50 protein-coding genes, 1 tRNA gene, 3 pseudogenes and 1 riboswitch (1 of these 55 cut by a window edge) are annotated in these 57106 nt (G+C 53.2%); of the genes and pseudogenes, 26 read left to right on the forward strand and 28 right to left on the reverse strand.

Translation table 11 applies throughout. The features are described 5' to 3' along the window. Positions 1–49: 49 nt before the first annotated feature. Together tnpA and FYJ62_RS06230 are read right to left on the reverse strand one after the other, a co-directional pair. A pseudogene (gene tnpA / locus FYJ62_RS06225) lies at positions 50–493 on the reverse strand (IS200/IS605 family transposase). Between the two features lie 246 nt (positions 494–739). Then, positions 740–1225, reverse strand: a complete 486-nt coding sequence (locus FYJ62_RS06230; RefSeq protein WP_154548838.1) for a hypothetical protein — start codon at positions 1223–1225, stop codon at positions 740–742. Positions 1226–1323: 98 nt separating this feature from the next. Here FYJ62_RS06230 and FYJ62_RS06235 point away from each other — a divergent pair, with 98 nt between their 5' ends. After that, positions 1324–2022, forward strand: coding sequence for an NAD-dependent protein deacylase (locus FYJ62_RS06235; protein ID WP_154548840.1), 699 nt, complete (start codon positions 1324–1326; stop codon positions 2020–2022). Here FYJ62_RS06235 and FYJ62_RS06240 read toward each other — a convergent pair. Beyond that, positions 2019–2393, reverse strand: coding sequence for a DUF488 domain-containing protein (locus FYJ62_RS06240; RefSeq protein WP_154548842.1), 375 nt, complete (start codon positions 2391–2393; stop codon positions 2019–2021). The two genes, FYJ62_RS06235 and FYJ62_RS06240, sit on opposite strands and share 4 nt — an antisense overlap. A gap of 107 nt (positions 2394–2500) precedes the next feature. Between FYJ62_RS06240 and FYJ62_RS06245 the strand changes: the two genes are divergently transcribed. From FYJ62_RS06245 to FYJ62_RS06255, 3 genes are all read left to right on the forward strand, one after another. Beyond that, positions 2501–3130 (forward strand): DNA-3-methyladenine glycosylase, encoded by a 630-nt coding sequence (locus FYJ62_RS06245; protein ID WP_154548844.1) that lies wholly within the window; start codon positions 2501–2503, stop codon positions 3128–3130. Between the two features lie 111 nt (positions 3131–3241). After that, a riboswitch (Lysine riboswitch) is annotated at positions 3242–3419 on the forward strand. 108 nt (positions 3420–3527) lie between these two features. Further along, positions 3528–5105, forward strand: a complete 1578-nt coding sequence (locus tag FYJ62_RS06250) for an ABC transporter substrate-binding protein/permease (protein WP_154548846.1) — start codon at positions 3528–3530, stop codon at positions 5103–5105. Position 5106: 1 nt separating this feature from the next. After that, entirely contained in the window at positions 5107–5868 is a 762-nt protein-coding gene (locus FYJ62_RS06255) for an amino acid ABC transporter ATP-binding protein (protein WP_154548848.1), read from the forward strand. 92 nt (positions 5869–5960) lie between these two features. On the opposite strand, the gene FYJ62_RS06260 is transcribed toward FYJ62_RS06255, so the two are convergent. Further along, complete coding sequence (locus tag FYJ62_RS06260) at positions 5961–8783, reverse strand: GGDEF domain-containing phosphodiesterase (RefSeq protein ID WP_154548850.1); 2823 nt, start codon at positions 8781–8783, stop codon at positions 5961–5963. 209 nt (positions 8784–8992) lie between these two features. On the opposite strand from FYJ62_RS06260, the gene FYJ62_RS06265 reads away from it, so the two are divergent. Then, entirely contained in the window at positions 8993–9472 is a 480-nt protein-coding gene (locus FYJ62_RS06265; protein ID WP_154548852.1) for an S-ribosylhomocysteine lyase, read from the forward strand. A gap of 233 nt (positions 9473–9705) precedes the next feature. After that, positions 9706–9924 carry a hypothetical protein gene (locus FYJ62_RS06270; protein ID WP_154548854.1) on the forward strand — a complete coding sequence of 73 codons (219 nt, stop codon included), beginning with the start codon at positions 9706–9708 and terminating at the stop codon, positions 9922–9924. 55 nt (positions 9925–9979) lie between these two features. On the opposite strand, the gene FYJ62_RS06275 is transcribed toward FYJ62_RS06270, so the two are convergent. The 6 genes from FYJ62_RS06275 to FYJ62_RS06300 all read right to left on the reverse strand — a co-directional run bounded on the left by FYJ62_RS06275 (position 9980) and on the right by FYJ62_RS06300 (position 15364). Next, positions 9980–10243, reverse strand: a complete 264-nt coding sequence (locus FYJ62_RS06275) for a hypothetical protein (protein ID WP_154548856.1) — start codon at positions 10241–10243, stop codon at positions 9980–9982. A gap of 168 nt (positions 10244–10411) precedes the next feature. Next, positions 10412–12115 (reverse strand): peptidoglycan endopeptidase, encoded by a 1704-nt coding sequence (locus FYJ62_RS06280; protein ID WP_154548858.1) that lies wholly within the window; start codon positions 12113–12115, stop codon positions 10412–10414. A gap of 330 nt (positions 12116–12445) precedes the next feature. Further along, positions 12446–13561 (reverse strand): C40 family peptidase, encoded by a 1116-nt coding sequence (locus FYJ62_RS06285; protein ID WP_154548860.1) that lies wholly within the window; start codon positions 13559–13561, stop codon positions 12446–12448. A 249-nt stretch (positions 13562–13810) separates the two neighbouring features. Continuing rightward, positions 13811–14728: an HNH endonuclease gene (locus FYJ62_RS06290; RefSeq protein ID WP_154548862.1), complete on the reverse strand. Its 918-nt coding sequence runs from the start codon at positions 14726–14728 to the stop codon at positions 13811–13813. Between the two features lie 83 nt (positions 14729–14811). Beyond that, positions 14812–14946 (reverse strand): hypothetical protein, encoded by a 135-nt coding sequence (locus FYJ62_RS10920; protein ID WP_154548864.1) that lies wholly within the window; start codon positions 14944–14946, stop codon positions 14812–14814. Positions 14947–14992: 46 nt separating this feature from the next. Continuing rightward, positions 14993–15364: a hypothetical protein gene (locus FYJ62_RS06300; protein ID WP_154548866.1), complete on the reverse strand. Its 372-nt coding sequence runs from the start codon at positions 15362–15364 to the stop codon at positions 14993–14995. A 512-nt stretch (positions 15365–15876) separates the two neighbouring features. Between FYJ62_RS06300 and FYJ62_RS06305 the strand changes: the two genes are divergently transcribed. The 3 genes from FYJ62_RS06305 (at position 15877) to htpX (ending at position 18656) form a co-directional block, all read left to right on the forward strand. Next, entirely contained in the window at positions 15877–17022 is a 1146-nt protein-coding gene (locus tag FYJ62_RS06305) for an SLC13 family permease (protein WP_154548868.1), read from the forward strand. A gap of 140 nt (positions 17023–17162) precedes the next feature. Beyond that, positions 17163–17720: a LemA family protein gene (locus FYJ62_RS06310; RefSeq protein ID WP_154548870.1), complete on the forward strand. Its 558-nt coding sequence runs from the start codon at positions 17163–17165 to the stop codon at positions 17718–17720. A 33-nt stretch (positions 17721–17753) separates the two neighbouring features. Further along, positions 17754–18656: a zinc metalloprotease HtpX gene (gene htpX / locus FYJ62_RS06315; RefSeq protein ID WP_154548872.1), complete on the forward strand. Its 903-nt coding sequence runs from the start codon at positions 17754–17756 to the stop codon at positions 18654–18656. A 160-nt stretch (positions 18657–18816) separates the two neighbouring features. Here the strand turns inward: htpX and FYJ62_RS06320 are convergent, their stop codons facing one another. Both FYJ62_RS06320 and FYJ62_RS06325 read right to left on the reverse strand, forming a co-directional pair. Next, entirely contained in the window at positions 18817–19767 is a 951-nt protein-coding gene (locus FYJ62_RS06320) for a helix-turn-helix domain-containing protein (RefSeq protein WP_154548874.1), read from the reverse strand. 64 nt (positions 19768–19831) lie between these two features. Continuing rightward, positions 19832–21310, reverse strand: coding sequence for an MFS transporter (locus tag FYJ62_RS06325; protein WP_154548876.1), 1479 nt, complete (start codon positions 21308–21310; stop codon positions 19832–19834). A 650-nt stretch (positions 21311–21960) separates the two neighbouring features. On the opposite strand from FYJ62_RS06325, the pseudogene iscB reads away from it, so the two are divergent. The 5 genes and pseudogenes from iscB to FYJ62_RS06345 all read left to right on the forward strand — a co-directional run. After that, positions 21961–22587, forward strand: a pseudogene (iscB, locus tag FYJ62_RS10785) (RNA-guided endonuclease IscB); the annotation flags it as partial. Further along, positions 22475–23221, forward strand: a complete 747-nt coding sequence (locus FYJ62_RS10790) for an HNH endonuclease (RefSeq protein WP_229771848.1) — start codon at positions 22475–22477, stop codon at positions 23219–23221. The pseudogene iscB and the gene FYJ62_RS10790, both read left to right, overlap by 113 nt. A gap of 81 nt (positions 23222–23302) precedes the next feature. Further along, positions 23303–24670 carry an ATP-binding cassette domain-containing protein gene (locus tag FYJ62_RS06335; protein ID WP_154548878.1) on the forward strand — a complete coding sequence of 456 codons (1368 nt, stop codon included), beginning with the start codon at positions 23303–23305 and terminating at the stop codon, positions 24668–24670. Positions 24671–24679: 9 nt separating this feature from the next. Continuing rightward, positions 24680–25333: an energy-coupling factor transporter transmembrane component T family protein gene (locus tag FYJ62_RS06340; RefSeq protein ID WP_154548880.1), complete on the forward strand. Its 654-nt coding sequence runs from the start codon at positions 24680–24682 to the stop codon at positions 25331–25333. Between the two features lie 137 nt (positions 25334–25470). Then, positions 25471–25839, forward strand: coding sequence for a pyridoxamine 5'-phosphate oxidase family protein (locus tag FYJ62_RS06345; protein ID WP_154548881.1), 369 nt, complete (start codon positions 25471–25473; stop codon positions 25837–25839). 89 nt (positions 25840–25928) lie between these two features. Here FYJ62_RS06345 and FYJ62_RS06350 read toward each other — a convergent pair whose 3' ends face one another. Both FYJ62_RS06350 and FYJ62_RS06355 read right to left on the reverse strand, forming a co-directional pair. Beyond that, the gene (locus FYJ62_RS06350; RefSeq protein WP_154548882.1) at positions 25929–26354 is read right to left on the reverse strand and encodes a hypothetical protein; all 426 of its coding nucleotides are present in this window, start codon (positions 26352–26354) and stop codon (positions 25929–25931) included. Positions 26355–26371: 17 nt separating this feature from the next. After that, entirely contained in the window at positions 26372–27370 is a 999-nt protein-coding gene (locus tag FYJ62_RS06355) for a serine hydrolase (protein ID WP_154548883.1), read from the reverse strand. A 132-nt stretch (positions 27371–27502) separates the two neighbouring features. On the opposite strand from FYJ62_RS06355, the gene FYJ62_RS06360 reads away from it, so the two are divergent. Further along, positions 27503–28900: an FHA domain-containing protein gene (locus FYJ62_RS06360; RefSeq protein ID WP_154548884.1), complete on the forward strand. Its 1398-nt coding sequence runs from the start codon at positions 27503–27505 to the stop codon at positions 28898–28900. 157 nt (positions 28901–29057) lie between these two features. Here the strand turns inward: FYJ62_RS06360 and FYJ62_RS10795 are convergent, their stop codons facing one another. Beyond that, positions 29058–29627, reverse strand: a complete 570-nt coding sequence (locus FYJ62_RS10795) for a zinc ribbon domain-containing protein (protein WP_229771849.1) — start codon at positions 29625–29627, stop codon at positions 29058–29060. A 9-nt stretch (positions 29628–29636) separates the two neighbouring features. Next, positions 29637–30800, reverse strand: a pseudogene (locus tag FYJ62_RS11075) (zinc ribbon domain-containing protein); the annotation flags it as partial. 289 nt (positions 30801–31089) lie between these two features. Here FYJ62_RS11075 and FYJ62_RS06370 point away from each other — a divergent pair. From FYJ62_RS06370 to FYJ62_RS06385, 4 genes are read left to right on the forward strand one after another with little or no spacing between them, the layout of a single operon-like run. After that, positions 31090–31917, forward strand: coding sequence for a PP2C family protein-serine/threonine phosphatase (locus tag FYJ62_RS06370; protein WP_195837405.1), 828 nt, complete (start codon positions 31090–31092; stop codon positions 31915–31917). Positions 31918–31934: 17 nt separating this feature from the next. After that, entirely contained in the window at positions 31935–34031 is a 2097-nt protein-coding gene (locus FYJ62_RS06375; protein WP_154548887.1) for a serine/threonine protein kinase, read from the forward strand. Between the two features lie 58 nt (positions 34032–34089). Then, positions 34090–35583: an FHA domain-containing protein gene (locus tag FYJ62_RS06380; protein ID WP_154548888.1), complete on the forward strand. Its 1494-nt coding sequence runs from the start codon at positions 34090–34092 to the stop codon at positions 35581–35583. Positions 35584–35614: 31 nt separating this feature from the next. Next, positions 35615–36460 carry an ABC transporter permease gene (locus tag FYJ62_RS06385; protein ID WP_195837406.1) on the forward strand — a complete coding sequence of 282 codons (846 nt, stop codon included), beginning with the start codon at positions 35615–35617 and terminating at the stop codon, positions 36458–36460. A gap of 77 nt (positions 36461–36537) precedes the next feature. Here the strand turns inward: FYJ62_RS06385 and FYJ62_RS06390 are convergent, their stop codons facing one another. The 9 genes from FYJ62_RS06390 to yycF form a co-directional block, all read right to left on the reverse strand. Next, positions 36538–37641 (reverse strand): Lreu_0056 family protein, encoded by a 1104-nt coding sequence (locus FYJ62_RS06390; RefSeq protein WP_154548890.1) that lies wholly within the window; start codon positions 37639–37641, stop codon positions 36538–36540. A 3-nt stretch (positions 37642–37644) separates the two neighbouring features. After that, entirely contained in the window at positions 37645–39102 is a 1458-nt protein-coding gene (locus FYJ62_RS06395; protein WP_154548891.1) for a TcaA 3rd/4th domain-containing protein, read from the reverse strand. 21 nt (positions 39103–39123) lie between these two features. After that, entirely contained in the window at positions 39124–39603 is a 480-nt protein-coding gene (gene rlmH, locus FYJ62_RS06400) for a 23S rRNA (pseudouridine(1915)-N(3))-methyltransferase RlmH (protein WP_154548892.1), read from the reverse strand. A 522-nt stretch (positions 39604–40125) separates the two neighbouring features. Then, positions 40126–41418 carry a S1C family serine protease gene (locus tag FYJ62_RS06405; RefSeq protein WP_154548893.1) on the reverse strand — a complete coding sequence of 431 codons (1293 nt, stop codon included), beginning with the start codon at positions 41416–41418 and terminating at the stop codon, positions 40126–40128. A 102-nt stretch (positions 41419–41520) separates the two neighbouring features. Next, entirely contained in the window at positions 41521–42318 is a 798-nt protein-coding gene (locus FYJ62_RS06410) for an MBL fold metallo-hydrolase (protein WP_326832004.1), read from the reverse strand. An 81-nt stretch (positions 42319–42399) separates the two neighbouring features. Next, complete coding sequence (locus FYJ62_RS06415; RefSeq protein WP_154548894.1) at positions 42400–43200, reverse strand: two-component system regulatory protein YycI; 801 nt, start codon at positions 43198–43200, stop codon at positions 42400–42402. Further along, a complete protein-coding gene (gene yycH, locus FYJ62_RS06420) occupies positions 43201–44772 on the reverse strand; it encodes a two-component system activity regulator YycH (RefSeq protein WP_154548895.1) in 1572 nt (523 codons plus the stop codon). Next, positions 44762–46621, reverse strand: a complete 1860-nt coding sequence (walK, locus tag FYJ62_RS06425) for a cell wall metabolism sensor histidine kinase WalK (RefSeq protein ID WP_154548896.1) — start codon at positions 46619–46621, stop codon at positions 44762–44764. The genes yycH and walK overlap by 11 nt, the downstream gene beginning before the upstream one ends. 45 nt (positions 46622–46666) lie before the next feature. Continuing rightward, the gene (gene yycF / locus FYJ62_RS06430; RefSeq protein WP_154548897.1) at positions 46667–47395 is read right to left on the reverse strand and encodes a response regulator YycF; all 729 of its coding nucleotides are present in this window, start codon (positions 47393–47395) and stop codon (positions 46667–46669) included. A 129-nt stretch (positions 47396–47524) separates the two neighbouring features. On the opposite strand from yycF, the gene FYJ62_RS06435 reads away from it, so the two are divergent. From FYJ62_RS06435 to FYJ62_RS06455, 5 genes are all read left to right on the forward strand, one after another. Further along, positions 47525–47597, forward strand: a tRNA-Lys gene (locus FYJ62_RS06435). 93 nt (positions 47598–47690) lie between these two features. Continuing rightward, positions 47691–48482 carry a lysophospholipid acyltransferase family protein gene (locus FYJ62_RS06440; RefSeq protein ID WP_195837407.1) on the forward strand — a complete coding sequence of 264 codons (792 nt, stop codon included), beginning with the start codon at positions 47691–47693 and terminating at the stop codon, positions 48480–48482. A gap of 27 nt (positions 48483–48509) precedes the next feature. After that, the gene (locus FYJ62_RS06445; RefSeq protein WP_154548898.1) at positions 48510–49334 is read left to right on the forward strand and encodes a glycosyltransferase; all 825 of its coding nucleotides are present in this window, start codon (positions 48510–48512) and stop codon (positions 49332–49334) included. A 156-nt stretch (positions 49335–49490) separates the two neighbouring features. Beyond that, entirely contained in the window at positions 49491–50438 is a 948-nt protein-coding gene (locus FYJ62_RS06450) for a glycosyltransferase family 8 protein (RefSeq protein ID WP_326832005.1), read from the forward strand. Positions 50439–50481: 43 nt separating this feature from the next. Further along, positions 50482–51375: a 1-acyl-sn-glycerol-3-phosphate acyltransferase gene (locus FYJ62_RS06455; protein ID WP_154548899.1), complete on the forward strand. Its 894-nt coding sequence runs from the start codon at positions 50482–50484 to the stop codon at positions 51373–51375. A gap of 62 nt (positions 51376–51437) precedes the next feature. On the opposite strand, the gene FYJ62_RS06460 is transcribed toward FYJ62_RS06455, so the two are convergent. From FYJ62_RS06460 to FYJ62_RS06470, 3 genes are all read right to left on the reverse strand, one after another. Beyond that, positions 51438–52916: a glycoside hydrolase family 1 protein gene (locus FYJ62_RS06460; protein ID WP_154548900.1), complete on the reverse strand. Its 1479-nt coding sequence runs from the start codon at positions 52914–52916 to the stop codon at positions 51438–51440. Positions 52917–53151: 235 nt separating this feature from the next. Further along, on the reverse strand, positions 53152–53469 hold the full coding sequence (locus FYJ62_RS06465; RefSeq protein WP_326832006.1) for an ATPase: 318 nt from the start codon (positions 53467–53469) through the stop codon (positions 53152–53154). 188 nt (positions 53470–53657) lie between these two features. Continuing rightward, on the reverse strand, positions 53658–55538 hold the full coding sequence (locus FYJ62_RS06470; protein WP_195837408.1) for a flavocytochrome c: 1881 nt from the start codon (positions 55536–55538) through the stop codon (positions 53658–53660). A 170-nt stretch (positions 55539–55708) separates the two neighbouring features. Here FYJ62_RS06470 and FYJ62_RS06475 point away from each other — a divergent pair, with 170 nt between their 5' ends. Both FYJ62_RS06475 and FYJ62_RS06480 read left to right on the forward strand, forming a co-directional pair. Then, the gene (locus FYJ62_RS06475; protein ID WP_154548902.1) at positions 55709–56635 is read left to right on the forward strand and encodes a LysR family transcriptional regulator; all 927 of its coding nucleotides are present in this window, start codon (positions 55709–55711) and stop codon (positions 56633–56635) included. Between the two features lie 111 nt (positions 56636–56746). Next, positions 56747–57106 carry the 5' end (the start) of an Rpn family recombination-promoting nuclease/putative transposase gene (locus tag FYJ62_RS06480; protein ID WP_154548903.1) on the forward strand. 699 nt of this gene lie beyond the right edge of the window, so only the first 360 of its 1059 coding nucleotides appear in the window; its start codon is at positions 56747–56749; the stop codon falls past the right edge of the window.

The following is a 57106-nucleotide window of genomic DNA, read 5'->3' on the forward strand; positions in this document are numbered from 1 at the left end:
ATCTGACTTGCGCTTGCGTATTGCCATGTCGCTTCCTCCTTTCTAGCGTTTAGTGAAACGGTCTATTCCATTGCGTCTCAATGTATTTCTTGACGACAGCTTCGGTTGTCACTCCAATGCTTCCTGCATAATAGCTCGGTGACCAGACGTGACCACCCCAGAAGTATTCCTTCATCGTTTCCGGGTACTTTTCAAAAAGCCACTTGGCCGTAATGCCTTTGAGCTTCTTGACGATATTTGTCACGCTCTCTTTGGGTTTGGCAGACAGCAGAATATGCACGTGAGTTGGCATTATTTCCAGAGCCTTGACCGTATACTCATTCTCACGGCAGATCTGCAGGATCTTGTCCTTGAGTGAATCGACAATAATCGGATTAGCCAAGGTTTGGTTGCGATACTTGGTACACCATACGATGTGGCAATTGAGGTTGTATACGTAGCCTCGTCAATGGATGATATCTGGCTCATCATTTCTAAATTCGTATTTAACCATATGAGTCGTACCTTCTTTCATCATTTGCAGTTCTTTAGCTATTTATATTATATCGCATGCCGAACTAATGTTCACGTACTAAAGCAAAAAAAGAGGGCGATTCAACTCGGCATTGAAATGCCAAGTTTTCTCGCCCTCAACGTAATAAACAGCAATATTTTAATCAACAGTAAATGTGCCAAAAAGGACATGACCTACGCGAAAGCGTTCTGGGTCATGTCCTTTTCTTCTGTATTGCTTTTTTGTCTAGCCTATCTGGCGGAGGTCGATGCTGACGCCGCTGTTCAAGTGGCGGAGCAGGAACTCGTGTACCTCGCTGGCCTGCTTGTCAAAGCGCATGTAGTAGATCTGGTGCTTGGCCGTTTCCAAGGCCGCCAGGGAAATATCGCCCACGCCGGCGGGCGGGGCGGTCAAGACCACGTGAATGATCTCATTGTAGCGCAGGGTCCGGCGGAAGTAGCCGCTGAGCACTACCCGCTTGCTTCCCAGGCCCGAAACGGCATCAACCAGGCAGGTCAGGATGAACAGGGCCAAAAAGACGTTGAAGCCCGGCTCCCCGATGTCCAGGTAGTCCCAAGCATAGCCGATCCAGATCAGCAGCACTGGAAAAACAATCGCGGACCAGCGGTAGCGGGCTTTCAATTCCAGCGTTGCCTGCCAGTACCAGCTGTAGCCAGCGTAGGCAGCCAAAAGGACGTCTATCACTATGTAAAACATCGAATCAACTGTCATTTTTGCCACCTCTTTTGCTTTTGTTAAGCACATTATAGCAAACTCGGGGTTTATAATTGAGTTAACCGCTTAAGAACTAGTTTAAGAAAGGATAAAGCATGGACCAACAACTTTTGCAAGAATTCAAAGCAGACTTAAGTGCCGCCCGCCATCCGGTCTTCCTGACCGGTGCCGGCGTCTCAACCCACTCCGGCATCCCCGACTACCGGTCCAAGACCGGGATCTATAACGGCGTCAGCGAGCCGCCGGAAACGATTTTGAGCGAGGACACCCTCTTCAACCGGCCGGAGCTCTTCTACAGCTTCGTCATGCAGAACATGTACTTTCCGGAAGCCAAGCCCAACCTGATCCATGAAAAAATAGCCGCGATCTGCAACGAAAAGGGCTACCTGGTCACCCAGAACATCGATACCCTGGACGCTAAGGCCGGCAACCGCCACGTCACCGAATTCCACGGCAACCTCTACGACATCTACTGCAGCAAGTGCCACAAGCAGCTGACCTACGAGGATTATGCCAAGGGCTACCGGCATGAATGCGGCGGGATCATCCGGCCAGGCATCGTCCTTTACGGGGAAGGGATCAACCCTGACAACATCAGCAATTCCGTCAATCACATTGCCAACAGCGACATGGTGATCATCGTCGGCACCAGCTTCGTGGTCTACCCCTTCGCCGGCCTGCTCAACTACGCGCCAGCCAGCGCCAAGCTGTGGGCCCTTAACCTGACTGAGATTCCGGCCGCCGGCATCAAGCAGCTCACCGGCGACGCCTTGGACGTTTTCAAGCAGCTTTAGCTTTTCTGCCTGCCGTTTTCAGCTTCAAGATATTCCTTCAGGGCGACGGCCTGGTTGTGGTCAAGATTCTTGGCCGCGAACAGGAACAAGACGTCGCCCTGTTTCAATTGCTCTTTGAGCAAGTCCCTGAAGTCAGCCACGGCCGGATTCTGGTCCAGCTCCGCGAAGTACTTCCGCTTGAATTCCGGGTACTTCGCGTCTTCATGGCCAAACCACTTGCGCAGGTCATTGCTTGGCCCCAGCTCCTTGGCCCACAGGTCCAGCTTGGCCCGCTCCTTGCTCATGCCCCTGGGCCACAGGCGGTCAACGAGGATCCGGAAGCCCACTGGCTGCTCTGAATCATAGATTCTGACTAATTTGATTTCTCCCATCTTGTTGCCTTCTTTGCTTTGGATTCTAGACTCTTTATTTACTTTTTTACCAATTTGGTCAAAAATAATATCGACTAAAATAAATTATATTCCTAATGGAGTCTAACATGAACTACCAAGACTATTTTTCCAGTATGCCCACGGCGAACCTGGCCAAAGACCTGCTCGGCCGACCTTTCAGCTACTTTGACGGGCAAGAGCGCCTGGGCGGCTATATCGTAGAAGCTGAAGCCTACCTGGGCAAGCAAGACCGGGCGGCCCACTCTTATGCCGGCCGCCGCAGCCAGGCCAACGAAGGCCTTTATGGACCGCCAGGCACCATCTATATCTACTCCCAGCGCCAGTACTTCTTCTTTGACGTGGCCACCCAAGCCAAAGACGAGCCCCAAGGCATCCTGATCCGGGCAATCGAGCCAGCCTTTGGCCTGGAGCGGATGATCCAGAACCGGGGCAAGGACGGCGTCCTCCTGACTAATGGCCCGGCTAAGCTGATGCTGGCCTTGGGGGTCAATTCCCGGGCCTGGGACTGCCAGCCCCTGGACCAGTCGCCCTTTGCCATTGACCTGGACCCGCGTAAGCGCAAGGCCGCCAAGCAACTCATTGCCGCGCCCCGGATCGGGATCAACCAGTCGGACCCCTTCTGGGCTAGCCAGCCCCTGCGCTTTTTCGTCGCCGGCAATCCTTACGTTTCCGACATGAAAAAGCGCGACTATGATCCAAACCGCGGCTGGCTGTAAAGGATATGGCTTTCTATTATCCACTTATCACTTTTTGTCAAAGTAAGCGTTATCTTAGCTTGACAGATTATTAAAAATATTTTAGGCTTTTCCTAGTTAGAAATTATTATCCAATACAATAGAGGTCGCGATTGTTCACGAACACGGGCTGAATCCACGAATCGATGCAGAAGCCTGGCAGTAAGGGATATCGCCGAAACCAACGGCTTGGTCGTGCAAGACGCTGGTTGGGCTGCGGGAGAAGATCCCGTAGACTGTCCTGGCCCTGCCAGGGAGTGCTATGATTTTTGGTATTAAATACTGAATTTTACCACCCTCATTGTTCAAGCAGTGAGGGTGTTTTGCTTTCGCTTTTATTGTATTTCATATCTGTGTATATTATGGAGGTTTTATACAGATGAAGTTAAAGAGAAGCTGGATCAGCGCGGTCCTGGCCTTGGTCCTGACCCTGGCCACGGGCATCGCCCTTTCACGGCCAGCCAAGGCCGACAGCGACACGCTGAAGATCGGTATGGAAGCCAACTATGCTCCATACAACTGGACCCAAACGACCAAGGCCAACGGTGCCGTTAAGATCGACGGGACCAGCTCATACGCCAACGGCTACGACGTCAAGATCGCCAAGATCATCGGCAAGAAGCTGGGCAAGAAGGTCATCGTGGAAAAGACCCAATGGGACGGGCTTTTGCCAGCCCTGACCAGTGGCAAGATCGACCTGATCATCGCCGGGATGAGCCCAACGGCAGAACGCCGCAAGGCCATCAACTTTACCAGCCCTTACCGGACGACCAATTTCGTGGTCATCATGAACAAGAACAGCAAGTACGCTGACGCCAAGTACCTGACTGACTTCAAGGGGGCCAAGCTGACCGCCCAGCAAGGGACCTTGCACTATGACCTGATCAAGCAGCTGCCAGGCGCCAAGCGCGAGCCAGCTTCCAAGGACTTTTCCGCCATGCGCGAATCTCTGGAAGCCGGGACCATCGACGGCTACGTGGCTGAAGACACGGAACTGACTTCCTTCAAGATGGTCGACTCCAACATCGTCGGGGTCAACCTGTCCAAGATGAAGGGGCTGAAGGTTTCCACCAGCGACGCCGAAGTTTCCATCGGGGTCAAGAAGGGCAACGACAAGCTTTTGAATGACGTCAACAAGATTCTGGCCAGCATCCCTGAAAGCAAGCGCCAGGCCTTGATGAAGGACGCCGTGCACCAGCAGCCGCAGACCAACACCAAGAAGGAAAACTGGCTGGTTTCCATGATCAAGAACTACGGGAACATGATCCTCGAAGGGATTGGCATGACCTTGCTGATCTCCCTGGTCGGCACCATCGTCGGCTTCTTCATCGGCCTATTGGTCGGGATCGTCCGGACCATTCCAGAACCGAAGAAGAAATTCAAGCGCGGCCTGCTGGCCTTCTGCAAGTGGCTGCTGTCAGTTTACGTTGAAGTCTTCCGGGGCACGCCAATGATGGTACAGGCCGCGGTTATCTACTACGGGGTAGCCCAATTCTGGCACTTGAACATGAACAGAACCTTTGCGGCCTTGGTCATCGTCTCCATCAACACTGGGGCCTACCTGGCCGAAGTCATCCGCGGGGGGATCATCTCTACCCCAGAAGGCCAGTTCGAAGCCGCCAGTGCCTTGGGGATGACCCACAACCAGAGAATGTGGCACATCATCCTGCCGCAAGCGATCAGAAACTGCCTGCCATCAATCACCAACGAGTTCATCGTCAACATCAAGGATACTTCCGTCCTGAGCATCATCTCAGTTTCAGAACTGTTCTTTGTTGGGTCAACCATCGCCAGTCAAAGCTTCCAATTCTTCCAGACTTACCTGGTCATCTCAGCAATCTATCTGTTCCTGACCTTTACGATCACCCGCATCTTCAACCTGATCGAAAAGCACATCGAAGGTCCGGAAAACTACAACATGATGGCAAACCAAGTGCAAGTAGGAGGAGACAAGTAACATGGCTGACTACGAAAACAATAAAATTATCTTGAGCGTCCAGCACTTAAAGAAGAGCTACGGCCAGCATGAAGTCCTGCGCGACATTTCTTTTGACGTCCACAAGGGCGAAGTCATGACCATCATCGGCCCTTCCGGCGGCGGCAAGTCCACCATGCTGCGCTGCATCAACCTGCTGGAAGATCCAACCGGCGGGAAGATCCTCTTCCACAAGGACAACATCCTGGACGAAGACTACAACATTCCAAAGTACCGCTCCAAGGTTGGCATGGTCTTCCAGCAGTTCGAGCTGTTCAGCAACAAGAACGTCCTGCAGAACTGCATGGTCGGCCAGGAGCTGGTCTTAAAGCGGTCCAAGGAAGAAGCCCGGAAGATCGCCATGGAGAACCTGAAGCGCGTCGGCATGGACCCTTACATTGACGCTAAGCCAAGACAACTGTCTGGTGGCCAGCAGCAGCGGGTTGCCATTGCCCGGGCCGTCTCCATGAACCCGGAGATCCTGCTCTTCGACGAACCGACTTCAGCCCTTGACCCGGAAATGGTCGGGGAAGTCCTGGACACGATGAAGAAGCTGGCTAAGACTGGCTTGACCATGATCGTGGTCACCCACGAAATGGCCTTTGCCAAGGAAGTCTCTGACCAAGTCATCTTCATGAGCGACGGCCTGGTTACCGAAAAGGGGACGCCAGATCAGATCTTCAACCATCCGCAAAACGACAAGACCCAGAAGTTCCTGGCCAACTTCCGTGGTCCGCAAATCTAAGGCATGCAAAAAGCGTCTTGGAAAAACTCTAACGAATAAAAAGGCTTCTAGAAGTGAAAAAACTTCTAGAAGCCTTTTTTATTGTTATCTGCTTAGAGCTTTTCGAAGGTGTAGACATAGGCCTGTTTCTGCTTCAGCTGGTCGGTGGCCAAATAGCGGATCTCCAAGAGGTAGCTGACCCCGTTAAAGACGTAAACCTGGGACGCTTCAGCCCCATTGGCCGCTTTGCTTTCATCCATCAGCTTCAGCATGACTGACTGAAAGAGGTGGCTGCTCCCAGCTTCCTGGTTCCACCGGTCAGGGTGGTAGCCACTGTCCACCAGCACCTGTTGGTAGCTGTGGTTCATGAAGACAAAGTCCAGCTCATCGCCCTCCCGCTCGATCAAGCCGATCGGCAGCTTGATGCCTGGGTCCTGCTTTTGGCCATTGTCAATCATCGGATCAAACAGAACATTGACGTGGCTCAGGCGGTCATAGTAGTCATTTTCAGCCGGGTTTTCCACCTTGCTTTGGGCATAGTGGGTCAGCTGGCTTTCAAACTCTTCCTGGGGAACTGGCTTTGACAAAATGTAGCCCTGCAGCCGCTCGCAGCCAATCTCCCGGAGGAAGTCGGCCTGCTCTTGGGTCTCCACCCCTTCGCAAACCGTGTGCATCCCCATCTTTTTGGCCATATCAACGATCATGGACAGAATGGTCTTGATATGCGGCCGGACGTCAAAGCTGTGCAAGAAGACCATGTCGATCTTCAGCAGGTCAAAATTGTATTCATCCAGGTTGTTGAAGTTGGAGTAGCCAGAACCGAAGTCGTCCATCCAGACCTCATAGCCGGCCTCATGGAACTTGCCGATAGCCCGCTTCAGCTCCTTCGGGTTGGTGGCAATCGTGGATTCCAGGATCTCGATCTTCAGCATCTTGGCCTCCAGGCCATAGTGCCGGCGCAATTGGTCTACTTCGGCAAAAATGTCGCAGACCTGGAAGTCAACCCGGGACAGGTTGACGGAAATCGGCACCACTGGTTGCCCCTCCTTGAGGCGTCTAGCCAGCATCTCGCAGACCTGGCGGATGATCTCCAGGTCCAGCTTGTGGACCAGGTGGGCGTCTTCCAGAGTCTCCACGAAGAAGAAGGGGGTCAAGACCCCGTACTTCGGGTCATCCCAGCGGGCCAAGGCTTCAGCTGAGCAGACGGCGCCCGTCAGGCTGCGGACGTCAATCTGGTAGTAAGGCCGGATCCAGCCTGAGTCCAAGGCTTCTTGGAAGTGCTCCAGGACATAGGCCTGGCGCTCGAAGCTTTTGCTGACTTCCTGGTCATAGACCCGGTAGACGACGCTGCGGTCGTCCTTGATATAGCGCATGGCCAGCTTGGCCTTGTCGACCGCGATGGCCACTGAGTCCTGGTCACTTTCGCAGTAGTAGATCCCGGCCCGCAGGCCAACGGCCTCCTTATGGTTGATTTCAGCGGCTGCTTCGGTCAACAGCCGCTCCACGTCAGGATCAGCCGTCACGATCACAAAATTGTCTTCCGCGAAGCGGACCAGGATCCCCTTGGCAAAGCGCTTGTGCAATTCCTGGGCGATCCGCTTCAAAAGTGCGTCCCCCTGCTCATAGCCATAATGGTTGTTATAGGCCTGCATCCCCCGGATGTTGACCAAGACCACGGCCGGCTTATCGTAGATATGTTCTCTGACGTAGTTGCCGGCAAAGCTGTTGAAGTAATTGGCGTTAGGCAATCCAGTCACCTTGTCGACGAAGAAGTTGCCTTCCTGGTCGCCCTTCTTGAACTCACGCTTTTGCTCATAGATCTGCGATTCCGCGATCCGCAGCTGCATCTTCAAGTCCCCGTCAGCCGTGTCCGCCCGAACGAAGCCAACCACGACCTGCGGAATGGTGGCCAGTTTTTCCGCCAGGGCCGACTGCTTGATCGCGCTTTTCAGATCGTCAATAGTCAGGGCAACCGCGTTCTCATCTGCCAAGCGCAGGACAGCTAAAAATTCATCCCCGCCATAGTGGCAGCTGGACCCAAGAGCCGACTCCTCCAGGGCTTCGACTTTTTCGCCGACCAAGTAGACCGCCCGGTCGCCTTCCTCCCGGCCATAGATGTCATTGATGGACTTCAAGCCGTCCATGTCGATCAAAAGGATGTAGTATTCGCCCATCTCACCCTTTTTCTGAATATCTTCCAAGAAGCTCTTGAAGCGCTCGCGCCCCTTCAAATTGCTGAGGCTGCTCAAGGACAAGGTGTCGACGAAAACGCCAAACTGGTAAAGGTACAGGAAGATCAAGCAAAGCGTTGCCGCGAAGGCATAGAAGGGAATCTCGCCAAAGTAAATGTCGAGGGCGCCAAAAAAGACCATGACCAGCGGATAGGTCCCCGTGACCAAGTAGAAGTTCCTGACCGTCTTGGTTGGACTCTGACTGGCCCCGTGAACGGCCAAGGCAACCGTCGCCAAGGCATAAAAGGCTGGCACGCCAACCAACAGGCAGTTTAGCAGGCTAGTCAGCTTCATGTTCACCGACATAAACAAGGTTGGACTGGCAATGGAGACGAGGACCTCAAAGACAGCGGCTAAAATTGCCGGCAGGCAGACCAGCCAGCGCTTCTTCTTCGTGTCCGACATAGTCAGCTGCCCGCAACTGTCGATATAAAAGAAAATCGCCACGCTGACGACGTCCAGCATCAAGGCCTTGTAAAGGTTTAGCAGGATCATCAGCGGCCCCGCGACCGGCACGTAATGCCAAGGAATTACGGTGCTCAGCCCATCGCCAAGCAAATACATCCCTTGGGTAATAAAGACCCGGGAGAACCATTTTTCGCGTTTTCCATAGTTGGTGACCGCCTTCAGCGATGCATTCAGGCCAAACATGATGATGGCACAGAAGAATTCACTGATCGCGTATACTACCGTCGCTTTGATCATAAAAATTACCTATTCTTTAAAAATACCCTAGGATAATTGTACTCTATTTTAAGCAGGCTTAATAACAATTATCTTATATTTCAAAGAAAGCAGCGCCCTTTTGACAAGGCGGTGCAAAACATTATACTAAAGGTGACAAGAGCCAGTCCCTGAACTTTTCGGGGACTTTTCAAAAGCAAAAGAAACACAAAATAAGGAGACTATACATTATGGCTAAAGTTGAAAGCTTTGAATTGGATCATACTAAGGTTAAGGCACCTTACGTCCGCTTGATTACCGTTGAGGAAGGTCCTAAGGGCGACAAGATTTCCAACTTCGATCTGCGTCTGGTGCAGCCAAACAAGAACGCTATCCCAACCGGCGGCCTGCACACCATTGAGCACCTCTTGGCCAGCCTGCTGCGCGACCGCATGGACGGGGTCATTGACTGCTCCCCATTTGGCTGCCGGACTGGCTTCCACTTGATTATGTGGGGCGAGCACTCAACAACCGAAGTTGCCCGGGCTCTGCGCGACTCGCTTAAAGAGATCCGCGACGACATCACCTGGGACGACGTGCCAGGCACGACTATCAAGACCTGCGGCAACTACCGCGACCACTCCCTCTTCACTGCCAAGGAATGGTGCCGGGACATTTTGGCTGAAGGCATCAGCGATGATCCATTCGAGCGCCACGTGGTTGCAGACTAACAGAAAACAGTTTGAAAGCTCATGAAAAGATCCCGGATTTTCCGGGATCTTTTCATGTCTGTTACGGTTCTTTTACAAGTGCCGAAAAGGCCCATTTTGCCCTTGATTTTTATGATAATCGGACTAAAGTAGATTCAGAAATGAAAAAGTCAGCGTCGAGTGTTGTGAAAGAAAAAATGAGAATCAGAGATTTGGGTCCAAAAACGATTAGTAAGAATCTTTTGTCATTTATTATGTGGGGAGTTATTTTAACGGCCATTCTTTACTTCGTGCAGCGAAGCATGAACCGGCCAAATGACTGGCTCAACTTTATTCCAGTCTATATTTCCGGCTGCGGCACGGCAGAAGCGGTCGTGTGCGACTTACGGAATTCATCCAAGCTGATCATGGCCGCGGCGGCCACGATCGTTGGCATCATTTTGGCGGTTGTTTTTGCTACTTTGGCCGCTTAATTCAGATATAACGTTAAAAGCCCTGGGCAACGATGCCCAGGGCTTTTAACGTGTCCTATTCAGCGACGAAGACCACGTCCATTTTTTCCAATTCAGCATTGATATCTGGCTTGTTCAGGTAGTTGAGCAGGTCCTTGGCCCCATCAGAGAGCTCTTGGTTCATTCTCAAAGCAGTCAAGGCAAAAGCGAGCCCGTGCAAGACCTTGAACTTGTTTTCCCCGCGGTTGATGGCACTAACCGCGTCGATCACCAGCGCCTTTTCCTCGCTGTCAGTCAGATTGTACTTTTCCAAAAGGTTTAACTTTGCTTTTTCTTCCATAGCTTTGCCATAGCCTCCTTAAATTTCTGATTTCAATTATAGCCCTATTTGCCAAAAAAGCACAAAGTGGCCCCTCCTGGGACTTGGCTGCGGCATTTTATTGACAAAATAAAAAGCTCATCTAAGTTAGATGAGCTTTTTAAGGCGTTCTCCATTTAATGATGCTTTTTACAGGACGCGAACGGCAAAGCTTGGAGTGTATGAGCTGACGCTGCCGACCATGACGCTTTGGCCTGGGGCTGGCGCCATGACGTATTGACCGCCACCAAGGGCGATGGCTACGTGGTAAGCTGAGCCGTATGAACCCCAGAAGTAGAGGTCGCCTGCTTGAGCGTCAGCCACGCTGATCTTGGTGCCAGCGTATTGCTGGGTGTAGGTCGTCCGGCCAAGGTTGACGCCAAAGTGGCTGTAAACATATTGCACAAAGCCTGAGCAGTCAAAGCCCGCTGGAGTAGTACCACCCCAAACGTATGGCACGCCAAGGTAGTTCATCGCGTATGAAGTGATGCTGCCGGCAGTAGCGGAAGCAGTGGTGCTTGCCGCAGCCTTTGGAGTGGCCGTCTTCTTGGCCGTCTTCTTAGCCGCGGACTGCACGCTCGTGGTCTTGCTGCTTTGGCTGGCAGTGCTGGTTGGCGCTTGGCTTACGGCTGCCTGACTGCTTGCATTAGTTGCAGTGCTGGTCGTGTTGGATGCAGTTGACGTATTTGCCCCGTTAGCGTTCGTTGACGCACTAGTCGTGTTAGCTGCAGTTGACGTGCTTGCAGCGTTTGAGTTAGTTGCAGTACTAGTCGTATTTGCAGTGTTTGAGCTAGTTGCAGTGTTAGCGGCATTTGTACTGTAATCAGTCGTAGTGTTGGCACTAGTTGACTTGCTTGCGGTGTTAGCGTTAGTTGCAGCGCTGGTCGTGTTTGCGGTATTTGAGCTAGTTGCAGCGTTTGCACTGTAATCAGTCGTAGTGTTGGCACTAGTTGACTTGCTTGCGGTGTTAGCGTTAATTGCAGCACTGGTCGTATTTGCGGTATTTGAGCTAGTTGCAGCGTTAGCAGCGCTTGCATTGTAGTCAGTCGTTGCACTAGTGTTAGCTGACGTATCAGCAGTGTTGGCGCTATAGTCAGTCGTTGCACTAGTGTTAGCTGACGTATCAGCAGTGTTGGCACTGTAGTCAGTCGTTGCATTAGCGTTTGCTGACGTATCAGCAGTGTTGGCACTGTAGTCAGTCGTAGCGTTGGCGCTAGTTGAGGCATCAGTCTTAGTGCTGTCCGTACTTTCAGCATTCTTCTTTGCACTGGTATCAGTGTCTGCACTAGCCTTTGGTTCATCCTTCTTGGCTGGCGCTGGCTTAGCTGACTTTTCTGGCTGCTTTGTCGTCACTGACGCGGTAGTCGTGCTTGATACGGCACCGTAGCCGGCATTATCGTTAGCGGCCTTGCTGCTGTTGCTGCTGATCGTCGCGCCGCCAACCCCATAGGTGTTCAGGTTGGCATGCAGGATCAGGGTCTGGCCAATATAGATGGTGTCGCTGGTCAGGTTGTTGAGCTTCTTCAAAGCGCTGACCGTAGTGCCATACTTCTTAGCAAGTGACCATAAGGTATCGCCCTTAACTACTCGGTGGGTCTTGGCGGTAGCCAGCGCGGCTTCTGCCTTGGTTGGCACCTTCAAGGTGTCGCCAACGTAGATGGTGTCACTAGACAGCTTGTTGTACTTCTTCAAGGCATCAATCGTCACATTGTACTTCTTTGACAGGCCCCACAGGGTGTCGTTAAGCACGATCTTGTGATCCATTGCCGCATTCGCGTTCGCGCTGGTTGCAAAAAGGGCTCCAGAGGCAGAAATCGTTGCCAGAGTAGCCATAAACAGACTTTTCTTCTTCATTTAACGCAATTTCTCCTTAAACTCTTAATTAATTGTTATACTTTCTCACATCTTAAAGTATAACTTTTAGATGTTACAAATGGGTATTGCTAATGTTACAAAATGAAAAATAGCCTAGAACCCAACAGTTGAACCTATTTTACTACATTTTTTAATGGCGTGTGTTACAAAATTTACAAGTCAATTGCAAATCGATAACTTTTTGTTTACTTTTCAAAAAAGTTCCTGCCTGCCGCGGGAGATCCAGCCACATTTTTCCACAAACGCCAAAAAAGGACCCGTCTGGGTCCTTTTGGCCTTGCCGCGTGCTGGAATATTAGAGTCTCAAAATTAAAGAACACGAACGGCAAAGCTTGGCGCGTAATAGCTTACGCTGCCTACGGATACGTTTTGCCCTGGGGCAGGTGCCTGAATGTACTGGCCATTGCCAAGGGCAATCGCCACGTGGTAGGCTGAGCCGTATGAGCCCCAGAAATAAAGGTCACCTGGCTGGGCTTGGGATACGCTGATCTTGGTGCCGGCGTTTTCTTGAGCATAAGTTGTACGGCCCAAGCTGATGCCAAAGTGGCTGTATACGTACTGCACAAGGCCTGAGCAGTCAAAGCCGGCTGGCGTGCTGCCGCCCCAGACGTAAGGCACGCCGACGAAGCTCATCGCGTACGAAGCGATTGCGCTTGCACTGGCGCTGGTTGAGGCAGAACTTGCAGAGCCGCTTGGCGCTTGACTGACGGCTGCCTGGCTGGCAGCGCTAGCTGAGCTGCTGCCACTGGTACTACTGGTGGTTGAATTAGTTGTTGCGGAAGCCGCTGGCTTGTTGGAGTCGTTATTCGTTCGCGCGGCTTGACTTGTACCAGCGGCAGTCGTTTGACTGCTCGTCGCATTAGAGTCGGTAGTCTTGCTTGTATTGTTGTTATTGCCAGCAGCATTAGTCGGACTGGTCGAATTGTTGGCAGTGCTGCTTGACGCGCCCGAAGCGCTGTTAGCCGTAGTAGAAGTGCTGGTGCTTGACGCGTTTGCGGTATCCGCGCTAGCAGTGACAGTATTTGCGGCAGAAGCATAAAGACGCAGCTTTTGACCAACGTCGATCGCGTCGCTGGTCAAGTTATTGGCCTTCTTCAAGCTGGCGACGGTGACGCCGTACTTCTTGGCGATTGACCACAACGTGTCGCCCTTGACCACCTTGTGGGTAGTGGCCGTGGCCAGCTTGGCTTCCGCCTTGCTTGGAACCTTCAGGGTCTGGCCCGCGATGATCAGGTCGCTGGACAGCTTGTTGACCTTCTTCAAGGCCTTCACTGACACGCCATATTTTTGTGATAATGACCACAAAGTGTCATTTTGCGCGATTTCATGCGTCGTCGCGGCCATTGCCGTGGATGATGCCGCAAAAAGCGCGCCGCTGGCACTCAAAGTCGCCATGGTCGTCATTAACAGATTTCTTTTCTTCATGTTGATCGCTTATCTCCTTAAACTATTGTTTATCGTGGTTTGCCTGTGAGCATTTACAAGTATAACTTTAGGATGTTACAAACCGGTATACTTAAGGTTACAATTAAAAAAACAGCGCTCAGGCTAGTCCTGGCGCTGTTTTTCACATGCTTTGCGTTTTCACTTTGTTACATTCAGTTACAAAGCATTCTTTCATTGTTACATAATTTACAAGTCAATAGCAAAGAGATAACTTTTTGTTTACCATTTTTAAATGATGTCTGTTTTTTTGCTAGCAATGGCCAGCTTCCAGCCGTTGGCAAAGTGTTCCTCCCTTGCCAGGCGCAAGGCATCGTAGTCGGCTTCCAGGCTGTCGATGGCATCCTGCAGGCGCTTGTTGCTCTTGCGGATGGCATTGAGCTCAGGATCATTGACGACGCCCTTTAAGTGGACCTTGGCCGCCAGCATCCTCCGCCGCTGCTGGAATTCCTCTTTTAAGGGACCCAGGGCATTTTCATACTTGACCAGCTGCTGGTTGATGGCGGGAATCTCGTCGTTGAGCTTGACAAAAAGATCATAAGGCATGTTCGACTTGATCCGGTTGCATTCCTGGCAGGACAGGATCAAGTTGTCCAGGCGGTTGTTCTGGGACAGGGACACGGGATCCTTGTGGTCCACGCTCCTCCCCCGGCGGCCGCAGTACTGGCAGCGGTACTTGTACTTGGCGCGGATCCGCTCGCGGTCGATATAGTCGACCTCATTGAGCTGGAAGTTGACCTTGAGCCCCATTTTTTCCAAATTCATGGCAAAAGTCAGGCCCGGGTCGGGCACGAAGCCGCTCACGCCCGTTTCACAGGCCACCAGCGCCCGGTTGACCTCTTCCCGGCTGATCTGCTGCTGAACCAGCGAATTGCCGTCAAAGTCCTGCAAAAAGCCCTCATAGCGCTTGCGTAGCTTGGCTGACCCCAGCAGAAAATTCTGTTCGTCCACTTCCTGCCCGGTCCCCACGTAAGTAAAGAGCAGGTTGGCGGCAAAGACCTTGACCACCGGATTGCCATAGTCTTCCGCGGCCAGCCCCCGCTGACGGCAGATGTCACAGATGCTGGTCAGCTTTGGGTTCATCAGGCCCTTTTGCTTAAAGTGCAGGGAATCGATCCTGAGCCCGCAGGCACTGCATTGAAATTTCATCTAAACCTCCCGTGCGTACGAGTCAATAAACAGAAAAAGACCAAGGCAGAGCCCTGGTCTTTCATCATCTGAGTCAAAAACAATTACTTGTTTTCGTCCTTAGCAGCTTGGTTCAAGTATGAAACAACAGCAGCTGCGTGAGCAACGCGCTTCTTAGCGTTAGAAGCGTTGCGTGGACGACGGTGTGGGTTGATACCCGTGTGGATATTTCTTGACATGTCTCTTCATCCTTTCATCGATTTTCGAAAATCAGTAGTTATTATACTACTCTTTCTTGCTCTTGTGCAAGTCTTCATCCAACTTACTATAGCGGAAGACAAAGGACACTGCAACCGCGTATAAGAGGTAAAGGCAGCCAGCGATCCACAGCTGGGGCACTTTGTTCCAGAAAAAGACGGCCACTACTGCCTGGGCAAAAGGAAAAGCCCAGAAGTATTTGGCGGAAATCCTGGTCAGGGGCAGAACCGCCAGCAGCAAGGATAAAATGCCCAGGCCGATCATCAGCTTGATCGCGGTAATATAGCGGGCGCTGTTGACGTCCAAAGCCCGGTAGGCCTGGCTGCCCATAAACGCGGCCAGCAGCAGGCCCAGCAGCAGGTTGGCAATTTTGATGACTTTGCTCAGTGTTTGCTTCATTTTGACAAAATTCTCTCTTTAATATTTGAACTTGGCGCGGCGCTTTGGGCCGCATGTCAAATTATAGCCTTTTTTCAGTTCATTGGCTTTATTAATAATTCTTAACAAAGCTTCCACCCGATGTAAGCGCTATTTCTTTTCAGAAAGTGGTCCGCGCCTTGAAACCAATTTTTGGCCGTTGGCAAAAGTCGGTCACTTTTGTTCAGTTAAAAAAGGTAGCAATTGCCCATTTTTGCTGATCGGTGTAAAAAGGCGATATACCGGCATTCACAGCTATTTTTGTTAGTTATTCATTTGCGAATGTTCGGATTTTTATTGGGACTTTTTGCCTTTTGCGATTCGTCAAACTCTTTTCAATAACATCTGTTCGTTAATTTTGAACTATTGAGAATTTTAGAAAAATAGCACACAATAGAAATATTGAAAGTAAAGTAATAGTTTCAGTTTCGTTAATTTTGCGTTAAGCATCAAAGCCAATGCTTTTAGCAAGTTCTAGAAATTAGGAGTTTAATATGGACGCTGCCAAAAAAGACAATTCAACAAACTTCTTAGCCTTTTTCAAGAAGATGTTCGGGGACCGCATCTTGCAGATTACCATCATCATCACCATCATCAGCCTCTTCTTCGCGCGGCCTAGAAGCGGCGACATGAACTGGCACACGATCGAATCCGTGGCCACGATGCTGATCTTGATCCAAATCTACGGCTACCTGCACGTTTTGGACATCATTGCCTACAAGCTGACGGCGATTGCTGACTCCACCCGCAAGCTGAACCTCCTGTTCACCCTGCTGGCCATCCTGTCCGGCATGTTCCTGGGCAACGACATTACCTGCCTGACCCTGATTCCGCTCTACTTGAACATTGCCAAGAAGTACAAGCTGCCGCAGATCCTTCCAACCACCTTGATCGGGATGGGGGCCAACATCGGGGCGGCCTTCACGCCATGGGGGAACCCGCACAACATCTTCGTGGTCTCCAACTACCACCTGATGCCAGCCACCTTCTTCAAGTGGACCCTGCCTTACCTGATCGCGGCCATGGCCGTCTTCTTGTGCGTCTTCTTCTTCGTCCCGAAGGATGCGGTGCCAACCCAAGAAGTCGTGGAAATTGAGATCTCCTGGCCAATGACTATCGTCACGACCGTGATCTTCCTCTTCTTCTTCGTCGGCGTCTTCAAGTTCGTGCCGATCTGGATGCCATTAGTCGCTTCCATCATCTGGGCCCTGATCTTAAACTGGAAGATCCTGGTCCACATCGACTACGCCTTGCTCTTGACTTTTACCCTGTTCTTCGTCTTCATCAGCGACATCCAGCAGATTCCGTTCGTTGTCACCCTGATTCACGGCTTCGTTGGGACTGAGATGAGCACCTACTGGACGGCGATCATCTCCAGCCAGTTCATGAGCAACGTTCCTTCAACCATCTTGATCGGGAAGTTCTCTAAGTACGCTGAAGCCCTGACTTTGGGCTCCAACATCGGCGGCTTCGGGTCACCAATCGGCTCCATGGCCAACATGCTGGTCATGCGGACCTTCTACGCCCACGCTTCCAAGGACCAGAAGCAGCAGTTCTTCCCTAAGTGGTTCACTTACCAAATGATTGGCCTGGTCATCCTGTCCGCGATCGGCTGGGTGATCGTCAAACTGGCCCTGTAAATCAGCAAAATGAAAACGTCCAAAGGCTTTTGGGCGTTTTCATTTTGCCAGAAATATGCCATAAGCTATAATTAAATGAAGAGCACGTTTAATGAAACAAAAACGTGAAAATGCAATATGCAGATAAGGAGGCATGAATTATGACCCTTTGGATCGTGCTCCTGATCCTCGTCATCTTGATCGCGATTTTTTACATCTCTGCCTACAACGGCATGCAAAAAGCCAAGATCAACACCGAAGAGGCCTGGAGTCAAATCACCGTACAATTGAAGCGGCGCAATGACCTGATCCCCAACCTGGTGGAAACGGTCAAGGGCTACGCCAAGCACGAAAAGGAAACCCTGTCCGCTGTCGTTGCCCTGCGCAACCAGCTGGTGCAAGTGCCAGCCGATGACCACGAACAGGCCATGCAGCTGTCCAACCAGATCACTGACAGCCTGAAGAGCATTTTTGCCCTGGCTGAAAGCTACCCGGACCTGAAGGCCAACCAGAACTTCGGCCAGCTGCAGGAAGAACTGACCAACACGGAAAACAAGATTGCCTACTCCCGCCAGCTGTACAACTCCTGCGCGGCCAGCTACAACAAGCTGCTGGTGACCTTCCCGTCCAACATCGTGGCCAACATCCACCACTTCAGCAAGGTTGACTACCTGTCAATTCCTGAAGAAGAGACCAAGGCTCCGAAAGTTTCATTTTAAGCAATTCATTTGGCACAATATTAAGGAGGATCAATGCTTTACGAGCAAATTGCGCGCAATAAGCGCAAAACCTTCTTGGTCATGTTCCTCTTTGCCGTGATTTTTGTCCTGGTTGGAGCAGGCCTGGGGCAGCTGCTCTGGGACAAGCCCCTGCCGGGCATCCTGACCGCCCTGGTCGTGGCCTTGGTCTACAGCTTCCTGGTCTTCCAGGACCCAGTCAATGTCGTCATGTCCATGAACCATGGACAAGAATTGCGCGAGGAAGACAATCCCCAGCTCTTTCATATCGTTGAAGACATGGCCATGGTGGGCCAGATCCCCATGCCCAAGGTCTACCTGATCCCTGACCAAAGCCCCAATGCCTTCGCGACAGGCCTGTCGCCGGACAAGTCGGCCGTAGCCGTGACCCAGGGGCTTTTGGACATGATGGATCGCGAAGAACTGGAAGGCGTCCTGGGCCATGAAATCTCCCACATCCGCAACTACGACATCCGCTTGTCCATGGTTGCCCTGGTTCTGGTTTCAGCCATCAGCTTCATCTCCCAGTTTGCCCAGCGCTGGATCTGGTATGGCTTCGGCGGGGGAGACCGCGATGACGATGACCGCGACAGCGGCGGCGCGCTTGGGATGATCATCGGCGTGATCGGCGTCGTTTTCGTCCTGATCCTGGGCCCATTAGCTGCGGCCCTGGCCCAGATGGCCCTGTCCCGAAACCGGGAATACCTGGCCGACGCGGGTTCCGTGGAGCTGACCCGGAATCCCCAGGGACTGATCAGCGCCCTGACCAAGATCGAAAACAGCCAGCCCATGAAGGCGGCCAACTCCGCCAGCGCCTCGCTCTATATTGAAGACCCGATCCGCCGGCCCAGCCTGAGCCACTTATTTGACACCCACCCACCAACCAGCGAGCGGATCAAACGGCTGCAAGAAATGTAAAAAGAGTCTGAAAAAACTCTAGCTAATAAAAAAGGCTTCTAGAAGTGAAAAACTTCTAGAAGCCTTTTTATGTATCTCAAATCACAGCAGAGAGCTGCTGAAGCTCATAGGGTGCCCAACTGCTACGTTTTTCCCAGACTCTTTTTCGCGTCCAGCAGGCTTATTTCAAATTGATCTTTTGCTGCCGGAACAGCTCATCGCGTTTTTCATTGGGGGACATCCCATAGACTTCCTTGAACTTCTTGTAGAAGAAGGACTTGCCATTGTAGCCCAGCTGGTGGATGATCTGCATGATCGACAGGTCCGTCCTGGCCAAAAGAACGCAGGCCTCATCCATCTTCCGCTCATTGACCAGGTCGATAAAGCTCTTGCCGGTCCGCTTCTTGACCAGGTTGGAGAAGTAGTTGGCATTTAAGCCAAAAGCCTGGGCCGCCGTCTTCAGGCTGGTGTCCATGTAGTTGGCGTCAATATAGCGGTTGATCTCCCGGGCGCCCAAGTGGCCGGGCTCCTTTTTGGCAGCCTTAACCTGGCTGCCAAAGCGCTCTGAGCGCAGGCTCAAAGCCGCGGCCTTGGCCAGGTTGGCCTTGATCAAGGCCGAAGCAAAGACATCCCCATCCAGGTACTCATCCACCGCGTTTAGCAGGCATCTGGAGGCTGGCATCAGCGGAATGTTCCTGACCCACAAGAAGCCATCCTGCTTGATCCGTTTGAGCCAGGCCGTGCAGACTTGGGCGTCTTTATCCGTCTTGGCGAATTCCTGCTCAAAAAGGGGCTGCAGGCCCAGGCTTGGCCGGAACTTGAACTTCAAGAGCAGAGTCCCGCGGCTGGGGTCCAGGAGCTCATAAGCTGCCCCCTTGTCCAAGAGGACAAAGTTGCCCGCGCCAAAGTCCAGCTCCTTTTTTTCAAGGCGCAAGGTCTCATGCCCTGCCGCCAAAAAGAGCAAAGTCACCACATCAGTCAAGTACCTGTGAATCCCCAGATTGGTATTTTCCAAATAAATGGTGCAGAGGTCAAGATCGCTGCTCCCCGCGGGCAGGGTCAATTCATTATGATCGCGCCCCTGCTTGCGCAGTAGCGTCTGCAAGTATTCATCTAAGGCTACGGTTGCCAAGCCAGATCCCCCCTATCGTTTAAACTATTTATATTTTACAACAATTGGAACCTGTCAACGGGCTTTAGCGCTTTTGGCCTCGTTTTTCCTGCCTTCTGGCCCAAATCGCGATCAATAATGCCGCGGCAACAAGGATGAAGCCGGCCCAGAAAATCGCGTGAATCGCCCCATAGAGGATCTGCTCCATCTCCGGCAGCAGCTGGCGCGGCAGGCGGGCTCTGGTTTCAAAGTCGGACAGGTGGTTCAGCATCTTGATCGTGATCCGGCCGTGGCTTTGGGCCACGCCCTTGGCCAGGTGCTGGTTGAGGATCACGCCAAAAATTGAGGACGAGATGGCCATGGCCAGCATTCTGATCAGGTAGGAGAAAGAAGTCGCCACGGGCACGTCCTTAGGGTCAGCATCCTCTTGGACCTTGACCTGGAGCTGGTTGAACATGATCCCGTTGCCAACCCCCTGCAGCATCCCCGCCACCAGGATGGCCCAGTAAGGGAAAGAGCGCGGGGCCACGGCCATCAGCAGGTAGCCAAAGAAGATCACCCAAGTGGTGTAGAGGATCACCTGGTACTCGCTCCAGCGGTGGCGCAGGCGCTCAACGGACAAGGAGCCCAGCATGTCGGTAAAGGCTCCGGGAATCTGGGTCATCCCCCCGACCAAGGCGGTTGAGGCCATCAGCCCTTCCGCCCACATTGGCGCGTAGACGCTGAAAGACGACATCGCGGCCCAGATCAAGACAAAGAGGGCAAAGTCAATCACCAAAGGCCGGTTCTTGAACAAGCGGCCCGGAATGATTGGGTCGTCCGCCCGGTGTTCCACCAGCAGCAGCATGCCCACGAAGATAAAGGCCGCCGCGAAGACCAGAAGCGCCGTGGCCAGGTTGACCGCGCCCAAAAGCTGGGTTCCCAGCAGCAGGGCCACCACCCCTAAGGACAAGAAGACAGCCCCGCCCAGGTCGACCTTGCGGACGCTTTTTTCCTTATGTTCTTCCTTAAAGAAGAGCTGGACCAAAACGATGGAGATCAAGGCCACCGGGATATTGATGTAGAAGACCCAGCGCCAGGACAAAACGTCGACGATCCAGCCCCCGAACAAGGGCCCCAGGATGGTCGCGGTCGTGAAAAAGGCCGACACCATGCCCAAAACCTTCAAGCGCTTGTAAGGATTCGGATACAGGTCAGAGTAGATGATATAAGGCAAGGAGACCATCCCGCCGTTGCCGATCCCCGCGATCAGGCGGAAAAAGAGCAGGAACGGCATCGAATTGGCCATCCCCTGCAAGAGCGCCCCCAATAGGAACATGGCCGCTGAAAGCTGGTAGGCCAGCTTGTTGCCGCGCCGCTCGCCCAGTTTGGACCACAAGGGCGTGGACACCGCGGTGCCCAGCAAGAAAATGGCGACTAACCAGCCCGTATATTCAATCCCGTGCAAATCGGCGATGATTCTTGGCAGCGCCGTGTTGATGATCGTGTTGTCCAGCCCCGACATCACGTTGGACAGCATCAAGGCTGACGTAACGATGCGGATCCGTTGTCTTTGATTCGGCATGCTTTCCTCCTAGGCAAATTAAAAGTTGACAGTCTAAATATTAGAATACAACGAATTAGAAAATAATTAAACAGAGTTCTTGTGCAAAGAAGCGCAAAATAGACATTGCTTATGCTTTCTTATATAATTAGGCGGTAAAGTAAGCGGTTTAATTGCATGGCGGGGTGCCTAGCAGCTGAGATCAGACCCAGTCAATGGTAACCCCTTACTGAAGTAAGGGGCTTGAAGTGCAAGCTTCAGGTCTCTTATCTTTAGCAGGGAAGCTGGAGAAATCCGGCTTTCATTGTCTAGACTAAGCAATCCAGTCGGCTTCGGCTGACTGGATTGCTACGTTATCCATGTCATCACACCCAAGGATGATGCCCAAGTCTTTGGCTCTGTGGCAGCTCTGTAAACAGTCATGAGGTTAACATGACAGTCAACTGCGTTTGTCATGGTTCTTCGGAATCATGGCAAACCCCGTAATTCTCCGGAATTATGGCAAGCATGGATAACATTGTCGATGGGCATCAACGCAAATCCAAATTGGGTCTCCTGATTTGGACGAGCGGCAGGAATCACTGTTTCCTGCATTACGGAAAAGGAGAAAAAACATGAAGCACGAAAATGCCAATCGGGTGTTTCTGCTCAACAGGGACGGCAAGCCGCTAATGCCATGCCGTCCAAGAAAAGCCAGACTGCTGCTGAAAAGCGGCAAGGCATTCGTGGTCAAGAAATATCCGTTCACCATTCAGCTGAAATACGGCTCATACGGCTATAAGCAGAAGGTCAGCCTTGGCGTAGACACCGGACAGAGACATATCGGCTTTGCCGTGGTCAGTCAAGAAAAGGTGCTGTGCCAAAGCGAGGTAGAGCTTCGCCAAGACGTGCACGCGAATCTGTACACGCGAAAGATCTACCGCAGAGGCAGAAGAAGCCGCAAGACCCGCTACCGTCAAGCCCGCTTTCTCAACAGAGTGCACGGCAAGCGTGACGGCTTATGGCTTCCGCCATCAGTAAAAGGCAAGGTGAATCACAACATTGCCTGGATCAAGCGGTATTTGGCGGTATTGCCGAATCCCGATCTTCATGTCGAGGTCGGCAAGTTCGACATGGCCAAGATGCTCAATCCGAAGATTTCCGGCAAGCAGTATCAGGAAGGCAGCCTGAGGGGCTGGAAGAACTATGAGTACTACGTGCTGGCCCGCGTGTCAGCTCTGCCGCAAGCATGGCAAAGGCGTGAAGCTCGCAGTACACCATATCATCTACCGCTCACAGGGCGGAACGGATCGCGTAAGCAATCTGATAACGCTTTGCACGGACTGCCACACGACAAAGAATCATCAGCCAGGCGGCAAACTCTACAAATGGATGAAAGCCAAGAAGAAAGTGACGACGCATCTGAAAGGCGCGACGTTCATGAACATTCTGCGCAAGCGGATCATGGCGGCATTCCCAGAAGCAAGCTTTCAGTATGGCTCGCAAACCTACGTTGACCGCAAAAATCTTAATCTGCCCAAAGGCCACTTCATGGACGCGATCGCAATCAGCGGGATCAAGTCGGTCGGTCAAATGCCGGAAACGGTGACGATGATCAGCCAGTTCCGCAAGAAGAAGCGCTCGCTTCATGAAGCAACCGCAAGAAAAGGCAGAAAGCAGCCGAACACGACAGCCAAGCGGAATGCGAAGAACACGAAATGTGCTCGCGGCATATGGCTGAATGACTACGTTCGCGTAATTGGAAATAATGCCAAGGGCTACGTTCAAGGCTTTAAGTCGAACGGATATTTTGTGTATCTGACAGATAGCTTAGGCAATTACGTACTGAACAATGGCAAGAATTACATCAATGGAAAGCAGTGCCGGCTGATCATGCATAACGGCAACTGGCAAAAAGCAGAGCAAAAGCTTTCTCTGTACGAATTTAAGTAAGAAAGAAGGAAGGCAGGCAAGCCCTATTCCTCTACCCATTGAAATAGGTGGAATCCCAGGCTTGCCTACCGTTGAAAATCATTGAATGCCGAAATTTCCATCCAGCACTTGAGCTTTGAATATGACGAGCACCACCCCCTCCTGTCCGACCTGTCCCTGACCTTCACCCCTGGCGCCTTCTCTCTCTTGATCGGGCCCACGGGCTGCGGGAAGTCAACCTTATTGAAGATTATGGCCGGCCTCTACCCCAAATACGGCGGCAAGATCACCCAAGGCCAAGTTGACCTGGGCGGTCTCAGCCAAGCCATGATGTTCCAGGATGCCGGCGAGCAGTTCACGATGGCCACGCCCAGGGAAGAGATCATCTTCAGCCTGGAAAACCTGGGCCTGAGCCGCGGGCAATATGAAGCACGGCTCCAGCGGGCCACGGACTTTGCCCAGATCGGCCAGCTATTAGACCAAAAGATCGCGACCATGTCGGGCGGCGAGCAGCAGCGCGTGGCCTTGGCCGTTTTGGTGGCCATGGACGTCGACCTGCTCTTGCTTGATGAGCCTTTTGCCAGCGTCGACCCGCAAGCCCGCTCCTTCTTGGTGGACAAGCTGGTCCAGCTGAAGCAGCAGGGCAAGACCATCATCCTAACCGACCACGTCTTTACGGACTACCTGGGCAAGGTCGACCAGCTCTACCGCTTTGACCAGCAGACGGTTCGCCAATTGCCGGATCAAGAAAGAGACGCGGTCCTCGCCCAAGACCAGACCGTCCCCTTGGCCTTTGCCTTGCCACGCGGCAGCGATCCAGCGGCCTTCGTCCTGACTGACGTTGAGCTGCGGACCGGCCGCCTCCTTTTAAAGCAGGACCAGCTCAAGCTCTACCAGGGCAAGGTCACCCTGCTGACGGGGCCCAACGGGGTCGGCAAGACCTCCCTCTTTCGTGCCCTGACCAAATTGCTGCCTTATTCTGGCTCCATCTGCTGGGAAGGCAAGGAAGTCGCCAAGCAGAAGGCCCGAACCTATTTCCTGCATGTGGCCCAAGTCTTCCAAAAGGCCACCGACCAGTTTATCCAGATCACGGTTAAAGACGAGCTGGCCATCAGCAAGAAGCTGCGCAAGAACGACTACTTAACTGATGAGCGGATCGACCAGGCCTTGGCGGACCTAGATTTGATTGACCATTTGGACCAGGTCGTCTACTCCCTGTCCGGCGGGCAGAAGAAAAAGCTGCAGATCTTATTGATGCTGATCTCCGGCCATGAAGTCCTGCTCATCGATGAGCCCCTCAGCGGCCTGGACCGCCAATCAAGCAAGCAGATCATCCAGCTCATGCAGGACAGCCAGGCGGCCATGAACCAAACCATCATCGTCATCAGCCACCAGTTCCACGGCTTGAGCGACTGGTGCGACTACCACCTGCGCCTGGACCAGCAGCGGCTCCAGTACGTCACGGATTAAGGAGGAAGCATGAATCCAAGTCTTAAAGTCTTGCTGGCCCTGATTGTCTCTTTGGAGCTTTCATTCAAGGTCAGCCTCGAGACCAACCTGATCGTCATGACCCTGTGCCTTTGCTGGCTTTTAGTCAAAAAAATGCGGCCCAAGGCCATCTTGACCATGCTCTTCTTCGCGACCCTGGCCGCCTTCACGGTCTTCTCCTCGGCCTACCTTTTTTCCGACCGCAAGCAGCTCTGGTACGCCTTGGACATCACCACCCGGGTCTACGTCTACACCTTGACCACGGCCTGCCTGACGGTCTCCACGACGGCTGAGGAAATGGCCCGCTCGCTTGAGCAGAACCTGCACCTGCCAAGCCACTTTGCCTACGGGACCCTCGCGGCCTTGAACATCATTCCCCGCATGGCCCAGGCCGTCAAGCAGATCCGCGTGGCCGGCCTCATGCGCGGGGTCAATCTGTCCTTCTGGTCGCCGGTCCTCTACTTCAAGGCCATCCTGGTTGCCCTGAACTCCGCCGACAACCTGGCCCAGGGGATGGAGGCCCATGGCTTCCGCGAAGGCGCCAAGCGGTCCGCGATCGTGAAGATCCCCCTGACCGGCAAGGACTGGGCGCTCTTTTTCAGCGGCTTGGCCCTGCTCAACATCTGTGCCTTCCTGCTTCCTTAACTTTTTCCAAAAAAATCTTAAAATCATGGTCAAAATTGACCTACATCAATTTTTTCCTGGCGAATTGCTATAAAATAGTAAGCAGATAAGAGATCAATCAAGAAAAAATAAACTGAATTTAAGAAGGAGACGTCATTATGAAGAAGTTAGACACTGCTGTTTTGACTGCTGAACAAGAAAAGTTCTTCAACGAAGCTTTGGCCTTCATCGCCACTGTTGACAAGGACGGCAACCCGCAAGTCGGCCCCAAGGGCTCATTGCGCGTAATCGACGACAAGCACCTGGCCTGGTCAGAAGTAACCTTCGCCCACGCCTTTGAAAACATCAAGGCTGGCAGCCGCGTGGCCGTAGTCGTTGCTGACGTGCCAAGCCACACCAACGTCCGGGCCGTAGGGACCGCGACGATCCACGAAGGCGACGACTTCGCCAAGAAGCTGGCCAAGGAAACCGGCAAGCCAGAAACCGCGGCTGCCGTAGTCGTTGAAATCGAAGAGCTGTTCGCTTAAGCTCAGCGGCATAATATTTACTTAAATTTCTATATTCCCACACACCAAAAATCCATCCCGCGAGGGATGGATTTTTATTTGCTATTTTTTCACCAAGCACCTTTGATGATGCCGACCGTGGCCGCGGCCAGGGCCAGGACGAACAAGGCAATTTCCGCCCACGTGACCCAGGGCGCGGCGTTTTTCCAAGTAAAGGCATTAAAGGACAAATTGACCGCCAGCAAGCCGGCTTGGAAGATCCAGTACCAGAACAGGGCGTCTTGGCGGACCAGCAGCAGATAGGCGAGCAGATAGAGGCTGACGAGCAGGGCCGCGTACTTCAAGAAGCCGGCCTGGTCCGCGATCCACCCGCCCAGCCACTGGCCGATTGCTGCCACGAAGATGGCCGCGATAAAGGCGATCCGCAGGCCGTTATGAGCCTTGGGCCCTTCTGAGACTAAGTTGAGGACCAGGTCAAAAAGCGTAAAGCTGAGCAGCAGGTTGGTAACGAAACGGACAACTTGTTTGACTGACATATTTTCTCCTATCGCTTCTATTCGGCCAGGTCATAGATCTTCTGGGCAACCGCCGCGATCTGGTCATTGGACCAGCCGTTGGTGAAGATGGCCAGGACAAAGGGCTTCTTGGCGTAGACATAGCCCACGTCGTTGTTGATGGCACCGTTGATCCCGATCTTATGGTCAACGCGGACCGGCAGGGTGCCGATTTTTTCCGACTTCCAGTCCGTGGCGCTCAAGTATTGGTTAACCGGACCGTTTTGCGAGTGGAGGTAGGCCATCACGCGCGCGGCTTGCAGGGTCGTCATGGTCTTGCTGTAGGAAGGGATGCCCGCGATTTTGTTCAAAAAGGCATTGAAGCTGGCTTGGTCTTTATTGCAAAGGTGGTAGAGCAGCTGGTTGCTGGCGGCATTGTCTGAATGGACCATCGCGTCTTCCAGCAGGGTCTGCACGCTGTACTGCTTGCCTTCGGGATTCTGGTTCTGCAGGACTCCGGTTCCGCCTTTAACCATGTGGTTGGGCGTATCGTCCGCTGCTGATGTGTAGGTCAGCTTGCTTGAATAGGACAGCTTCCCGCTTTGCACCAGGTATTGGGTGTAGGCCGCGACTGGCAATTTAGCACAAGAGGCTGCGTACATTCCCGTATTTTCGTTGACTCCGACGGACTGGCGGCGGTTGTTTGAAAGGTCGATGAATTCCACGCTGACCGCGCTGTTATCCGCGTACTTGGTCAGGTAGGCGCGGATTTTCTTGATCACCGGCTCCATCTTCACCGACTTTGAGCTGGCAGCCGCCCCTTTGCCGCGCTGCCCGGACTGGCGGCTAGTCTTTTGGGGACTGGCCGGCTTTTGACTGGCTTGCTTTTGCCGGGCGGACTGGTGACTGGACTGGCTTTTGGCCTTCTCTGACTGCTTGACTGAGCTCTCGACCGGGCTGGACGTGGCCGGGCGCGCTTTCTGGCTGCCGCAGCCAACCAGCAGCAGGGATGCGGCTAACAGACCGGTCCAAGCTAAGAGATGTTTTATATTTTTCAAGAATTCCCCTCCCAATTATCACGAATAATTAACATAAATACTTTATCATGTTTTGCCACTAAAACTAAAGATAATCGGTTAAAATGAGTATAGTTGTAATTAGTATCAACTACCGCAAGGAGAAAATCGCAAATGAATGAAACTGCAAATCTGGTAATTTTGGAACAAAACGCTATCCGCGAGCAGTCCTTAACTGGCAAGACGGTCTGGTGGCTTGGCCGGCGGGTGCCTGGCCGCCAGGTGGACGTGGCCCTGTCTTCCCCATTAGCCAGCCGAACCCATGGTGAATTTCACCTGGAACAAGGCCAATGGTTCTACCAGGATCTGGGCAGCCTCAACGGAACTTTCCTAAACGGGGACAAGCTCCCCGTCAAAACAGACGCCTACCTGCAAAACGGCGACATTCTGCGCGTTGATACCGGTGACTTAGAAGCTCCTGATGAAAACGGGATTCTGATCTTATTTGAAAGCCGGCCACAAGAAAGCCAGTGGCAGGAATATGACCTGACTGGCCTATCCACGACAATTGGCCGGGAAAGAGCCTGCGATCTCGTGATCGATCGGCCTTATGTCGCTGACCAGCAGCTGACGATCTCCCAGGTCGGCAACAGTTTCTACGCGGCTGCCGCCAATTCCGCCGGCGGCACCAAGATCAACAACCGCTACATTTCCGGTCAGGTCCCGCTGCATGAGAAGGACGTAATCACCTTCAGCAACTGCCGGCTAATCTTTACCAATGGGCGGATCTTCTATAGCCTGCCAGCCAAGCAGGAGGTCTTCACCGATAATTCCGCCGCCTATCTGGCGAACAAATTGCGGCGGCTGCAGGTCAAGATCACTGACGGCTTGGATGAAAAAGTCCGCTTTGCCGCCGAAGCCGGCGCGCTGGTCGGCCTTCTGGGCCCGTCCATTGCCAAATTGGAGCTAATCAAGGCCTTAGCCGGGCAAAACGCCAGCGCCAAGGGGGAGATTCGCTGCCAGGGAGTTGACTGCCTGCAAGATCCAAGCAAGGCAACAGACCAGCTGGCTTTCATCAGCAGCTATTCCTTGGACGAAAGTGAAGCAAACATGCCGCTTGGCTACTATTTAAGCGAGACGGCCAAGCTGGTTCTGCCTGAGGCCGACAGGCGCCAGCAGGCCGAGCAGACCGAGCAGATCTTGCAACTGCTCGACTTGGAGTCAAGCAAGGAAAAAAGGCTGAACGCCTGCAGCGAAAGTGAAAAGCGGCTGGCGCTCTTGGGCAAGGACCTGCTCAAGGGCAAGCTGGTTCTCATCTTGGATGAGCCAGACGCCGGCTTGAGTCCGCGGGACCGGAACTTCATGTTCACAGCCCTGCGAAAGCTGGCCCACAACGGAAATAAGACGGTCGTGGCTTCAATCAGCCAAATTCAGGATATTGACTGCTTTGACAAGGTCGTGGTGCTTAAGGAAAAGGCCTACGACGAGTGGGCCGCGGTCGGGACACCGGAGATCATCGCTGACCGGGCTGGAATCAGAACCAGCAGCTTTGACCACCTGCTTAGCTTTTGAGCGCTAAATTTTGAATAAGTACACCCAAAGAAGCTGGCACTGCCAGCTTCTTTTTCTTGGGAATCTTAGGAGAACTGTTGTAAAAAACGCAAGCACGAAAAAAGCGTTGGGCGACTGCTCTATCGAGCAATCATCCAACGCGATCATGCTTGTCAAACTAATTCAGCTTGCCCCCGCAGTAAGGGCAGAAGGCATCCTCACCATGAACCTGATTGCCGCAGCTAGGACAGCTGCGATCCTGTTTAGGCGCGGGCGCTGGCTTGTCGTCCGCGATCTTGGTGCCGCAATTCGTGCAGAACAGGTCACCCTCCTCAAGCGCCTCCCCGCAGTTCGGGCAGACCGTTGGCGCGGCTGCAGCTGACGACGCGAATGGAAGTGGCGTAGATTCAACTGGTGCTGCCGGATTTTGATTTTCTATGGAAATCGGCTCAGAATCTTCGGCGTAAAACGGAGAGTGTCCTTCATCGGCTGCCGCTGGCTTATCGAAGTCCTCAACAGCCGCGACCGTCTCAAAGGCTGACGTTGGCACTGGGGATGCTTCCGGTTCAGCCGGCTGGGACAAATCTGGTTTCGGAACTGCTTCAGGCGTTGCGGCATCTGCCTCCGCGGCTTCTGGAGCTTCAGATTCAGCGACCGGCGCTGGAGATGACGACTCGCTCGTTAACTCGCTTGATGCCACTGGCACGGCTGTTGGAGCGGATTCCGGCACCTTTTGACCACAGTTCATGCAGAACAGGTCGCCGGCTTTGATTGGAGTGCCGCACGCTGGGCAAACCGGGGCTGCTGGCACTTCAGATTCAGCGACCGGCGCTGGGGATGACGATTCACTCGTTGACTCACTTGAAACTGTTGACGCGGACGTGGCTGGAGCGGATTCCGGCAGCTTTTGGCCACAGTTCATGCAGAACAAATCGCCGGCTTTGATTGGAGTGCCGCACGCCGGGCAAACCGGGGCTGCTGGCGCTTCTGCTTTTGCTGCTTCAGATTCAGCGACAGGCGCTGAGGATGACGATTCGCTCGTTGACTCACTCGACACTGTTTTCGCGAAAGTGGCTTCAGGCGTTGAGACCGCCGCCTCCGCGGCTACTGGCGCTTCGGATTCAGCGACAGGCACCGGGGATGATGATTCACTCGTTGACTCACTTGATGCTGCTTTCTCGAAAGTGGCTTCAGGCGTTGAGACAGCGGCCTCCACGGCTGCTGGCGCTTCAGATTCAGCGACAGGCGCCGGAGATGACGATTCGCTCGTTGACTCACTCGACACTGCTTTCTCGAAAGTGGCTTCAGGCGTTGAGACAGCGGCCTCCACGGCTGCTGGCGCTTCAGATTCAGCGACAGGCGCCGGAGATGACGATTCGCTCGTTGACTCACTCGACACTGTTTTCGCGAAAGTGGCTTCAGGCGTTGAGACAGCGGCCTCCGCGGCTGCTGGCGCTTCGGATTCAGCGACCGGCGCCGGGGATGATGATTCGCTCGTTGACTCACTCGACACTGCTGACTCAGCCACTTCTGGAACAGCCTCTGGCGCAGCGGCCTCCGCGGCTACTGGCACTTCAGATTCAGCGACCGGTGCTGGAGATGACGATTCGCTCGTTGACTCACTTGACGCTGCCGACTTAGCTGCTTCTGGAACAGCTGCTGGCCTATCTGCTTGCGCGACTTCTTCAACCAGGTCCGGAATCAATGACAAGTCAAAGCCACATGTCGTGCAAAAGTTGTCGCCTCTGGCCGCAATAGTCTGGCAGTTTGGACACTCCTTTCCGACGTGATCAACCGGAATTTTCTCCAAGTTCGTCCCACAGTCAATGCAGAATTTCAGCTTGCCGGACATCAAAGCGTGACAGTTGGGACACTCTTTGGCATTTGCCAGACCTTCCTGGCACTTCGGACATTCTTTCATACGCAACCTCCCATTTTTTACATTTAATGACTGCTTCAGTGCTCAGTATTTTCGAATTTGTATTTCATGCTGTACTTTAAGCAGAATTTGCTTGCCATTTATACTTAATTAATATGATATCACGCGGCAAACACGTATTTCTATTTTTCCTCAAAAAACGTGGCCCAGTTTGCCCTGCATTAAGATGAGAAGTTTTCTCGCCCACATCTAATAAAATGCGCTAAAATTATCTTATATTTGTATGTTTTTTCCAACTATTTTCTTATCAAAAACAAAAGAGGAAAGAAGAATGAATGAACAAGGCAGAGGCTTCTTTAGTGCTATCAAAGAAGCCCTGATTGGCAGCAGCTCCTGCAATGCGGCCGCGCTAAGCGACGTGGGCTGCGTGCGCGACAACAATGAAGACAACTTCCTGCTTCATGGCTCAATCAACGACAGTTCCAGCAGCCATGCTCACGCCAATGCTGACTTAAGCCCTGACGAATGGCACTGCCTGGGCCTGTTCGATGGGATGGGCGGGATCGCCGGCGGGGAAATCGCCTCTAAGGAAACGGCCCAGGTCTTCCGAGCCAGCGCTGACCAGTTTCCCGGTAAAAGTCCCTCAGAAATCCAAGAGCTCACGCGGCAGGCTTTCTCCAAGGCCAATGAGCAGATCAACGCTGCCCGAAGCGCAAACAAGGTCGGCGGAACCACGGCTACGATCGCGCTCTTGCGCGACAAGACGCTCAAGCTCTTTCACGTTGGCGACAGCCGGGCCTACCTGATTACCCGCCACAGCATCCAGCAATTGTCTGAAGATCAGACTTTGGCCCAGATGGAAGCCCAAATGAACGTCAAGAACATCCCCGAAGAAGACAAGCACAAACTAACCTGCTTTGTCGGGATGGACAGCCGCTACAAGATGACCATTTTTGAAACCGACCTGTTGCAGGTCAAGAGCGGCAACTACCTGCTCTTATGCAGCGATGGCCTAAGCGACCTGTGCACCAACAAGGAAATCTTCAAAATCGTCCACGCCGCCGCCACGCCCGCGGCTGGCGCCCAGGCTTTAGTAAAGCAAGCCAAGCAGAATGGCGGCTATGACAACGTGACGGTGGTCCTCCACCAATTTCACTAAACAGGAAAGGATTGACCATGAAAAAAGAAACCGGCAGATACACTGACCAAGTCCTAAAAGACAAATGGGTGGTTGGCCCCCTGATTGGCGAAGGCTCCAACGGGAAAACCGAAGTCTATGAGATCAGTCACCATGAACCCGGCCTAGATGAACAGCGTGCCCTCAAGATCACGGAGGTCGCGCGCGGATTCAATAACGGCAAGAGCGAAGACGACCTGCGCCGTGACGCCAACCGCGAATTGGATTTGATGAACAAGCTCGAAAGCATCCATACCATGTCCTACCTGGACCACTGGTACGACCATGACAAGGATGACCCGCGCCGCTTGGACCTGTTCGTTGTCATGAAAGAGCTCGATACCCTGACCAATTACCGCGGAAAGAAGTTCAGCGAAAAGGAAATCGCCAAGATCGGAATCGATATCTGCGATGCCCTTGAAGAATGTGAGCGCAAAAACGTGGTTCACCGGGACATCAAGCCAGCCAACATCTACATCAGCGGCGAAGGCAAGCACAAGCTCCAGTATATTCTGGGAGACTTCGGAATTTCCCGGATCATCGCCAACAATTCCAGCAGCTATGAAACTTCCAGTTTTCTGACCCCTGGCTTCGCGGCTCCTGAACAATATGATCCTTACCCTAACCTGGACAAGGAAGTCGACATCTACAGCCTGGGACTGACTCTCTACTACTTGGCCAATGGCTGGAAGAGCCCCTTCATGGAGCAGCCCGGACCGCTTGACCAAGCCGCTGACCAAAAGCGGATCCAAACCGACCAGCTGCCAGAAATTCCCGGCATCAGCCAGGCCTTGAACGCTATCCTGCTCAAAGCTACCCGCCGCAAGAAAGAAGAACGCTACCAAAGTGCCAGAGATATGGAGCAGGCGCTAAAAGGCGTTTTTAACACTAACCCGAGCTATGAAACGATTCCAGCCAAGTCAGGCTATGAAACGGCCGCGGCCAATCCAAGCCCCTTTGCGACCGCGCCAGCTGGCGCGGTCAGCAGCTATGAAACCCAAGCAGCAAATGGCGGCAAGAGCCAGACGGCTGGCAGCTATGAAACCCAAGCAGCAAACGGTGGCAAGAGCCAGATGGCTGGCAGCTATGAAACCCAAGCAGCAAACGGTGGCGAGAGCCAGACGGCTGGCAGCTATGAAACCCAAGCAGCAAACGGTGGCAAGAGCCAGGCGGCTGGCAGCTATGAAACCCAAGCAGCAAACGGTGGCGAGAACCAGACGGCTGGCAGCTATGAAACCCAAGCAGCAAACGGCGCTGAAACAGCTGAGCGGCCAGTCTATTCCACTGACACGATGACGGCCACCAGAAATGCCGGACAATCGCGAACCGTCCACTCAGACGTTGACGCTCACGGCCTCTACCTAAGTCAGAAGCGGGAGCTGATGGAAATCGCGATTGATGGCCCGCAAGTAGGCAACCTTACTTTTGAGAATTTGCATCTGGAAATCGCGGAAGGCGCCCTGGCCGTGGTCTTTGGGACCGACTTCTCAACCATCAGCACCTTCTCTCAGGTCATCAGCAACTGCATCGCTGGCCGCGGCGATCCAGGTTGCACGATCAGCATCTACCGCAGCGGAAAGCCGGCCAAAGCCTGGATTGCGCAAAACAGCTATGGAACCTTAAACCGGAATACCAGCTCCGTCATTGATCCCGAACTCCTGAAGCTCCTGCGGCTAACCAAGCTCAAAGGCAAAAGCTACTTTGACATGACGCCGCTTGAACAGGTGCTTTTGGCCATTGCCCGGACTCTGACGACCGAGCTGCCGATCTTCCTTTATATCGACTGCTATGACTTGGGAATTGACAAGCTGAGCGTCGATATGAAGACCGAACTGTTCCAGATTCTGGAAGACGTGGCTCACAAGCTCAACCTCACCATCTTAGTTATCAATTATGGGGTGCCAAACTCCAAAAGCATCGATTTCTTTGACCAAGTCATGGTCTTGCGCCACCAGCAGCAGATTATCAAGCGCGGCCTGTTTGGTCACAAGAAGATCCCCGTGTCCACGGTCGACCTGGCCTTCTCTGGGACGCCGAAGTCCGTCGCTGCCGATGCTGGCATCAGCAATTTTGAAGACATCATGAGCCTGATCTGATTTCAAGGAAACCGGAAAACGACACGAAACAGCAAGAAGGGAGCAAATAAAGAACAACATGGAAACAATGGAGACGATGCCTTTTCACAGCCAGCCTGCGCCCGCCAGCCTGGTTGTCCTGGAAGCTGGCCAGGCACGAGAATATTCCTTAACCAGCAAGTACGTCTGGGATCTGGGCCGGCAGACGCCGGATTCCAAACCAGATATCTCCTTAACGTCCCACCTGGCCAGCCGCAAGCACGGGAAAATCACCTGTCTCAAGGATCAGTGGTTCTACCAGGACCTTGGCAGCCTGAATGGGACCTACCACAACGGGGAAAAGGTTGCCGCCAAGCAGGCTATTTTCCTGCAAAACGGTGACGTCCTGCGGATTGACACCGCTAATCTTGCCCACCCTGACCGGCGGGGCGTCTGGATCCTGTTTACGACTGACGCCCTGGGACAAAAGTGGCAGCCCTTCCACTTCACCCGCAAGGTCACGGTCTTTGGCCGCGACCCAAGCCAGTGCGACTTCGTTCTTGAGCGCCCTTACGTCTCAGCCAGGCACATGACCATTACCCAGGAAGGCAGCGATTATTACATTGCTGACTGCGACTCAACGGCCGGCACCAAGGTCAACGGCCGCTACCTGCATGGCAAGCGCAAGCTTCAAGAGAAAGACTTTATCACCCTGTGCGACTGCAAGCTGATCTTCACCAACGGTCAGCTTCTTTACAATCTGCCCAAAATCAAAAGCCCAGCCAGCCAAGCAGCTGACGAGCACGCCCAATATCTCGCGGGCAGGCAAAAGCTGCTCTGCGTCAACATCAAGGCAAAGTACGCCGGGCCAAAGCAGCTGCTCAAAGACGTCCGCTTTGACGTGGAAGCTGGGGCTTTGGTCGCGATTCTGGGAACGTCAGGGGCCGGCAAGACCACCCTGCTCACGGCCATCAATGGGATGAACGTGGCCGGCGTGGACGGCAGCATCACCTATCAAGGAGAGGAGCTGCTGAACAGCCGGGCCGGCGCGGACTTGATCCGGCAGAAATTCGGCTACGTGCCCCAGCAGAACATCGGCGAGGACCGGCAGGTCCTGACGGTTGAATACTACCTGTCCTTCAGCGTCAAAGCAAAATTGCCGCACAGGTCCCACAAGGAGTACCAGCAACGGGTCAACCAGACCCTGCAGATGCTGGACCTGACTGCCTGCCGGAAGAAGCAGATCCGCCAGTGCTCTGGCGGCGAGCAGCGCCGGGTCATGATCGGAACCGAGCTGGTGGCCGACAAGGAAGTCCTCTTTCTGGATGAGCCGGACGCGGGACTGGATCCGGGGATGAAAGATTCCCTCTTCAAAAATCTGCAGCGCCTGGCCCATGACCACGGCAAGACCATTTTGGCCATCGTCCACGACGTTGAAAAGATCGACTGCTTTGACAAAGTCGTCTTCCTGCAAAAGCGCGGCGGCGTAGGCCGCCTGGCCTACCTGGGCACGCCTGAGGCCGTCGCGGATGAAGCCGGCGTGGGCCTTGAAAACTTCAGCCGGATCTACCAGAACCTGGAACAAGAAAAATAGACTTTTTGGAGAAAAATGGAAACAATCTAAAATGCTGAATCAACTTAATCTTTACACCCATATGTGGTTCGGCCGCAAAAAGACCGTACTGCTGTCCCTGCTCTTTCCCGTAGCGACGATGGCCGTCGTGGTCTGGATCGCCGGTAAGAACATGTTCGTCAACTTTGAGGATACCAAGTCGGCCAGCTTCATCATCGTCTGTGCCGCCATCTGGTGCGGCCTGTTCAACTCGATCCAAACCATCGTCTCCGACCGCCACGACACGGTTCTGGACCTGCGCAGCACCAACGCCTTTTGCTACACCGGCGCCAGAGCCATCCTGCAAACTGGCCTGGTCTTGGTCCAAAGTCTGATCATTACCCTGAGCTACACCCTGGTCAAGCTCAATTACGGTCACGACCTGCCTAAAAGCGGGATCATCTTCGGGTCCGTCTGGTTCGAATTCTTCGTCAGCATCTTTTTGATCATGTGGTCCTCTGACATGATGGGTCTCATGGTCTCAGGACTGGTGAAGGACAAGTCCGCGGCCAATACCCTGGCTCCTTACATCCTGATCTTTGAACTGATCTTCTCAGGCCTGTTCTTCGACATGAGCGGCCTGGCTGACAAGTTTTCCTACTTGATGATCAGCAGGTGGGGGATGCAGGCCGTAGGGAGCACTTCCCGCCTTAACAGCCTGGAAAGCAAGCTCCAGCTGGAGCATTCCCACCTCTTGCCAGAAGTAATCAAGCTGGTCAAGCACAAGCCGGAAGCCGCCTATAAGGCTACTGCCGCCCACTTGCAGCAGACTTGGCTGATCCTTTTTGCCTTTGGCCTGGCCTTCTTCTTAGTCACCCTGCTCCTGGTCAGCCGCATCAAGAAAGCCGCCAAGGCTTAAACGGCAAAAATCCAAACAACGCAAACAAAGCAAACAAAAGAGCTAGAATCCGCATGGATTCTAGCTCTTTTTTCGGCTTAATCGCTGGTCTTCAGCTGGCTCACGTAGTCGTCAACTTCGCCGCGCTGATCCTTGTTCCGGTAATAATTATGCTTGAGGCGGGCAACCGACACGGTTTTAAGCGGGTCCGACTTGCCCTTTTCGCGCCATAAGTAGGTCACCTGCTGGCCCTGTACCCGGTAGAGCAGGGCGGTTTGCCGGTCTTTGGCCAATAAGGCGTTGTAGCCCAGCAACGGCTTGCCGGCAATCTTCTCGGAGCGGACAAGCTCATAGTAGATTGGCTGGCCCTGCTTCAAGCTACCTTTAAGCCAGTTTGCCGACTTTTTCTGCAGGAGGGCAACCATTACCCCCAGCGTCTCCGTTGGCACGTCTGACGTGTTGTTAGACCGGTTCTGGGCCATGATCCTGGCCTTTTCCTGGGCGCTGCTTTCCTTGGCCGAAGCCGGCAGCTGGACTGGATCGTCAGTGAGCAGGTCAACCGTCTTTTGAGCCTGCTGCTTCTGGCCAACGGCCTTAAAGGCATAGCGCCCCTCAATCAGCGGCTCGCCGTATTTTTGGGCCTTCTTGTCCATCGTCTTGCTGTTGAAGCCATTAATGAACAGGCTGTACGGCGCGAAGTTGGTCTGAAAGACTGGGTCATGGGTCTTCACGGTCAGCTGATAGCGCGGAAAGATGAAAAAGTACTTCCCTTCCTGCTTCAAGGAAACCAGATCCTGGGGATCCGGCTGGTAGCCAGCCTGGCGCAGCTCCAGGTTCAATTCGCCTAGCTGCTTTTGATAGTGCTGGTAGTAGACCTGCAGGGGCCGGACGGTACTGGGAATGACGTCAAACTCCGGGTCATCGCAGTGAATATATGGCGACAGGTCTTTTTGCGGATCGCGCAAGGCTAAGACCATCCGCGTGACCTGCTGGTCCCGGCTGTAGTAGAAGCAGCCCCAGCCCAAGGATCCGCCAAGCAGCAAGACCAGCAAAAACAGGCAGACAAGCAGCTTCTTCAACCGCTTATTGTGAATTCCCGCGGCCGCCTGGGCCTCATGATCCAGCCGGGCGCCGCATTTGGTGCAGTAAGCGTAGGCTGGATCATTGGCCTTGCCACATTTCGTACAATAAACGCGTTTCATAGGCTATTTGGAAATCGTGGAGCCGTGGCCCATACTAATGATTTTATAGTCATCATTAAGCGTCGTGCCCACGTATTGATCAACAACATTGGTTGTCGGCTTGTTAGTCCAAACGACGTGGTGGGTAACGCGCAGGTCACATATGATATTGTCGCCCTTTTTGTGAGCTTTGCTGATGGTGACGGTCTCCCCATAAGAACTGATATTATCAGCGTTATCCCAGGAATCATGCATCCGCTTGATGCTCTGGTAGGAGCTGTTGCCTTCGCCGCCAACATAGTAGTCCGCGGCATCGTCATCGCCATTGCCCCAAGCGCCGTCAACGGCCTCCTGAAGATCATCTTGGTCGATGCGATTGGACTCATCCGCGTCATCTGACTCGCTGTCTGCATCGTCATTTGAGTCAGCATCTTCGTCGCGGTCATCATTGCTGTCTTCTGAGGATGAAGCTGAGCTTGCGTCCGCGTCAGCATCGTCATCGTTCCATTCCGGCTTCAAGACCCAGCTGCCGTTGACGGCCACGATTTCGTCATCATTGCTGCGGGCTTTTTTAGGATCCCGGCTGATGATTCTGCCGAAATCGCTGATCGTTTCCGATCTGCTGCCATCCGTCTTCTTGACGTAGAGACTCATGTTCTTGGTCAAAAGGTAGTTGATAAAAGTCTTGTTCCCGTCGCCGTCCAAAGTCCCGACCTTCTCGCCATTGATGTAGATGCTGCCGTTTGGCGCGTCAGGCGCGGACACTTGGAAGCTGGCCGTATGGATGGACAAGTCGATGGCCGCGTCAGAAAAGACGTTGACGCTGGCACTGCTGGTGCCCACCGAGGATGAGATGACGAACGCGTGCGTGCCGGCGATCACTGGCGCCAGCCGTTGAACATATTGCTTGCCGCTGGTCTTGACGGTTCCAGCGCTGCGGCCATCAACCGTGATCTTCGCGTTGGCATGGTTGGTTACAACCGTTGGCTTGTAGGTCGCAACCTGCAGCTTGTATCTTGGAAGGAACAAGAGCCAGTGGCCGGACTTTTGCAGGCTAACCGCGTCCTTGCCGGCTTGTTCGCCGCTTTCGCTCTTCCACTTGCTTGCCAGCTCGTTGGCCACGCTTGGGTGGTCATGGTAGTACTTCTGCAAGGGCTCAACGCTGTCCTTGGTGACCTGGAAGCTGGCCGTCTTGGTAAAGACGTCCTTGGACAGGTCCTTGGTTGGCTCCTGCATCTTGACCACGATCCGGTCAATCTGCTTGTCCTTGCTGTAATAGAAGCTGCCCCAGCCGTAAAAGGCAGCGAGCAGGACCACCAGCAGCGCCAACGCCAAGACCAGCTTGTTCTGCTTTTTGGGCACGGCACGGCTGCTGGTCATTTGGGCGACCGGCTTGGGCTTTTGCTGGGTCAGCGGCGAGCCGCAGTTCTTGCAGAACTTGGCCCCAGCCTTATTCATGCTTCCGCACTTTGGACACTTCATTTTTCTTTCCTCCCTGATTTCTTACTTGTGATACGGACTGCCGGAGTTGATCATGAAGGCCCGGTAGATCTGCTCAATCAAGACCAGCCGCATCAATTGGTGGGGCATGGTCAGCTTGCCAAAGCTGAGCAGGTCGTCAGCCCGCTGGTTGACAGCCTTGCTGGTGCCTAGGCTGCCCCCGATGACAAACGTGATGTCTGAATGCCCATAGGTGCCCAGGTCCTTGATTTCCTTGGCAAATTCCTCGCTTGGCCGCTCTTTCCCTTTGATGGCCAGCACGTAGACGTATTCCTTGTCCTTGATCTTGCTCAGAATCCGCTCGCCTTCCTTGTCCTTGACCTCTTCCATTTGGGCCGGACTCAGGCTCTCAGGTGCCTTTTCATCTGGCACCTGCACGATCTGCACCTTGGCAAAGCGGCTCAGGCGCTTTTGATATTCAGCGATTCCGTCTTTAAAATATTTTTCTTTTAGCTTTCCAACGCAAACAATCTTAATATTCATAATACTTCTATTCTACCACGGGAAAAGTTCTCCCCACAATCAACAGTTAATCAACCGCCCTTGTCCACACCTGTGGAAAGACTTGCCCTACATTTAGTGGAACAAACACAGATTCCCGCAAGTCATTGACTAATTAAAAAAATTTTGCAAAAACCGTGTAACCATTCCACATTTCTCTTGTGGATGGGGATTTTTCACAAACAATCGCTAATTTTCCCCGATCTTAAGCCATGAACACCTGTTTTAACATAGAATAAACGCGTGAAACTTACGCACAATTCACAGGTTATCCACAGAAAATCACCCCAATTAGCCCCCGCTTTTTGCACAATCCACAGTCTTTTCCACAGAAATGGGTAAAAGTCTCTTTTTAAGCTTTCCCTTGACAGGATTCAAAGCCGAACTTTGTTTTTGTATTCCGGGCGTATCGTTAACAAAAGAGCGAGCAAAAAGCTTAATCTGCTTCTTGCTCGCTCTAAATGTTTATTTATCGCCATTCATTTGGCTGTTTCTAGCTATTTGCTACTTGCTGGCTTCCAGGGCAACCGTGATCGTGATGGTCTTGCTGCCGCGCTGAACCGTCAGGCTTACCTTGTCGCCGACCTTGCGGTTGTACAAGATGTTGTGCAGGGTTGCCACGTCGTTGACCGTCTTGCCGTCGGCCTTCAAGATGACGTCGCCCTTCTTCATGCCGGCCTTGTCCGCGGCGCCGCCCTTGGTTACCTTAGCAACGTAAAGGCCCTTCTTCAGGCTGGATGAGATGCCCATCTGCTTCTTGTAGTAGCTGTTGAGCTCATCTAAGGCGGCCACCATCACGCCCAGCTGCGGCCGGGTAATCTTCCCGTTCTTGACCAGCTGGTTGATGATGGTCACGACTTCATTTGAAGGAATGGCAAAGCCCATGCCTTCAACTGAGTCGCCGCTGGTAGAGCTGGACAGCTTCATTGAGTTGATCCCGATGACCTGACCGTCTGAGTTGACCAGTGGACCACCAGAGTTGCCGGAGTTGATGGCCGCGTCAGTTTGGATGACCGTCATCTGGTTGCCGTTGTAGGTCAAAGTCCGGCTAGGCGAGGAAACGATCCCTTGAGTTACCGTAGAGGCGTACTCTGACCCTTCTGGTGAGCCAACGGCGATTACCGTCTGGCCTGACTGCAAAGCGCTGGAGTCGCCAAATGAGGCCGTTTGGGTAACGTACTTGGAGTCGATTGACAAAACGGCCAAGTCACTGGTGGCGTCCTTGCCGACTACCGTCGCGGCGATCGTCTTGCCTGAAGCCAAGATCACCTTGACCTTGGCCGCGCCTGAAATGACGTGGTTGTTGGTTACGATGTAGCCCTTGCCGCTGGCCGTGGTGTAGATGACGCCAGAGCCTTCAGAATACAGGGTCAGGGACTTCTTTGAAGAGCTTGAGGATGATGAGTCGCTGTCATCCCCGTAGCCGAACATGCTGTACAGGTCGGAATTGCTGGATGAGCTTGACGTGTATTTGTAGTTCAAGACGGAAACGACCGCGTTTTGCACCTTCTTATAGGCCGCGGTCATCGTGCCGCTGCTGGTCGTCGACTTGTTGACGCTGGTCGTGCCCTTGCTTGAGCTGGTCACGCTGCCGGTTTCGCCGGTGTTTGAGCTGGTGGATGATGAGGTCGTCGCCGACGAGCCAGCGCTTGAATTATTATTGGCCACGTTGGCCGCGTTCAAGCCAGCATAGGAAACCCCGCCGCCGAGCAGGCCGGCCACGACCCCAATAATCGCTGCCTTGGCCAGCAAGCCATTGTCTTTCTTGTTCTTTTGTTTTCTCTGTTCTTCAGTCATTTTTATCACTCCTTATTGATGTCTCCATCATAGCCAAAGTTTTTGAAATAAATATGAACAAATAGTATACAAAGTTTTAAACGTTTGCTACTTTTTCGCTAACTACAGGTCAAACACGCGGGTCGGGTGAACCGGCTCCGTGTCAATCAGCTGCAGGTCGCTGGAGACATCCGCGTCCCGCTCCTGGAGGATCTTTTCCGCCGTGTCCCGGGCCAGGAAGTCGATGTTGTTCTGCTGGCTGCGGTGGGCCAAAAAGACATGCTTGGTCCGGCTGGTGATCACGTCAGCCAGGGCCTGCCCGGCTTGGTCATTGGATAAATGGCCCACGTCAGAAGCCACCCGCTGCTTAAGGCTCCACGGGTAGGGACCGTCGCGCAGCATCAGGCTGTCATAGTTGAATTCGAGCAGGTAGGCATCAGCATCGCGGATCACGTCTTCAGTCTTCTCTGAAACATAGCCCGTGTCTGTCAAAAAGGCCATCCGCTTGCCGCCGCTGGTGAAGACGTAGTACTGGGGCTGCGCGGCATCATGGCTGGTAGCAAAGGCAGTCACTTCCAAGTCGCCAAAGGTCTTGGTCTGGCCCGGCTCAATGACGTTGATCTGCTCTTCCGGCAGCTTGCCGATCTTGCTGGTGTCCATCAGGTATCTCCAGGTGCCCGTGTTGGAAAAAGCCGCCAAATTGGGGTAGCGACGCATCAAAACGCCCATTCCTCCGCTGTGGTCGGTATGGTCATGGCTCAAAAAGACCATGTCGATATCCATAATGTCGACGCCCACCTTGGCCAAGAGCTCCTTGGTTTTCTTGCCGGACAAGCCGGCGTCCATCAGGATCTTGTGCTGTCCGGTCATCAGCAGGCTGCAATTGCCGGCTGAGCCACTGGATAATACTGCGAACTTCACTAAGTTTCTTCCTTCCTTTTTCTGCGCAAATCAGTCGCCTTATATTCTAAGGCATTTTTGGCGTGCTTTCTGCCTTTTTGCCTAATCGTCAACCGCGGTCGTCTGCAAAAGCTGCCCGTTGAAGGCGTTGACCCGCTTGACGGTCGTGCTCTTGCTTGACTTGTTTTCGATCCAGACCATCCAGGTTGGAACAAAAATCACGCTCCCGCGGACCTCGGTCAGTCTGGTATAGCCCAGCTTGACCTGCATGACCTTGGAGTTGTCAGACAATTCCCGGTTGGTATACAGGTTGCTGACGGCCCGCCAAGGGCTGATCGTGGACTGGAGCTCCCGGACGCTGGTCAGGTCGCTCAGGTAGGTCTCATAGTAGCCCGTGATCTTCTTGTCCTTGACCGTAATGACCAATTGGCCCAGGTTGGAGTAAAGATTGCCATATTGGCTGTGCTGCACGTAAACGTAGCTGGAATTGCTGGACAGATAGCTGGCATAGGTGAATTCCTTGCCGTGAGGCACGTAGTTCTTGTCATTCTTGAACTGCTCAAGGCTCATCCATTCCAAAGAGATCGGCTTTTTCAGGGTTCCGTACAGGGTCTTGTCATTTTGGGCGTAATCAACCTGTACGTCGCTGCTGATCTTGCCAGCAGCTTTCTTCAAGTCGGTCTTTCCTCTTGAAGCCAGGTAGTAGCCGGAATCAGCATTACGGGAGAGCTTTGGCACCGTAATGTTGTCTGAGCGCATCTCCTCGCGCAGATTATTGCTGCTGGTGACGGAACTGGTGGAAGAGCTCAAGGAGATTGGCGGCCGCCACAGCTCGATAATCAGGTAAATGTCAACCAGGCAGAACAGGATCAAAAACAGCCATTCAATTTTCCGATGGTCCATCTATTTTCCCCCTTCCGCAGAACTGCTGGAGCTGGCAGATGAGCTGCTGGAGCTGGATGCTGCTGCCCCAGTGTCAGGCTTTTGCTCGTATTCGCTGCTGGTGCTTGCTGATGACGACGATGATGCTGGAGCAGACTCCGTCTTAGCCGCTTCTGAAGACGAAGAGCTGGCAGATGAGCTATCAGCCGCTGATTCAGCCGAAGAGTCGTCGCTGCTTGCGTAGCTGTAGCTGTTTGACGGCGTTTCATTATCCTGCGGCGCGTCACCGTTTACGCGGGCATCGCGCCAGCCGCTTAGCGTGTTCCACTCGCCGGCAACCTTGATATAGTAGGTTGGCACCAAGGTTACCAGATCATCGCGCTTCTTGTCCTGGACGACTTTATAGCCGATGACGATCTTGCGGATCTCGCTTTCCTTGATCCCGATCTGGTCCAGCTCCTTGAGCAGGTCCGCCGTCTTTGGCAGAGTCGTCTTCCGTCCATCATACGGGATCGGGATCTGCAGGTTCATGCTGTTGAAGCCAACGCTGACCAAATCTTTTTCACAGGTCACGCTGGCCTGAACCTGGTTGCCGTTGACGAAGACCGGGTAGCCTTCAATGTAGTTGACGTACTTGACCAGCTGGCCGTCAGCCTCAAAGAAGCGCAGATCCTGCTCTGACAAGCCTAGCCGCTTGACATAGGAGGCACTTTCCAGCAATTGCCGGCTAAAGCTCATCTTCCCCATCTTCCGGTAGACCCGGTAGACGTACTGGTGGTCATTCTGCTTGCCGCTCGGCGGCACCTGCAGACGCAGGGAGTAGCCTGAGCTGTAGGTCGTGACACCCTGCTTGGAGACGCTCTTGCGGTAGTCGCTGCCCAAAAGCTTGGCCGCGAAATAGGTCCGGGAAGAATAATTGATCAAATAGCTGTATTCCTTGATCTTCAGCGGTTTGGCGTAAAACGGCACGTAAAGATTGGTCAGATGCAGGAAGCTGACTTTTTCCCTTTCCTTAGCCGCGGTCACGTACTTGACTAACTGGGCAAAATTCCCCTTCTTGATCTTGGTCCGGTAAATCTTGTTACCCTGGTCGTTGGCAAAGTAGAGATAACGGTAGCTGGACTTCACGGGGACAAAGACCCGGTTGAAGTTCCGGCTGGCATTCTTCTTGGTTGAACCGACCAAAACGGCAAAATTGACCTGATCTGGGTAGGCAAAGTTCAGGTAGTGCTGGTTGTTCAGCAGCTTGCGGTAAGCAGCCGCGTCTGTGCTGACTTTTTCAATCGTTCCCAGTTCGGCATCCTCCACGTTCTGGACAAACTTCAAGGAAAGGTTGCGCTTGGGGTCATGGGCCTGGTAGCGCTCGCCTTTAACATAGACGTAGACCTGACTTGGCGCGTAAAAGCCCCGCATGCTGCGGTAACGGGTCTTGACCGCCGGCGAATCCTGCGCGGCGGTTTCGTCGCTGATCTTGCTGAAGCGCTCATCACTGGTCATGACCATGACCCAAAGGATGACGGACGCGGCAATGACAACCGTCGTGACCAGGTGCAGGAGAAAGTCGCCAAATTTAAACTTGAATTTAAACTTCATCCCATTCATCCTCCTCATCCATTGGCTCATAAGGCAGGGAAATGTAGAAGGTTGAACCATGCCCTTCGCGGCTGTCAGCCCAAATCCGCCCGCCGTGGGCCGTGACGATCTCTTTGGCAATGGCCAGGCCAAGGCCAGTCCCGCCTTGAGCCCGGGACCGGGCCTTGTCCGCTCTGTAGAAGCGGTCGAAGATCTTGCCCAGGTCCTTGCGCGGAATCCCCAACCCCTGGTCGCTGATGCTCAACAGGACCCAGTTCTGGTTCTGCTTTAATCTGACCGTAATCGTCCCGCCATCTGGCGAGTACTTGATGGCGTTGTTCATGATGTTGTCGATCACCCGCATCATCTGGTCAGTATCGATTTCAATCCACAAGGCCTGGTTGCCGAGCTCGCGCTTGATCTCGTACTTCTTTTCGTTGGTCTTTGGATCCTTCTTGTCGTGTTCCACGATCATGTCAAAGCGGTTGAGCAGGTGGGAGACAAAGTCGGTAAAGTTGACCCATTCCAGGTCCGGCTTGGTAGTCCCCCGGTCCATTCTGGACAGGACCAGAAGGTCGTTGACCATCCGGATCATTCTTTCCGTTTCCTCCTGCGTGACCTGCAGGAACTTCGGGGCAATCTCCGGATCCTTCCAGGCCCCTTCGCTCAAGGCCTCGATATAGGCCCGGACACTGGTCAGCGGCGTCCGCAGCTCGTGAGAGACATTGGAGACGAACTGCCGCTGCTCATCTTCGTTCTTGATCTGCTCAGTCACGTCATGCAGGACGCAGACGGCTCCGGAAACGAAGCCCGTCACCCGCTTGATCAGAGTAAAGCTGGCATGCAGGATCATTTCATCTGGCGTCCCCTTGTTGACCGTGACCTGCATGTCGCTTTGGCTGGAGATCAGGTCCTGGCTGGTGTAGTCATCGCCCAGGCCCAGGACCTGGGAAATCGGCTTGTTGATGGCCTCATCGGCTGACAGGTTCAAAAAGTCCTGGGCCATCTGGTTGATGATCGAGACGTTCCCATGTCGGTCGGTCGCGATCACCCCATCAGTCATGTGGGACAGAACCGAATCCAGGCGCCGTCTTTCTGATTCAGACTGCTCCTGGGACCTCTCGATTCTGGCCGACAGGGTGTTGAAGGCGCTGCCCAGCTGGCCAAGTTCGTCGTTTGAATAGATCTTGACCTGGGTTGAGTAGTCCCCGTTGGCTACCTGCATGGCCTGCTGGCGCAATTCCGCGATTGGCTGGGTAATTGCCCGGGAAATAAAGAGCGAGGCCACGGCCGCCACCAGGACGGCCAAAAGCGTGGCCGTCAGGAACATCAAAGAGATGTTGCGCAGATTGGCAAAGACGGTGGCCATGCTGGCCTGGACATATACGGCCCCAACAATATTGGTTCCACTGGTCAGCGGAACGATCTGGACCATATAGTTGCCCTTTTTGCTGTTGATCACCATGGTTTTGGGCTGGCCGACATTGATGACTTCCCGCACGTCACTGTTGCTGGACAGCTGGCCCACCCGGTCCTTGTCGTTTAAATTGGACACGGCCCGGATGACGTTCTTGTTGTCGATGACCTGGATCTCGCTGATGGCATCATTGTTGTAGTCAGTGATGATCTGATTCATCTTGCGGTCGGCCGTCTTGCCGTTTTTGACCAATTGGTTGGTCAGCTGGTCGGTCACGATCGTCTGCAGCTGAATCGTCGTCTGGAAGTTCTCAATGCTGGTCTGTTCCATCTGCCGCGTGAAATAGGCCCCGATGATTTCGATCGTGGCCAGGAGCAGCAGCATGAAGATCAACGTGATCTTCATCTGGATTGAACTAAAAATGCGTTTGAGTCTGATCCTAATTTTCTTCATAATTCCTATACATAAAGAAAGCCACCGGTTCCAGTGGCTTCAAGATTATTCTTCTGTCTGCGACTTGACGAAGTAGCCCACGCCCCGGCGGGTAACCAGGATCTTTGGTCTGACTGGGTTGTCTTCGATCTTTTCGCGCAGGCGGTGGACCGTCACGTCGACCGTCCGCACGTCCCCAAAGTAGTCATAGCCCCAGACCGTTTGCAGGAGGTGCTCCCGGGTCATGACTTGGTCCATGTGCTGGGCCAGATAGTAGAGCAGCTCGAATTCCCGGTGGGTCAGTTCAATCTTCTCCCCGTTCTTTTCAACGATGTAGGCATCCGGTTTGATGACCAGGTTGCCGATGGTGATATCGTTGTTCTGCTTCTCTTGCTCTTGCTTTTGGCTGACTTCAACCGCCTTCTTGACAATGTCGCGCCGGCGCAGGTTGGCCTTGACGCGGGCTACCAGTTCCCGGTTGGAGAAAGGCTTGGTAACGTAGTCATCCGCCCCCATTTCCAGGCCAAGGACCTTGTCGATTTCCCCGCCCTTGGCGGTAACCATGATAATCGGCATGTCGTGGGTCTGCCGGACCTCGCGGGCCACTTCCAGCCCGTCTTTCTTGGGGAGCATTAAGTCTAAAATCATTAAGTCAGGATTATATTCGTCGACCTTCTTGACGGCTTCTTCACCGTCATAGGCAGTTTCAACGTCAAAACCCTCTTTGTTCAAGTTAAACTTGATAATATCTGAAATTGGTTTTTCGTCATCAACGACGAGGATCTTTTTAGGCATCGCGTACCTCCTTCACCTTGATTATTATACTTGATTTACGGCCATTTTAAAAAATATTACAATTTCTGTAAAAATTAACGTTGATTTTATCTGGATTTATGGCATAATAGTGTTTGTTGACAAACACATGGGTCGTTAGCTCAGCTGGCAGAGCACCGGACTCTTAATCCGGGTGTCCAGGGTTCGATCCCCTGACGACCCATCGCCTAAAGCACTGCGCAAGCAGTGCTTTTTTATTTTTCCGGCTGCCTTATCAGGCTAAAATAACGGCTAAGCAGCCGATGGGAGGAAGAAATTGGCCAAGAAGCAGATCTACTACATGAGCATCACTGACGACGTCATCGACTCCGCCAACCAGGACTTGGAGCTGGCAGACGATTACCGGGTCTTCCGGCCGGGATGGGCCTTTAAGGTTTGGAACGCGGTCGCGCGGACTTTGGCCGCCGGCTTTGCCTGGATCTACTGCCGGGGGATTTTGGGCATCCGGGTCTACGGCAAGGAAAAGCTGGCCCCTTTTAAAAAGCAAAACCAAGGCTACTTTATTTTTGGCAACCACACCCAGATGCTGGGCGACCCCTTCAATCCTCTGACTATCGTCAACCCTTACCGCTTCTACACCCTGGCGGCCCAGTCCAACTGGGGCATCCCCATCCTGGGCAAGTTCGTCATTCCAGTCGCCGGCCTGCCCGTCGGCAAGACGGTCAAGCAGTCCATCCGCCTCTTAAAAGACGTCAAGACTGCCTTTCAAAACAAGCACGCGGCCATCATCATCTACCCCGAAGCCCATCTTTGGCCCTACTATACCAAGATCCGCCCCTTCCCGGCCACCAGCTTGAACTTCCCGGTTTCCTTGAAGGCCCCCAGCTTTACCATGACCACGACCTACCAAAAGCCTGCCATTGGCCGCCGGCCCAAGATCCACGTCTACATCGACGGTCCATTTTTCCCGGACCAGTCCTTGGGCAAGAAAGCCGCGCAGGAGCAGCTGCATGCTGAAATCTATCAGGCCATGTGCCAGCGGGCCAAGCTGAGCGACTATGCTTATTGGAATTATGTTAAAATCAATAGTGAACACGAGCACAAGTAACATTGCCTACGAAGAGGAGGGATTAGCATGAATATTATGTTTTGCGGTGACCACAATGCTGAGCGCGGAGTCTTGATCGCGGTCCTGTCCCTGCTGAAAGCGGAGCAGGGCAAGGAGCTCCACGTCTATATCCTGACCATGCGGGCCAAGTCAAAGACCAAGCACTACCGGCCTTTTTCCAAGCACGCGGCAGCCTTGATCCGGTCCCTTTTGACCGCGGCCAATCCAAATAGCAGCCTGGACTTGATCGACTGCACGCTCAACTTCATCCAGGAGCCGCCGACAGCCAACATGGGGACCCGCTTTACCCCTTATGCCATGCTGCGGCTATACGCGGACCAACTGGAGGCAATTCCTGACCGCGTCCTCTATCTGGACGATGACGTCATCATCCGCCGGCCGCTCGACGACTTTTACCAGCAAGACCTGACTGGTACCGAACTGGTAGGGGTTCTGGACTACTTTGGCCGCTTCTTCTTCCACAACCAGAAGAAGGCCTTTGACTACATCAACTCTGGCGTTCTGCTCCTGAACATGCCGGAAATCAAGCGGACCCGCCTCTTTGCCCGCGTCCGCCGGCTGATGGAATTCAAGAAGATGTTCCTGCCAGACCAAACCGCCATCAACAAGCTGGCCAAGGAGAAGCGCTTTGCCCCGCGGCGCTACAATGAGCAGTACCGCCTGCAGGAGGACACGGTGATCCAGCACTTCACGACCACCTTCCGCTTCTTCCCCTACTTCCGCACCCAAACCGTCAAGCCTTGGGACGTGGACCGGGTCCACAGCGTCTTGGGCCTGCACGAGTATGACGACATCTTGAACCAGTTCCTGGAACTGGAGCCGCAGCTGTAAGCAAGCCAGTTTAAGCTTCCTCGACAGAGGAGGCTTTTTGTTTTTTCCAAAAAATCAGATAGATAGTATAATGTACTTATCTGTGAAACGAGTTTAGTGAGTTATTAAAAACAAAAAGTTAATGCAATTAAATATTGCTAGATTAGGAGCCACAACGTGACTATTCCAGTATTTTACTCAATCAGCGACGACTTCACGCCTTACGCGGCAGTATCCTTGAATTCCTTGGTCAAATTCAGCGACCCGGCCAAGGACTACACGGTCGTCTTCCTGCACCAGGGCCTCTCTGCCGACCACCGCGCCGCTCTAGCCGCCTACAGCCGCAGCAATGTCCATATCGAGTTCCATGAAATGAGCGAAGACCAGCTGGCCCCGATCCAGAACCGGAAGGAAAACTTCCTGCGGGCCGAATTCTTCACCCTGTCCATCTTCTACCGCCTGTTCATTCCAGACCTCTTCCCGCAATACGACAAGCTGGTCTACATTGACAGCGACACGGTCTTGAACGCCGACATTGCCGGCTTGTATGAGCAGGACTTAAACGGCAAGCTGATTGGCGCCTGCCGCGACGGGTCCATCCAATACGTCAAGCCGCTGCAGGTCTACATCAAGGACGTGCTGGGCCTGCCAAACGACAGCTACATCAACTCCGGCATGCTGGTAATGGACGCCAAGCAATTGCGGGAAAAGAAGTTCCTAGACAAGTTCTTCTACCTCTTGGGCAAGTACCACTTCAACTCCATTGCCCCAGACCAGGACTACATCAACGAGATCTGCTCCGGCCAGATCCAGTACCTGGATCCAAGATGGGATGCCATGCCCAACGAGGTTGACCCAGAAATGCCTGATCCATGCATGATTCACTACAACCTCTTCTACAAGCCATGGCACTTTGAGCACACCAAGTACGAACGCTACTTCTGGGGCAGCGCCAAGGAAACCGTCTTCTACAATGAGCTGAAGCAGGAATTGGCTGCCTTCAGCGACGCGGACCGGCAAAAGGAAATGGGCAAGATGGACTTTATGGTTGCCCGGGTCAAGGACATGCTGGCTGACCCCAACAATTGGTTACACGTGAAACAATCCGAAACAGTTACCCTGTAGATTAACCGGCAAAACTAGAAAGACAGAAAGGAACAGGCAAGATATGATCATTGGCGACAACCGCCTGGCCGTCATTCAAAACATCAAGAAGAACGCCAACGAGCGCGACTTTACGGCCAAAGCCGAAATCGGCGACCCGGAAATGACTGCCCAAGAGCAGCTGCAGCTGGTTCAGGACTTCTGGCAAGACCGCGGCAAGCTTTCTTCCAAGCTCAACGGCCTGCTTGGCCGGGGCATCATCAACGCGATCACCAAGACCGTTTTAGCCTCAACCAAAGTTGAAGGCATCGACAAGCTCAAGGGCATGCCCAAGGGCGGGGCCATCATCACGGCCAACCACTTCAACCAGATCGACGCGCTGGCAGTCAACCGCGTGGCCAACCAAGCCCACAAAAAGATGGAGATCGTGATCGAAGACACCAACCTGAAGCTGCCGGGATTTTTTGGCTACATTATGAACAACATGGGGTCCATTCCCCTGGTGCAGAGTCCCAACTACCTGGGCCGGGATTTTGTCCACCATCTCAGCCACGCTTTCAACCGCAACCACTGGGTCCTGATCTTCCCTGAGCAGGAAATGTGGTGGAACTACCGCAAGCCGCGCAAGACCCAGCGCGGGGCCTACTATTTCGCGGCCAAGTGCAACGTGCCGGTGATCGCGACCTTTATCGAGATCCAGGAGCTGCCAAAGCTGGAAAAAAAGGATCCAAACTTCTATCAGACCCGCTACGTGGTCCACGTGCTTGGCGTCATCTACCCTGACCCAACCAAGAGCGTTAACGTCAACGCCACGGAAATGATGGAAAAGGACTACGCCCTCAAAGTGGCCTGCTACGAAAAGGTCTACAAAAAGAAGCTCGACTACGACTTTACCGACTGGGACATTGCCGGCTGGCGCGGTGAAGCTGCAGGCAAACCGGCAGAACAAACAGAATAAAACCAAGCTTTAAAAACGCGAAATCCCGTCTCAGATCAGTCTGAGACGGGATTTTTTCACTATTAGGCCAGGTCTTCGCCGTTAGAAGCAATCACTTTCTTGTACCAGTCGAAGGAGTCCTTCTTCATCCGCTTCAAAGTCCCCTTGCCTTCATCGTCGCGGTCAACGTAGATGAAGCCGTAGCGCTTGGACATTTGGCCCGTGCCCGCGGAAACTTCGTCGATGCAGCCCCAGGTCGTGTAGGCCCGGACGTCAACGCCGTTCGCGATCGCCTTGTCCATGGCTTCGATGTGCTGACGGAGGTAGTCGATCCGGTATTCATCGTGGATCTTGCCGTCTTCGATCTTGTCCTTGGCACCCAAGCCGTTTTCAACGACCATCATTGGCAGTTCGTAGCGGTCGTACATCATTTCCAGGAAGTACTGCAGGCCAGTTGGGTCAGTTGCCCAGCCCCATTCGGAGTACTTCAGGTAAGGGTTGCGGACGCCGGCCGCGAAGTTGCCGCCAACCTTGTCATCCGCGTCGTGGGTCGTGACCACGTTGGACATGTAGCAAGAGAAGGTGTACATGTCCACCTTGCCCGCCAGCAAGTCCTGCTTGTCCTGGTCAGTGATGTCCAGGTGGACGTCATGTTCAGCCCACAGGCGCTTAGCGTAGGTTGGGTACTTACCCTTGCACTGCACGTCTGAGCAGTAGAAGATGTCCTGTTCCCAAGTGTGCCGGTTCAAAAGGATGTCCTTCGGGTCTGGAGTATATGGGTAGTCGACGATGCCGCAGATCATGTTCCCGATTTGGAAGTCAGGGTTGATTTCATGACCGATCTTGACCGCGCGGGCGCTGGCCACGAATTGGTAGTGCAGCTTTTGGTAAGCGTGGCGGAACTGCTCGTCAGTGCCATTGCCGCCAAAAGCGTTCAGCATTAAGAGGCTGGAGTTGATTTCATTGAAAGTCAACCAGTACTTGACCAGGTCCTTGTATTCCTTGAACAAGGCCGTCGCGTAGCGGACGTAAAGGTCGATCATCTTGCGGTCTGACCAGTCATGGTATTTCACTGAAAGATGCAACGGGTCATCGTAGTGGGAGATGGTGACCATTGGCTCAATGCCGTACTTGTGCAGCTCTTCAAAAACGCTGCGGTAGAAGTCCAGGCCAGCGCGGCTTGGCTCTTCTTCTTCGCCGGTTGGGAAGATTCTGGACCAGGAGATGGACATTCTGAAGACCTTGAAGCCCATTTCAGCAAATAACTTGATGTCTTCCTTGTAGTGGTGGTAGAAGTCGATCGCGATTTGGTTAGGGTAGTAGCGGTCTGGCAGAACGGCTGGAGTTGACCCTTCCGGGAAGTCGGTCGCGCCTGGCATTGAAACGAATTCGCCTGGCTTGCCGTCCTTGTCGATGTAGGTCACCATTCTTGGGTGATCCAAGCCGCCTTCGGTCGTTACGTCGCTGATTGAGAGGCCTCGGTCAGCCTCGTCATAGCCGCCTTCGATCTGGTTGGCCGCGGTTGCCCCGCCCCACAAAAAGTCTTTGCTAAAATGTGCCATAGATTTTCTCCTTTATCTGAATAACGTTTCTTCGATTTGCTTTTCTTCTTTCTCGCGTTTTCTATTATAGCGCTTTCAGCCAGACGGCTTTGTTGAAAAATGCTTTATTTTGTCAAAAAGTCAGATTTTTTGCCTTGGCCAAAGAACAAAAAAGCCATGGACCCTATCCAATGGTCCATGACTTTCGCCGCAAAAATTCTATCAACAAATCCTTGCTTACATTACAAACTAAAACTTACTTGGCATACTTTTCAGCTACCTTGGATCCCAGCCAAACGGCGGCAAATGATGCGATGTAGGAGACCACAAAGCATGGGAGCCAAGCCTTCTTGCAGCCATCCAGGTAGACGCTCACGCGGGTTGCCTTTGGAATGGCTTCATTGTAGAAGATGCTTGCCGCCGTACAAATGAAGGTGTTGGATGAATTCAAGACGACAGATGGAATGATGCCTTGAACCAGCTTGAAAGCCAGACTGCCCTCTTTCAGGTGGAACAAGCCCGCGAACCAGTCACCCCACGCGTTGTAAGGGATGAACAGACTGAAGACGAACACGATCAAACTGATTTCCGCGGTCAGTTCAAACAGGTTGACCCAGTTGAATGGCAGATGGTTCTGAAGCAGGCCATGACCACGCCCATGAACATGGACAAAACCGTGGTCAAAATGGTGCCGAAGTGACTCTCGTAAAACATGACTTTTCCCCTAGCTAATTTTCACTATATTTCCTTTTTTATCAAAAATTAGTGGTGGGAGGCACCGCTGGCCGCGTCAACGGCTGGGTGTTCAGCGTTGGCCGTGTCAGCCGCGATCCGGCCGAAGGTGAAGATGTCAGCCAGTGAGTTGCCGCCCAAACGGTTGCCGGCATGCAAGCCGCCGGCGTTTTCACCAGCACTGTACAAACCAGAGATCACGTGCCCTTCCTTGTCCAAGACATGTGCCTTGGTGTCAATCACCAGACCGCCCATCGTGTGGTGGATGGCTGGCTTGCGTGGAGTAGCGTAGAACGGTGCCTTTTCGCACTTGAAGTGGAAGGCGCTCTTGTGGAATTCAGGGTCGTTGCCGGCATCAACATATGAGTTGTACTTCTTGATGGTGTCGGTCAAGACTTCTGGGTCCATGCCAACTTGCTTTGCCAAGCCGGCAAGCGTGTCGTCGCGAAACAGTGTCCCGGCTTCAACTTGGGCATCGATTGATTCTTGCGTGGTGTTGTAGGCAGTAGCCTTGATGTTGTCGTCAGCGATCAGGTAGAACAAACCGCCGTTGGCAATTGCAGCCTTGGCCAAAGTGTCACGTTCAGCGAATTCGTTGACGAAACGCTTGCCCTTTTGGTTGACCATGATGAAGTTTTCAGGTGGCGTCTGCAGGCCAGTGAACAATTCACCAGTTACTGGGTCTGAAACAGGCATCAATTGGATGAAGCCCATGCCAGTCACGTCAGCGCCAGCTTCTTCACCCAAGGCAATCCCGTCGCCAGTGATGGCTGGAGAATTGGTCGTCGCGATGTCGTCGTCGATGTGTTCCCAGTAAGTGTTGTACTTCTGCACCATCTTGGTGTTGGCGCCAAAGCCGCCGGCCGTAAGGATGACGCTCTTAGCGTGAACGGTCACCTTGGAGCCGTCAGTCTTCTCAGCGATTACGCCAGTAACCTTGCCGTCTTCAATGATCAGGTGCTTTGCCCGGGTTTCAGTCAAAATGGTTGCCCCATGTGCCTTAACCCAGTCGCCAAGGACGTGAATGTAGGCAAAACCCATTGGCTCGACTGGCTTGTGGCCTCTGCGCCACAGAGCCCCAACCGGCATGGTCACGTCCGTGCGGTCGAACTTGACGCCCAAGTCAGTCAACCACTTGACTGAGTCCAGAACGTTGTTGACCAAAGTCGTTACCAATTCGTACTTGCCGTGAATTTCGTTGCCGTTCAAGTCAACCCGCTTGCCGCCCAGGTAAGTTTGGATTTCGTGCAGCAAAACTGAGTCAAAGAGGTAGTCTTCACCTGATTCCAGGTAAGCCTTGATTTGGTCGCGCAGTTTTTCGAAGTCGGCAACGTATTCTGGGTCGATTTCGCTGGTTGGGGTTTCAGCCAGTTCCTTCAGGGTTTCCTTTTCCCCTGGCAGAGCCTTGAAGCCCTTTTGCCAGTCAGGTTCAGCCGCGTTCATTGGACCGCCGGCACGGGCAGTGTTGCCGCCCAGTTGTGGGAACTTTTCAAGGATAACAACTTTCTTATCGTGTTGGATTGACCGGGTAGCGGCTGCCAGACCAGCACCACCGGCACCGATGACAACCACGTCAGTGTCGTATTCTTCGTCCTTAGCGGCTGCTGAAGCAGGTTTAGCGCGCTGCTTCCATTCTTCTGCATCCCCGCCGGCTTCGGTGATCGCTTCCGCAACCCCGTCGATAACCCCCTTTGAAGAGATTGAGGCGCCGGAAACAGCATCAACGTTCAAAGTTTGGCCGTCAACGATGGCCTTTGGCAGACGCTTGAAGACTTCGTCCGCGATCCCGCTGGTTTCACCAGCTGAGTCAACCGTGATGTCAGCTACCTTGTCGTCTTTGATAGTAACTTCCATTGGCATGAATGATGAGCCGTGGCCCTTGGCCTTAACCTTGTAAATACCTGATTTCATTGACATGTTGATGTCTCCTTTTTTGCTTATGTGCTCTTAATGTTATCGCTTTCTTTTTACATGCTAATTGTACTAGACCGGCTATTTTTTGCAAAAGACTTTTACTATTATCAAGCGATAACATTTATGTTATCGTTAAGAGCACAGCGAAAAAATAAGGAGAAAAAATCATGAACGATCCTGACACCATGCTCAACTACCTGGAAACCCTGCTCAAGGCCAGCAACTTCACCAAAGCCGCGGAGTCCCTGTACATTTCCCAGCCCTACCTGACCCAGCTGATCAAGCGGGTGGAAAAGAAGCTGGGCACGACGATCATCAACCGGGACAAGGTGCCCTTCACGCTGACTGAATCCGGACAGATCTACTACCAGTATTTAGAAAACATTTCCGCCCAGCGTCACCACTTAAGAAATGAGCTGGAGCGTTTTACCAGCGGCGGGCAGGAAGTCATCCGCATCGCGATCTTGGAAAGCTTAGGCACCTTCCTTTTGCCGAAGATCCTGCCAGCTTTTCTGGAAAAGCATCCCCAGGTCAAAATCCAGATCTCTGAAGGCTTCCCGCATGCCAGCGAGGAGCGCCTGCTTAACGAGCAAGTCGACTGCTACATGGGACAGACGCCGGAAACCTTGGCCCAAGGGCTCGATGCCCGAATCAACGGCGGCGAGGTCTACTACATCGTCATCCCGCAAAATTCCAAGTACTACATTAAGGATCAGTTTATTTTGGAGCCAGGCAGCTATGACTTGAAGGAATTGCTGATGCAACCGTTCGTACTGAGCAATGGGGAGTCGGCCATCCGCCACCAGGTCAACGGGCTCTTCCAGCACTTCCGCGTCGTGCCTGAGGTGCGGATGTCGTCCAACAGCATCATCACGGCAACCAACCTGGCCGTCAACGGGGTTGGCTTCACGGTTTCTTCAGCCAGCATCCTGAAGCGGCTCCAGCACCTGCCGATCAACCTGTATCCTCTAGACCCCCGCCAATTGCGAATTACCTACTTCATCGCGACCAAGCACGGAGTCAAGATCACCCCAGCCCTGCAGGACTTGATCACCGCCTTCCAAAAAGCTGAGCTACAGGAGGAAATTCGGTAAGCTTTTAACCGACAATCGCAAAAATTTTAGCAATTTTCCAAAAAAATTTTCGGCATTTTTTTCGTATTAGTAAGTGAAGGGACTTTTTTCTCTTCTAGAAACGGAGAAACCATGCCGAAACGAAATCTACATGCTAGGCGCGGCCAAAGAGCCAAGTCTGGTTATTCAACTTACCAAAGAGGCCGCACTCATGGCAGCAACGATATGGCCCAAAAGACTTTGCTAGGCAAAAATGAAATTTTTGCCGACGTGCTGAACGGGTTCATTTTTAAGGGAAAGCAGGTCATCAAGGCGGAAATGCTGCAGGACACGAATACGACCAGCATCTACAAGGCTGATGGCAAGATCCACAGCCAGGATCGCGATGTTGCCAAACTGTTGACGATTGGGTCCAAAAAAGTCGTAATCCTGCTCGTTGGCATTGAAAACCAGACCCGGCCGGACAAGAACATGGCCGCGCGGGTAATGAGC

The sequence above is a fragment of the Lactobacillus porci genome (assembly GCF_009695985.1).
Classification (GTDB): domain Bacteria; phylum Bacillota; class Bacilli; order Lactobacillales; family Lactobacillaceae; genus Lactobacillus; species Lactobacillus absianus.

What these genes read in the sequence shown, in the direction of transcription:
- FYJ62_RS06230 (WP_154548838.1), bottom strand. Translation starts at nt 1,225, where the DNA reads ATGACAGTTGATTCGATGTTTTACATAGTGATAGACGTCCTTTTGGCT.
- FYJ62_RS06235 (WP_154548840.1), top strand. Translation starts at nt 1,324, where the DNA reads ATGGACCAACAACTTTTGCAAGAATTCAAAGCAGACTTAAGTGCCGCC.
- FYJ62_RS06240 (WP_154548842.1), bottom strand. Translation starts at nt 2,393, where the DNA reads ATGGGAGAAATCAAATTAGTCAGAATCTATGATTCAGAGCAGCCAGTG.
- FYJ62_RS06245 (WP_154548844.1), top strand. Translation starts at nt 2,501, where the DNA reads ATGAACTACCAAGACTATTTTTCCAGTATGCCCACGGCGAACCTGGCC.
- FYJ62_RS06250 (WP_154548846.1), top strand. Translation starts at nt 3,528, where the DNA reads ATGAAGTTAAAGAGAAGCTGGATCAGCGCGGTCCTGGCCTTGGTCCTG.
- FYJ62_RS06255 (WP_154548848.1), top strand. Translation starts at nt 5,107, where the DNA reads ATGGCTGACTACGAAAACAATAAAATTATCTTGAGCGTCCAGCACTTA.
- FYJ62_RS06260 (WP_154548850.1), bottom strand. Translation starts at nt 8,783, where the DNA reads ATGATCAAAGCGACGGTAGTATACGCGATCAGTGAATTCTTCTGTGCC.
- FYJ62_RS06265 (WP_154548852.1), top strand. Translation starts at nt 8,993, where the DNA reads ATGGCTAAAGTTGAAAGCTTTGAATTGGATCATACTAAGGTTAAGGCA.
- FYJ62_RS06270 (WP_154548854.1), top strand. Translation starts at nt 9,706, where the DNA reads ATGTGGGGAGTTATTTTAACGGCCATTCTTTACTTCGTGCAGCGAAGC.
- FYJ62_RS06275 (WP_154548856.1), bottom strand. Translation starts at nt 10,243, where the DNA reads ATGGAAGAAAAAGCAAAGTTAAACCTTTTGGAAAAGTACAATCTGACT.
- FYJ62_RS06280 (WP_154548858.1), bottom strand. Translation starts at nt 12,115, where the DNA reads ATGAAGAAGAAAAGTCTGTTTATGGCTACTCTGGCAACGATTTCTGCC.
- FYJ62_RS06285 (WP_154548860.1), bottom strand. Translation starts at nt 13,561, where the DNA reads ATGAAGAAAAGAAATCTGTTAATGACGACCATGGCGACTTTGAGTGCC.
- FYJ62_RS06290 (WP_154548862.1), bottom strand. Translation starts at nt 14,728, where the DNA reads ATGAAATTTCAATGCAGTGCCTGCGGGCTCAGGATCGATTCCCTGCAC.
- FYJ62_RS10920 (WP_154548864.1), bottom strand. Translation starts at nt 14,946, where the DNA reads ATGTCAAGAAATATCCACACGGGTATCAACCCACACCGTCGTCCACGC.
- FYJ62_RS06300 (WP_154548866.1), bottom strand. Translation starts at nt 15,364, where the DNA reads ATGAAGCAAACACTGAGCAAAGTCATCAAAATTGCCAACCTGCTGCTG.
- FYJ62_RS06305 (WP_154548868.1), top strand. Translation starts at nt 15,877, where the DNA reads ATGGACGCTGCCAAAAAAGACAATTCAACAAACTTCTTAGCCTTTTTC.
- FYJ62_RS06310 (WP_154548870.1), top strand. Translation starts at nt 17,163, where the DNA reads ATGACCCTTTGGATCGTGCTCCTGATCCTCGTCATCTTGATCGCGATT.
- htpX (WP_154548872.1), top strand. Translation starts at nt 17,754, where the DNA reads ATGCTTTACGAGCAAATTGCGCGCAATAAGCGCAAAACCTTCTTGGTC.
- FYJ62_RS06325 (WP_154548876.1), bottom strand. Translation starts at nt 21,310, where the DNA reads ATGCCGAATCAAAGACAACGGATCCGCATCGTTACGTCAGCCTTGATG.
- FYJ62_RS10790 (WP_229771848.1), top strand. Translation starts at nt 22,475, where the DNA reads ATGAGTACTACGTGCTGGCCCGCGTGTCAGCTCTGCCGCAAGCATGGC.
- FYJ62_RS06340 (WP_154548880.1), top strand. Translation starts at nt 24,680, where the DNA reads ATGAATCCAAGTCTTAAAGTCTTGCTGGCCCTGATTGTCTCTTTGGAG.
- FYJ62_RS06345 (WP_154548881.1), top strand. Translation starts at nt 25,471, where the DNA reads ATGAAGAAGTTAGACACTGCTGTTTTGACTGCTGAACAAGAAAAGTTC.
- FYJ62_RS06350 (WP_154548882.1), bottom strand. Translation starts at nt 26,354, where the DNA reads ATGTCAGTCAAACAAGTTGTCCGTTTCGTTACCAACCTGCTGCTCAGC.
- FYJ62_RS06360 (WP_154548884.1), top strand. Translation starts at nt 27,503, where the DNA reads ATGAATGAAACTGCAAATCTGGTAATTTTGGAACAAAACGCTATCCGC.
- FYJ62_RS10795 (WP_229771849.1), bottom strand. Translation starts at nt 29,627, where the DNA reads ATGAACTGTGGTCAAAAGGTGCCGGAATCCGCTCCAACAGCCGTGCCA.
- FYJ62_RS06370 (WP_195837405.1), top strand. Translation starts at nt 31,090, where the DNA reads ATGAATGAACAAGGCAGAGGCTTCTTTAGTGCTATCAAAGAAGCCCTG.
- FYJ62_RS06375 (WP_154548887.1), top strand. Translation starts at nt 31,935, where the DNA reads ATGAAAAAAGAAACCGGCAGATACACTGACCAAGTCCTAAAAGACAAA.
- FYJ62_RS06380 (WP_154548888.1), top strand. Translation starts at nt 34,090, where the DNA reads ATGGAAACAATGGAGACGATGCCTTTTCACAGCCAGCCTGCGCCCGCC.
- FYJ62_RS06385 (WP_195837406.1), top strand. Translation starts at nt 35,615, where the DNA reads ATGCTGAATCAACTTAATCTTTACACCCATATGTGGTTCGGCCGCAAA.
- FYJ62_RS06390 (WP_154548890.1), bottom strand. Translation starts at nt 37,641, where the DNA reads ATGAAACGCGTTTATTGTACGAAATGTGGCAAGGCCAATGATCCAGCC.
- FYJ62_RS06395 (WP_154548891.1), bottom strand. Translation starts at nt 39,102, where the DNA reads ATGAAGTGTCCAAAGTGCGGAAGCATGAATAAGGCTGGGGCCAAGTTC.
- rlmH (WP_154548892.1), bottom strand. Translation starts at nt 39,603, where the DNA reads ATGAATATTAAGATTGTTTGCGTTGGAAAGCTAAAAGAAAAATATTTT.
- FYJ62_RS06405 (WP_154548893.1), bottom strand. Translation starts at nt 41,418, where the DNA reads ATGACTGAAGAACAGAGAAAACAAAAGAACAAGAAAGACAATGGCTTG.
- FYJ62_RS06415 (WP_154548894.1), bottom strand. Translation starts at nt 43,200, where the DNA reads ATGGACCATCGGAAAATTGAATGGCTGTTTTTGATCCTGTTCTGCCTG.
- yycH (WP_154548895.1), bottom strand. Translation starts at nt 44,772, where the DNA reads ATGAAGTTTAAATTCAAGTTTAAATTTGGCGACTTTCTCCTGCACCTG.
- walK (WP_154548896.1), bottom strand. Translation starts at nt 46,621, where the DNA reads ATGAAGAAAATTAGGATCAGACTCAAACGCATTTTTAGTTCAATCCAG.
- yycF (WP_154548897.1), bottom strand. Translation starts at nt 47,395, where the DNA reads ATGCCTAAAAAGATCCTCGTCGTTGATGACGAAAAACCAATTTCAGAT.
- FYJ62_RS06445 (WP_154548898.1), top strand. Translation starts at nt 48,510, where the DNA reads ATGAATATTATGTTTTGCGGTGACCACAATGCTGAGCGCGGAGTCTTG.
- FYJ62_RS06455 (WP_154548899.1), top strand. Translation starts at nt 50,482, where the DNA reads ATGATCATTGGCGACAACCGCCTGGCCGTCATTCAAAACATCAAGAAG.
- FYJ62_RS06460 (WP_154548900.1), bottom strand. Translation starts at nt 52,916, where the DNA reads ATGGCACATTTTAGCAAAGACTTTTTGTGGGGCGGGGCAACCGCGGCC.
- FYJ62_RS06470 (WP_195837408.1), bottom strand. Translation starts at nt 55,538, where the DNA reads ATGAAATCAGGTATTTACAAGGTTAAGGCCAAGGGCCACGGCTCATCA.
- FYJ62_RS06475 (WP_154548902.1), top strand. Translation starts at nt 55,709, where the DNA reads ATGAACGATCCTGACACCATGCTCAACTACCTGGAAACCCTGCTCAAG.